Raw genomic sequence first — 57,671 nt, forward strand, 5'->3', positions numbered from 1 at the left:
GATACCATAGCCCGTTGTCCTCATCCTGCAAATAGTTGATATGCCAGAAATACTGATGAAGTGCATCATCAATCAATTGCTTCTGCTTCAGCTTGACCCCAACACGAAGCATAAAATAGGCGGCCATAAATAACGTATCTGCCCAGCATTGCTCTGGAAAATCATTTTTTGAAGACACGGTATGCTGAAGTACACGATCTCCAAAACGCAGTGCTTTGTTCTCCAAATAATCCACCTTGCTGAGAATAAGATCGAGGTATTTCTGGTCATTTGTTTGCTCATATAAAGTAACCAGCATATGCCCCATGGCACAAGTGTTCACTGTCCATCGCGGAAGACCGGCTTCCAAATATTCATCAACCCAATCCGCCATCCGTTCCAAATAGCCCTGCTCACCTGTCACTTCAAATGCCCGGCTTACGCCGTAGAAGGCAACCCCGCCTGGCCAGTCCCAAGTTAAATCCATACCAAATGTGTAATCCACCACACGATCAGTAATATGCCTTAAATCCGCAGCAGAGTTAGAAATATTTAATTTCATAAATCCTCCATTTCCGGAAACTCAACATACAGTAGAGGTCCCTATATGATTACAATTTTACGATAGTACGAATATATTGCGGCTTTACACTCACCCGTGTATTTCTTAATACATTCAACAAACACTTTAGCTCAAAGCTCTTCACCTCAAATCTCAAGGGATTATTCCTGCAAGAACTCTCAGCATTTCAGAAAGAATGAAGCGCTTCCACAATTAAATCAATGCAGCTGTTTGGTTCCTCTCAATGATTATAATTGTACACTAATTATAGGCAAAACTAATGTAAAAAATCTACAATTAATTGTCCGATTATGTTGGGAATAAACATAAACACAGATAAACGAAGTAAGTCTATTTATAATCCAAATTAAACCGATTCCATCTCTGCTGCCAAGGGATATCGGCCCAGAACGGATGATGCGGTGCGCAGTTGGAGCATAGTGTCATCCCCCAGAAGCCAAGCGCCATTCCTTTGCGGATTGCATATTCGGCGATATACTTTCCGCCCGGTCCTTCTTCAAAGCTTGCATTTAGCGGTGTATAACCGACATAACCTTCTCCGATGACAACCGGAATACCGTTATGCCGTACCCAGTCATGTAAATATATTAGCTTCATCCCGACCGGATTGCCTTCCATCCGCCATTCTTGTCCTTTCGGCAGAGTCCAATCCTCGAATGGTGGCGCATCGTCTCTAAGCAATGATTGTACAAAAGGATTCGGGAACAGCTTATCATCGTTCAGACCAGCCAAATCCATTAGCTCGTTCAGCACGCCTTTTATGTATAAATGAAAATGAGCGACCTGAAGGTTGCGAGCAACATAGCTTTTTGAATATGCTTCATTCAGGGTATAGCTAGCCGTTATCAATATATCAGGGTGGCGCTCGCGTAGATAGCCTACTGCCTCTTCAATATATGGCTGCATCACTTCAACAAGCTCTGGGGTGTTTGTCTCTGGAATTCCTTGGGGCTTTGCTGATACTCCCAGGAGGATAACATAATATAACAGTTATGAGCTTGCGCCTGCTTAAACAGTTCCAGCAGATGAGCATGTCCGTCCCCGGCAATTGTACCAGCGGGTGCGCTGGCCGACCTTTCCTAGATTACCGAATTTCAAGTGACCTGGACGTTTCCCTTCACTCGTGAATAGCATGAATGGCATGGCACATATGCGAATCGTATTGTATCCTCGCTCCACCGCTTCCGTTATCCAGCTTGGTCAACGGCTGTATGGTAGCAGTTACAATCCCAATATCATGTATGATCATATGAAATGAGAGAACCGCCCCCATCCCGCTTCTCATCGTAAGAGTTCCTTGTCGAGGGAAAGCAGCAATGCCTCTGCCTGTGTCAAGCTCAATACGTACCTCGGTATGGTCCATCGTCTCCGCATGATCCTGAAAGTTATTCAAAAATAGAAAGCCGCTGCCATTCCCTTGACGTACACACCAGCGAATTGTTCTGTGTCCTCCGGCAGGATTTCGGATTAACCCGGCGGCAGCTCAGTTCCAAGCGGGGCGATACCCGCTCCAAAGGCTTCCAGCTTTCACCCTTTGGGTTGGTTCCCTTGCAATCCCCCAGCTTGCCCGAATGAATCGTCTTCACATCAGACTTAAGCTTCAATGTAAGCAGTTTCATATTTTCTCCTCCCAGTGGATCAATGCGCCTTGATGGTCTTGATCCAGATCCATCACCCTATTGGAAATCATCGGCAGCTTCTGGTAACCTCCCTCAATCCTAGCTACTCCAAAGCTTATTCCTGAATTTTCTTCGGATTTTAATCTGGTCGATGACTGAATGCGGATATACGAAGCATTCATGCCATAGCTCAAGATTACAAGATTCAGAGTAGGCGAACAATTGACAATTCTCTGTACTTAATGGACTATATTCTGATTTGACTATTCATAGCAAACTACGATTCTATTAACCAATGAGCAGGAAATTTTAAATAATGAGGTAATATAGTGTGTTGATTACCTATAGCCGAATTGACTTGTGCTTGAGTAAGGAAAATACATCCCGTAAGATTCGCACCTGATAAGTCAGCGTCCCTTAAGTCTGCGCCAATAAAATCTGCTTTTCTTAAATCAGCGTTCCTCAAATTAGATGCTATCAATAATGCTCCTCTCAGATTTGCACCTCTTAAGTCAACACCTTTCAAATTTGCACCCAAATAATCCAGACCCGTCCGCACTTTACGTTTTTTATTACGATGAATGAAATCTTTACGAGTTAATTCACTTGTTATCAATAGTAAATCATTCACATTTTTTCTATGTAAAGGTATATCTAATTTCAAAATTTCCTCTGGATTAAGATAGGTTAGAGCTAAAATTTGATCAAAAACAATTTGCAATTCATGATGTATGGTTTGAGCGTCTTCCAGATCTATAGCTTGATTTAGGTAATAAAGCATTTCATGTAGTTGTTGAACTATAGGAAACACGTCAAACATTGGCTTGGATAACTCTGTATTCGCTCTCCAATCATTGCCTTTAAAAATTTCCTGTGAAACATGTTGTCCTGCTCCAAAGCATTCATAGGAAACACACCCTTTAAACCCCTTTTCTCTTAGATGCTCATGTATGCTGCAGCGATGATCTGAATACAAGTTACGACAGGGGACTCCCCCTTCTTTATCAAAAGAAAAATCGGCTGATTGTGCATACGGTAAAGCCACGCAACATATCCCAAAACAGTTTTCACAATCTGATTGTAGTCTGCTATTCAAATTAAACACTTCCCATTAATTATTAGTACTCCCCAATTGAATATCTACAAACGGCTGATATTTGTTTGGTTCAACTTCTTTATATACGCGTACATAATTTACATCAAAGGTTGGATAAGGAGCTAAGTCATTAATTGCTAACCGCTTCATCTCTTGAATCTCCGTCTGGTTCATACCCCAATAGGTTTGTCCTAAGGTCAAATGGGGATGATATTTATCCATTTCAAAATAACGATCTATAAGTTCTTGTGATGGAGAAGCCGCTTTTACCAATCTTCTATGTAATTCGGTTACATCACTCGTATCAACACTAAGAAATGTAACATAACTTCCAAACGATCCTGGATCTGATAATGATAGTTGAAAACTTTGCATTAAAGAACATGTTTGTCTTACTCTTTCTAACCAATGTAGATCTGCTGTAAGGCCACCTTGCGCTTTTACAGTGATGTGAGGCTCCACTACATCGTTAAGACGATTACTGGACCAACGATCACGAAATGTCATTATTTTTTCTTTATAATCATCTGGAGGGGTAATTCCAATAAAATATCTCATTGTAGAGACACATCCTTTAGAAAAATATATGAATCATAGCCCACTTGCTCTTATCTTTATATTTCTTCGATTATATGCCCGCTAGCTTAATGAGTAAGGCAGTATAATGTTATTAAAAAATGCTTCCTTACCTTAGCCTCCTTAAATCAATGACATCGAAATCTGAGGTAGTATTTATTGATAAAAAATCCGTTCTCCTTGCAAAAAAGGTTGGCAGCGTTCCGCACACAATATCGGCATTCGCTCACGCATCCAATCATGCATCTTCACGTTCCCGTACTGAAAAACATAGAAACCGATGATCGCTGCGAGCATAAAACCTTCCAACTGCAACAACTCATTTTCTGAGCAGCGTCCACCATAATATGCTTCAAGGAAAGCATCCCGTCGTTTTGCAGGCAACATCATCGCATTCATAGCCGTGTCTATTTGTGCGTAACCCTTCCCATAGAAGCCAAAGTCGATAAAACGTACATCACCGTTCACCGTTAAGATCACATTGCCCAAGCATATATCGCCGTGAATAAGGTCTGGTCCGTCATTCCCACCTTCATCCGATAAACGAGAGTTTACCAATCGCAACGTGTCCTCAATGATTGCCGCATCGGCAGGCTTAAACAGACCTTGAGATATGCCTGAATATATCACCTGCGCCATTCGTTCGTTATAAACTTTCCCCTGGCTTGGACGTGATTCCATGCCGGATGGATTGTACTTCCTAAAAAAGGAATGGAGTTCCGACAAGTGCGTGCCCAATTTCTTAGCAACTTCTGCATCTTGGGTATCTTCCTTGCTCAGATCACGTCCTTCCATCCAAGTAAGGAGCGATGCATTCTGTCTGTGTCCATCTATTTCAAGAGTCGTGACAAGTTGACCGCTCTTGTTCCGTACTGGCATCTGCACTTCATCCTGGCTCCAGTGCCCCCATTGCTCCAACATATCCAGTTCTGCCAAAATACCTGCTTCAGTATGCTGTAATCCCTTCATCTCCTGCACAAAAGGTTCATGGATACGAAGTAGATACCGGTTGCCGTCGCTATCCTGCACCCGGTAAGTCCTATTCTCGTTATGCCGCAAAAAGGTCGGCTCCGGCCGATCCATCTCGTATGCATTTAGCAGATGCTTTATTTGCTCATTGGTCATCTCCATAAAGCTCCTTTTGTGTTCCTATCATGATGCACTTCCGTTACCTAAAACGTCCGATATTACATTCCTTATTTTAGCATAGATGGAAGTGAAGAGAAGCGAAAAAGGGCCGCTCTATAGAGCAACCCAGTCTGTTAAATGAAATATAGATAATCATCCAGTTTAAGAATTAAATAATCGAATATTTTTTTCTCCTTTTCAGACATAGAAGCTTCTAATACTGAACTAACTTGAAGGCAAATAAAATAATGTACGAAAAGCTCCCATAAATTTCACTTTGGTGTTTAGCAGGACAGCAAGCATATAGCCCACCACGAGTCCCAAAGGCACTCCAACAAAAGTGTAATAGAACGAATTCCAGAGAGATTTCCAAAAGATAAAATCCTGAGTTAACAAACGATAATTCTCCATTCCGATCCAGTCAGAGCCTCCAAATAGCTTCCAATCTGTGAAAGACATGTACAAGGAGTAAATCATCGGTCCGGCGGTAAAAGCCAAGAATCCAAACAACCACGGTGAAATGAAGAGGTAGAAGTGTTTGGTCCTATCAGTCGTATTACTTCTCATGTTCTTATCCACTCCTCGTCAAGATATTAAAATAGAACGCTTTCATATGCGAAGTGAAGCGGCTATAATCTAATAAGTCCATAGTTGCTGGCTCCTTCCTGTATATGAGATATGGACAATATATTTAGATTTATTATATAGCTATCGAATAAGTATATGGATAACCAACAAGGACTTCCAAGGCATTATTAATGAACAAACTGGGACATGAATTTTCGGCCTTATTAATGCAGAGTATTACGTTTGGGAGGAATGAATATGGAGAAAACGAAACCTCATCATCTCATATTTGAAGATAGACGCATGGAAATCTACTTACATGGCGCACATATGTCAGGATTTAATAATGCAAGAACGATATGTCAAAAACATTTGCATCATATGATGTTTGAGCTAAACATGGTGCTTGTGGGTTCACAGGTTGTGATGTTTAACGACTTCTCCTATGAACAACATGCCGGAGAACTGGTATTAATTCCACCAATGACAGTCCATCAGTGCAAAGCAGAGAAAGCTCAATATGTAAAGTATTTTGTTTCTCACATTAAAATAATTGATGCAGATTTCTTGCAGAAAATAGCTAACATTGCTCCCTTGTTTATTCATCAGAGAAATATGGAATTAACTGTTCAATTGAAGCCTCTGATTTATGATTTAATGAGCAAACTTGAGAATAACGCTTCTTATGTATCCATCTTCCAAACTATCCTGAATATCTCAGTTCATATTGAAAGATTCTGCGATGAGAAGGCTTCTGCACTGTTGTTGGGTACTGAATTGTCTTATAAGATCGCCAGAAAGATTGATGAATTGTTGGTAGATGCTATCAACACAGAGGCCGATCTGAACACCAATTGGTTTGAGGATATTTCCTTCAAGCTAGGACATAGCAGAAGGCACTGCAGCCGAGTGTTCAAAGAAGCCTTTGCCATGTCTCCTAGGGAGTATCTTTCTATTTTGAGACAGCAAGAGGCCATGCAATTACTTATGAGCAGTGAAGAAACGATTGAACAAATTGCATATCGTATCGGATTCGGCAACGTTCAAAGCTTTATTAGGCAATTCTCCAAATGGACCGGTCAGACTCCCGGAGCATTCAGGCGACAGGAAAGCAATAATCATATGTACTTGACTCCGCTTGAATTACAATACTAATAATAAGATAAGGCAGGCCATTAATGTAACGGGCTGCCTTGTTTTGTACTAATCTTATTGTACAACTAAGCTATTGAGATGGATTACAACTTGCTGATCTTGGGTTCTGTGGTCCGCTCTACCAATTCCAATAAATATGGGTACAATACGGGAGCAAGCTCTTCGCTCTGCAGCCCTATCTCTAATATGGCTTGCAAGTAACCAAACTTGTCTCCAATATCATATCTGCTGCCTGTCAATTCTAATGCGAGCAGGCCTTCTGCTCTGCTTACTTGATGTAGTGCGTCCGTTAATTGATATTCCCCTCCTGCTCCTTTCTGCAGCTTTTCTATAATTGGGAATATAGTCGGTTTTAATACATATCTCCCCATGATAGCGATATTGGATGGAGCTTCTTCAATAGATGGCTTCTCCACGAGTCCGTTAACTTCATGAATACTTCCTTTTTTACTGGTTGTCTGTACAATACCATATTTATTTACATGATTTTTCGAGACGGGTTTGACTCCAATTACCTGCTTGTCATACTCCTCATATGTCTGTATCAACTGTTCCATCGCAGGTGGGTCTGAAACGAAGATGTCGTCACCAAGAAGTACAGCGAACGGATCATCTCCTATGAATTGCTTGGCACATAAGATCGCATGTCCCAGACCAAGTGGCTCTTTTTGCCGAATATAATGAATAGAAGCCAAATTATTAATGGAGCGGACCTTCTCCAGAAGTTCCGTTTTATTTGTTATAGACAGCATTTGCTCCAGCTCAATTGAACGGTCAAAGTGATCTTCGATCGATTTTTTATTTCTCCCCGTTACAATGATAATGCTCTCAATGCCAGACTGCACCGCCTCTTCAACGATATATTGAATAGCAGGTTTATCAACAATCGGCAGCATTTCTTTCGGCTGTGCTTTTGTTGCTGGCAGAAACCGGGTACCTAATCCTGCTGCTGGTATTATTGCTTTTTTAACTTTCATGGGATTTACCTCCTTTAGCTTGGGAAACACGGAATACCCAATACCTGCTCCCTAAATAATTGATCAGGATACCAGCTGTGGTTGCAATCACTTTAGAAATGGTCAAGGATTGATTCCCAAGAGACTGCAGTTCAAGAAGTAATAAAGATACTACACCAAGTGTCAGTATATTGACGCCTATAAATTTCAGCAGCTCCTGCATGCTCTGCTTTTCAGTGCGCTGAAACGTCCATTTTCGATTTATTAAATAGCTGTTCACTAAGCCGCAACTATAAGATAAGCACTGTGCCAGTACAATCGGGAGACCTGCGATCGAGAGCACGAAAAAAATCGCAAGATCGATACTCGTATTTAATACACCTACCATCAAGAATTTCAGGGCTTGCATCGTAGTCTTATTCATATACTGACGAAGGATGGTTAGCGGGCTTTTCGTTGTTCTGCCCCGAATAAAATTCTCGTACGATGTATAAAGGTCTCCCTTTGGTTTCATCGTAAATTCGCCCCACATATTCTCCAACTATGCCAAGCATAAGCAGTATAAAGCCATTAAAGATCAGTGTAATGCTAATCATGGATGGCCAGCCTTGCATCGTTGCGTCGGTAAATAAAGCAAGGTAAATGACGTATAGTAAGTACAGGAAGCCTGTTCCGGACAAGGTTAATCCGGAATAGATGGCCAGCTTCAAAGGCTTATACGAGAAAGATAGAATTCCGTCCAAAGAGAGCTTGATCATGCGCTTGAGTGGATACTTCGTTTCTCCTGCCGTCCTTTCATCCCGTACATATTCCACAGCCGTTTGCCGGAATCCCACCCAGCTTACTAAGCCTCTAACAAAACGGTTATTCTCAGGAATCCTTTTCATTTCCAAGCACACTTTCCGATCCATTAAACGAAAATCTCCCGTATCTAATGGTATATTGATATCTGCGGATGCCCGCAGTACTCGATAAAACAGGCTTGCCGAAATCTTTTTGAACCATGTTTCCCCTATACGTTTCACTCTTTTTGCATAAACTACCTCGTAGCCTTCATTCCACTTTCCTATCATTTCAAGAATTAATTCAGGCGGGTCCTGTAAATCCGCGTCAATGATAATCACCGCATCTCCTACCGCGTAATCCATTCCTGCTGTAATAGCAATCTGATGACCAAAATTCCGGGAAAAGTCAATAAGCTTCACTGTTTTATCCCATTTGGCAATGTCTCTTATAATATCTAAACATTTGTCCTGACTTCCATCATTGATAAACAGTAACTCATAGGTATCATTGACTTCCTTCATGACCTTCTTCAGTCTCCGGTAAGTTTCTTCAATAACAGCTTCCTCGTTATACATGGGAACTACGATTGAATAGCGGACATTGTTCGTCATTTACCTTCCTCCTTATCACAGGGTCACTTTATATAAAGTATTTGATCGTCCGAAACCACCCATATTAAACGTTTGTTCGTCAGTATTCTGCATCGTCTGCCATTCTTCTGAAGGTATTTCCTCTCCGTTTTCCTGAATCCATTGTGTCAGTTCGGAACTTCCACCTCTCATGCCGTCTCCTGAAATAAGGAAGTATTTAACTTTCCCAGTTGAAATCAAATTTTCTAATTCGTCAATCGTGTACACGGGATCAGAACCGGAGAATCCCCCCATGATGATCACCGATTCTTTTTCATCTATCATATAAGGAGCGGCGGTTTGATAGCTTGTTGTGGCAAACAAATATGGCTCACCTGTATTGTTTTCGTTCAGATATGCCAGCGTTTTACTATCAAGACTCGCTTCATTACCCATTCCTCCTTGCATATTTCTCGGCATTACAATCGTTCGACCCTCAGCTGAGGGAACATCCGGGTTATCATCAGGTGGAGACATTGCAAAATTAGTCATATTTCCGCTACCTCCCGGACCTGCCTGCGGCAGCATACTGTTTCCACCGTACGTAATGGGTGTGAAAGCCCAATACAGCGGTCCAATCAAAAGTACAAATAATCCTAAAATGCTTGCGATATGATTGAATTCTACTCTGCGTAACTTATAAATGATGAGAGCAGCAGTGAAAATGACTCCTGATAAAACAATCCCTATAGACCATGCAGGCCCAATTACATCATTGTAGGGATGGATGATATACCATTGAAAACCGGCAGTTAATATTACAGCAATCGGTAATAACCACCCTTTCCAACCTGCATGATTTCTGTAGTCTTTGAAGAGCTGTATCCATCCAGCGCCAAACAGAGCTGCAATTGGTGGAGCAAGCATAATGAGATAGTAATGATGGAAGAATCCTGCAATACTGAAGAAAACCATTGCCGGGATTAACCACGCAAGCCAAAATATTGTTTCTTTATGCTTCATTGTGATACGGTTTCTCCGTAAACCGACGAGTAAGCATACGACAGCGAATCCTACAAATGGGAGCAGCCAGCTGGCCTGTCCAGATAAGCCTGATTGAAATAAACGGAGGGGACCTTGTTCACCCGTACCGAAACTTCCGCCAGCCATACCGCCCATACCTCTAATATCACCTGCTGGAAATCCTTCAGCTGAACTGCCAGGCTGCAATCCTTGATTAGTATCATTACGGTTTGGAGAAAGATTTTCGGTACCAGCGTCTCCATTGAATCCAGCCGAGGTGTTGAATTGAGGTGGTTGCTGCTGATCGTCTGGTCTATCCGATCCCGAAGGTCCTCCTTGGCCTCCTTGATTTCCGGTCAAACGTGACAGACCATTGTAACCAAATGCTAATTCCAGAACGGAGTTCGTTTCACTACTGCCAACATAAGGACGTTCGTCTGCGGGAGTTAAATCCACAATGACTGCCCAGGAGAGGGAGATGACGAGCATGCTCACTGTTGCTATGGAAAGATAATTCATTTTTTTCTTCCAATTTAAATTGCCGGCCAACCAATAGAATAGATAAAATGCAGGAAGCACCATATAAGCTTGCAGCATCTTCATATTGAAGGCCAAACCTATCAGCATGAAGGCTCCCAGGAGACTGCCTATGTTAGTACGTTGAACACTCTTAAACAACAACCAGGTAGCCAACAATAGTGTAAACACAAGCATACTATCAATATTATTTGTCCGGCTCACAGCAGCTGCTATAGGTGTGCATGCCAGAACTAATGCTCCAATCCTTGCTGCAGCTGTACCGAATGACGGTTTAATTAGAAAATAAATCAATAGCACCGACCCAACCCCAGCCAATGCCTGTGGAAGAATGACGCTCCAGCCGTGTAATCCAAATATCCAGGCACTTATAGTTTGAATCCAAAATGTGACAGGTGGTTTATCTACGGTTACAGAGCCTGCTGAATCGAGAGAGGCATAAAAGAAATTATGTAAATTTTCCAACATACTTGCTACTGCAGTGGTGTAATAAGTATTGGCGTATTGATCGTTCCAGATATTGAAGCAGTTTAATACGATAGCCAATATGGCGATTAATAGTAGAGGTATATCCAATCGGGTCCTGAATCGTGAAATCATAGAATACAACTCCTTAATTTTATATGTGGTTTTTATTTGACAAGTCGTATTATGAATCTTCTAACTGAAGCGGACTTGAAGGTAAGCTGAAAGTTTCCTGAATATGAAAGTATGAGTTGAAATTATTCAAGATCATCATTGATAATAGGAGCATGTACAACTCAGGGGGTATAAGAATTGAATTCTCTTAGAGGAATAAAAATATTGCTTGTAGATGACGAACCACATATATTACAATTTTTGGAACTCGGATTAACAAGCGAGGGCTATGAGGTTAGAACAGCTGCAGATGGAATAAACGCCATCAACCAAGTCGAAGAATTTGAACCCCATGTTGCTATCATTGATGTCATGATGCCTGGTATCGACGGGTTTGAAGTATGCCGTATGATCAAAAAGAATAGAACTAACATTTCTGTCATCATGCTCACGGCAAAGGATGAAGTAGATGACCGGGTCAAAGGGCTTACATTAGGTGCAGATGACTATGTAATAAAACCTTTCAGTTTCGAGGAACTGCTGGCTCGTATCCACGCCCGTCTACGTAATCAATTTCCAAGTTTATTAGGAGAAGTTGTGTACGGTCCTTTTAAGATTGATGAACGGAGAAGAGAGATCGTTTATAACAACAACGTATTAGAGCTCTCCCCCACAGAATACGAGGTTCTTATATTCATAGTCATTAATAACGGCATCGTAATGAGCAAAGGAAGGATACTAGAGAAGGTATGGGGCTACGATTTTCAAGGAGAACAGAACATTGTCGAAGTTTACATCCGTTCTATTCGAGATAAATTGAAAGACAAGGAGCATCGACTCATTCGTACGATTAGGGGAGCGGGTTATCGCGTGGATCTTCCATGATGAAGACGATTACTTCCTTTATACAAAGAGTGTTTTCTCCCCAATCCTTACGTAATCAACTCCTCATTCGAACATTATTTATTCTATCGTTTATTCTTGTCATCATCGGTTTACTGCAATATTGGGTAATGAAAGACTTTTTATATAACAATGAAGCCGAGTCTTTACGAACAAAAATGATGTCCTTGCCTCACGAGCTGTGGTCAGAATCAGAATTGTTGATGATCGTTCCTCCATTTCGAGGATTAGAGGAAGAGGTTCCTGCACCTGTTCGTTCCAGATTTTTGTTCTTACAAGATATTTCGGTCGCCGTTATCGGACAGAATGGCGCCTTTGAAGATCTTACTGGCAATACCGGTTTATCCTCCCCCCAATTGTCACTTGAAGAGTATACAAGCACTATGTCAGATTTAATGAATCCACAACAAATGGATTATAGAATCGCACATGATAAAAACGGAGAAGAGCAATTATTAGTATTCAGACCCATTGGCGGAATACCTAGTAGTACAATTGACCGTCCTTTATATTTTCTTCAAGTAGGAACCGAAACTGGCACTTTACGTGATGTTCTGTTTCAGCAGCTGCTCACCTTCATCAGCCTTTCCGTCTTTGCATTGTTTGCTGGTCTGGCGCTTTATTTAACAGTTCTAAGAAAAACGCTTGTACCTCTTTCTAACATTGTGGACGCTGTTGAAAATACAAACGCAGGAAATTTACAACAGCATTTACCTACACGTCAAGGTCAAGAGGAAATCGATCGCTTGTCGAATACCTTTAATGAGATGCTGAAGAGATTGGAAACCTCCTTTGAACATGAAAAGAAAACGAAAGAGCAAATGGGGAGATTTATCGCAGACGCTTCTCATGAATTGCGAACCCCACTGACGTCGATTCATGGTTTTCTGGAAGTGTTGCTGCGTGGTGCGGCTGAACGCCCTGAGCAGCTCTATAATGCATTAAATAGTATGCATGGCGAATCCAAGCGAATTATCAAGCTGGTAGAAGATCTCTTATTCCTGGCTAAGATAGACCGTGAGCCCGGGCTCCATTTATCAAAAACCAATATCACCAATCTTGTTCGGGAAATGAAATCACAACTTCGCGTTCTAGGAGGAGAACGGGAGATCATTTATGACCTCACAGAAGGCATAGAGGGTGAATATGATGCTGATAAAATAAAACAAGTGATCTTAAATTTGTTTCAAAATGCAATTCAGCATACAGATCCGGTAAAAGGAAAAATAACAATTGCTTTGATGGTCACTGACAAGCAATTTGTGTTGTCGATTCAGGATAACGGTCCAGGAATAGGAGCCGAGAGCCTTCCATATGTATTTGATCGCTTTTATCGAGTTGACAATTCTCGAACAAGACAGCATGGTGGAGCCGGTCTAGGTCTTTCTATTACTCAAACCATCGTTCATGCTCATGGTGGGACAGTGGAAGTGAATAGTCACTTAGGGGAAGGTGCCACATTTAGTGTCTACATCCCAATGAATTAGTCGATCTCTTTATTACGGTTTTAGTAACATATCGCTTCAATAGAAGAGTTCTAAAAATCAGCGAATAACACCACTCAAATTCCAGTTTCACATTCTCTGTCGCTTGTGTTTTGATTTAGTCTTACAACTGGTGTTGGTTCCCTATTCCATCAGAAAAATCAACATATGTTTCTGGTGTACCATTCGTTCGCATCAAAACGGCGTGTCCCCTTCTACGGGAACACGCCGTCTATACGTTTTAGGCGCAAGGTTTGTTTATTGCATACCTTGCATGATGGCATTAATGATGCCTTGTTGGGTAACTGTGTTGTTCGAACGGTTAAACAAAGCGAAACCATGCTGACCGTTATGACCATTGTCCCAATAAACCGGAACTGATTTGTATTTCTTGGCGGTTGCTGTTACAGCTTTGGCAAAAGCTTGGCGATATACATTATTACTTGAATCATACGCTGTTTTATCGATTGAGCCGAATTCACCAATGACCACCGGATAACCTTGGGTTACAAACTTATCGTGCATGGATTTGATTTGCGATTCCAGATAGTCTTCTTGTCCCCAAGTAGACTTCTTGGAAGGATTGGTTGCCGTTGCTCCCCACTGTGTAATGGTACCCGATTCCTCACCTGCAAAATCCCATGGTGAGTAATAGTGTGCCGAGATCATGATTCTCTTCTCCGAGCTAGGAATAGCTGAGGATCTGAAGTTATCCGTTGGAAGAACGAAGCCGTAATTACCTACCGTGTAATCAATATTGGTATTCCAGCCTGGAATAAGCAGCCATCTGGCATTGTTATTGCCTCCGGTCTTACGGACCGTATCCACGAAGATTTGATTGTAGGCATTCAGATTAGCGTAATATGCCGAATTCGGATTGCCGTAGGTTCCATCAAACACTTCGTTCATCGATTCGAAAATTAGACGTTCATTATAGTTGCTGAACTTGGTAGCAATCTGCTGCCACACCTTCTGGTATTTTTCCTTAATGGCATTTTGATTGCTTCCATTCACCAGTAACCATCCACCGGGCACGGAATTGTATCCATCACCGTGAATATTAATAATGACATAAAGCCCTTCATTGTAAGCATAGTCAACCACTGTTTGAATTCGATTCAGCCATGCAGCATCAATAGTATAGTTGGGAGCGCTTCCAATATGATTCAAATAGGATACGGGAATTCGAATTGTTTTGAAGCCGGCAGCCTTTACCTTTTGAATCAGCTGCGGGGTAATGACTGGATTGCCCCAGGCCGTCTCATTCGGTGTACCATTCACCGATGCTTCCAGCTGATTACCCAAATTCCATCCTGCACCCATCTCCGGCACTATTTGAGAAGCCGACAATGATCTGAAATTAGCTGCTGATACGCGGGTGTTCCACCCTGTAAGGACAACAGTCGCCAGCAATACTAGAGCTAAGCTGAGAACGCCAAATTTCTTCATTTGTGTGAGCATAACCAAACCTCCGCTTATCTTATTTTTGTCTTAATCAGCAGTACAGCTACTCTCGCTATATAGATTGATTGATTCGAGAATCCGCCCCTCCTTTCCTTTCTCTATCGATCAAACACAATACTGGTCTAACACCAACAGAATAACATATTTATGGAAAATATAGGTATTTAATTTTTAGTATTTTGATAGTTTGTTACTTAATATTTTCGTATATTTAACCTCTCAACCCGCCGACGGAGCCAAGTCTGTGTTGATGATTGTCGAACATAATGTCTGGATACCACAAACTGTGCGGCAGAGATATAAGATACTCCGAGGAGCACCTTCCGACAGCACGATAACAATAGAACTCCTGCACGATGAAATAAAAAAGCCGCTAAATTAGCGACTTTCAATGGGAATATATGCTTGTGCAACTGTAGAGCAATCTACTATTGAATAATCAATGCTTCTTTCTGGGCTAGGTTTACGCTATTCCAATGAAGGTCCGACCGTAATCTGTTGATCAGTGAAATTATCAATATGGGCGCTTTTCTCATAGAAATGAATGGCATTCTGTTTAACGCCTGCTTGTGTATAGAATGGATCCCCAGCAGCCAGCGGAAGACTGACACTCTCTCCGGTGCTGGCTGCTTTATAGATGGCCATTATCATTTCCAAAGTGGCACGTCCGCTAACTCCATCAATCAATGGAGGCTCGCCCGACTCAATGGCATACAGGACATTGTCGATTTGAGCAATATGTCCCTCATACCGCAGATTTGGCAGGCTGTCATACGCTTGCTGTAGCTGTTCTTCCAGTACAACATTCTTTTCAGGAAAACCGTTCGTTTTCGACGACGAAGCGGATATTTTCCAAGGAGCCGAAATTCGGGCATGCCGTCCCTGGAAAATAAACTGTTGATCTTCACCATGATGCACAACCGAACTTGTGATCTGCCCCAGTGTACCATTCGGAAAACGAAGCATCGCAATGGATAAATCTTCAACCTCGGCATTGTCATGTGCAACATTGCTCATGAACGCTTGAACCTGGCTCGGTCGACCCATCATCCAAACCAATGCGTCGATGTGATGAACCGCATGGTTCATCGTGCAGCCGCCCCCTTCCTTCTCCCAGGTACCACGCCACCAGAGATCATAGTAGCAATGGCCGCGCCACCAGAAGGAATCTACCTGGGCATGCAAGATCGGTCCCGCAAGTCCGGTGTCCAGCATCTTTTTTAGCTTCATAATCGGATTTGTGAATCGGTTCTGAGCCACAACCGACAGTACTTTGCCGCTGCTCTGAGCTGCTTCTATCATGAGGTCGCATTCCTCCAACGATGATGCCATGGGCTTTTCTACCAATACATGACATCCCGCGTTCAGAAAATCTATCGCTATCGGTGCATGCTCATATGGAGGTAAACAGATGGAGACGAGATCGATTCCCTCATAAAGCAGCTCTTTGTAATCGCTAACAATTTTAGCATCAAGTCCATATTCGTTTTTCTTTGCTTCAGCCTTGTCGGGATACATATCACATAGGGCTACAATCTGACAGCGATCCTTGAACTGTAAAAAACCATGAATATGAGCTCTGGATATTGCTCCAGCACCTATGATCGCAACCTTTTGCACAATAACTCCTCCCCTTACCTAAAGATGTTCTCAACATGATAGTACCTCAATAAGACTTTCCAATGTGATGCTGTAGTGTGGATTAAATAACGCTGGATTGCGGTTTTATAACAGGTCCGGTATATTGGTAACGTTGGATACAAACATGCCGGGAGGGTGAAGTACTATGCGATATGATCTTTATAATTTTAATGAACAAACCCTTCATTTCGCGTATAAACGCAAAAGTGTTAACAATGAACATATCGAAACATTTCACTCCCATCTAGGCATCGAATTGCTCTTAATCCACAAAGGGTGCGGAACAATGATCGTAAATAACCGGAGCTATGAGATTAAACCAGGCATGCTCTGTATTTTTCAGCCTTATCAACTTCATCATCTAAAATTGGATTATTCCAATGATCAATGTTTCGAAAGATCTTTGGCTATTTTTGAACCAACGCTGTTCGAATCCTATTTCGAAAAATGGCCTAAGCTTCATACCTTTTTTAAACATATCTGTCTGGGGAAGCTGCTCTTCCCATGCCTGTATAACGTTGACGAGCAGCATGCCCTGGTTCATCAATTTAAAACCTTTCAAGCGCGTATGCCTTATTTAGATGAATCAAATCGCACGGAGGAAATTTCACTGTTTCTCGTCAATATTTTTCATTTTCTTCATCCCCTATGGGTTGAACGGGAAGGAAATTCGGGGGTTCTTCCGGTCAAGCGCAGAAATCACCAGGTGGAAAAAATATTAAGCTGGATCGAAAAGAACTATCATGTTCCTTATCGTTTGGACGACTTAGCCTATTCCTTGCACCTATCCTCCTACCACCTTTCTCATGTATTTAAAGAAGCAACCGGGGTCAGTATTTCTCAATATATCGCAGCTCGCAGAATACATCAGTCTGTTCACTTGTTAACGACGACGAACAAACCGATTATGGTAATTGCAGAGGAGATCGGCTTGACGAATGTGTCGTATTTTTGCAAATTGTTTAAAGAACACATGGGTGTCACGCCCCTTCAATACCGCAAACGGTGGGTCGATCATTCGTTCAATTTACAGTAAACGAGTAAAGGTTTGTGAAATTTAGATTAAGACAGCGCTGTATTGATTTGGTCCGCGGTGATAGTCAGTAGAATAATTACAATAGGGAGCAGTTGCAAACGAAAAACGGCCATTCCCTTCCTATGCCGCGGGAATAGCCGTTTAGATGGTACCAGAACGTTTCGCTGTCAGCTCGCCTTCGCGAGTTTCGTGCTGCGAACCGATGCTATAGCGTATACGACGAGGGCTGTCCAGATGAGCGCGAAACCAACGAGCAGAACCGGCGAGACCGATTCCTTGAACACGAACACACTTAGAAACAGCATAATCGTCGGTCCGATGTATTGTACAAAACCTAACGTAGACAACGCCATCCGGGCAGCTGCCCGGGCAAAAAAGAGCAGCGGCAGCGCCGTTACTACTCCGGATAGCAGCAGTTCAACGAACGTAGGGGCAGGCAGTGTCCATGCCGTTGTCTTTCCTACAGCGGCCAAATAGACCCAGTAGCCAAGCGCGACGGGCAGGACTACAGCCGTCTCTGACAGCAGACCTACAGAAGCGTCTTGTACGATTTTCTTCTTCGCGAGGCCGTACAACCCAAACGACACAGCCAGTGAGATCGCGACCCACGGGAACCGTCCGTAGTCGATGGCGATGATGAGCACAGCAGCGCCAGCGATGGCAATGGCAAGCCATTGGCCTCGGTTTGGCTTCTCACGAAGGAAGACAACCGCTAGCAGCACGTTCAGTAACGGATTCAAATAATAACCAAGGCTTGTCTCAACGACATGCCCATTGTTAACCGCCCAGATAAAGATGAGCCAGTTAACAGCAATCAGTAGCCCGCTTGCGCCGAGCGACAGTAAGAGTGAGCGGCTAGCCGCAATTCTCTTCATGTCAGCCCAGCGGCGCTGGACGGTAACAAGAATACCCATGAAGACGAACGACCAGACAACCCGATGCGACAGAATTTCGCCTGCCGGTACATCTTCAAACAACTTCCAATAAAGCGGGAGAACTCCCCACATGATATACGCAATAATAGCGTTAACCAACCCATTGTTCATATTTAATTTCCTTTCTTCTCGCTACGATGTCTGAACGAATTATACGCCTCAATCCTCGCTCAAGTAAAGGAAATAATTGGTCCTCTTGCAAGACACTCACTTGGATTTTACCCTTTTCCCAAATTGATATCTTGCACTTTTGCCATGTCTCTGACTTTTATTTCCCGTATTATTCTGTACTTTGGTTATTAGACTCCTGATAGATATCAGCATATGTTTTTGAACCTTTGATGAGGTCGTCACAGAAAGCTGCTACGTCACTGCCCGTTACTTCGAGCACACCTTTGCCCGAGGCCGCACCTTCTTCAAAAAGATCGACAATCCCCGAGAGTAAATCCGTTCCTTCAGTTAGCTCGACAGGACCAACCTTAAAGAGATATTTTTGAATTTCTTTATAGACCATCTGATAATCTTGCGGGAGCGCTTTGACACGTGCAACGTGCGCTCGCCACTCCTTTTTGCCTTCGATGATATCTTGTATTCTCATTTTACCCTCCTATTTACCTAATTTTTTAGCAATATTATTGTTGAGTTGCTCGCGCCACTTGTCGCGAAAAGATTTTGCCCCTTCTTCGCCGGTCAGTGCTGAACAGAAACCTTTTATATCGCCACCCAAAACCTCTTGAACACTCTGACCGTCCGCCGCTGTTTCTTCGAACAGACCAAGTACACCGTCAAGGATTGGCATGAGGTTACGACCCGTGAAATCGGAGTGCGGCCAGAGATGGGCATTAATGTGATCCCATGCTGCTTGATAATCAGCCGGCAGCTTTTTGGCGCGCGAGTCAAAAGCTTTCATTTCTTTAGTCATGTCGCTGCCAGTGATTTTCTCCCAAAAGTTCATTATTAATTCTCCTTTAACTCATTGATTTTTGAAGATACGAACTCCCATTTTTCCCAGAACTTTTGCAATTCCTCACGCCCCGCGTCATTGATCAAGTAAAATTTTCGTGGTGGTCCCATGTCGGACGGCTTCTTAGTAATCTCCACCAATTTGTTCTTTTCAAGTCGGATCAGGATGGTATACACCGTTCCGACCACAACATCGGTGAAGCCGAGGGCGTTCAATCGCCGAGTAATTTCGTAGCCGTAGGTTTCTTCGCGACTTATTATTTCAAGAACGCAGCCCTCAAGCACGCCTTTGAGCATTTCTGTTAGGTTATCCAAGACAGTCTCTCCTTGTTATTCATTGCGACCGGTATAATGTAATACTTACTACCGCTATAAGGTAACACTTAGTAGCGTGTTTGTCAATATCGTTTGCTCTTACATTGAATTTATCTTTTCAACTATGCACTTCGATATACTTCATACATTGCAGTTCATGGATTTAATTGTCTAATCGAAAAGGACCGAGCTTCAAGAAGCTCGGCCTTAAAACAGTATCATTATTGAGAAGGTAGAATTGGTTTTATTTCTTGGGGATTCTATATCGTTAATGCTAAACATCAGATGCTATTAAGTTTATAGCAAACCTAAATACTGTATGCTTCCTGCTCCTCACGATGATCCAGCTCATCCAATACTAAGGTGCGCAGCTCGGTAAAGGCACGGCTGGTCCGTTTCCGTGGATAAGGCAGATCAATGGGCACGATAGCCTTGATTCGGCCTGGACGGCGGTCCATAACGACTACGCGGGTGGACAAGAACACAGCTTCATCAATATCATGGGTGACAAGCACCATCGCGGTCTGGTTGGTCTGCCATATATCGAGCAGCGCCTCCTGCATATGCCCTCTCGTAAAAGCATCCAAAGCACCGAACGGCTCGTCGAGCAGCATTACCTCCGGCTGTCTGAGCAGTGCACGTGCAATCGCAACCCGCTGTGACATCCCACCCGACAGCTCTCTTGGAAATGCCTTTTCGAATCCTCCCAATTTAACCAGTTCAATCAGCTCGTCGACTCGGCTTCGAATCTCCGGATCTTTTAGTGATAGATCAGCAGCGATGTTCTGCTCCACACTAAGCCAAGGAAACAGCCTGTGCTCCTGAAAGATAAAGCCTTTTTCCTGAGACGGACGATCTACCCGCTTCCCCTTGAGGAGTACATCTCCCTCATAATGGGTATCCAGTCCTGCAACAATTTTGAGCAGCGTACTCTTTCCGCAGCCGCTCGGTCCGATAATGGTCGTGAAGTCTCCATCCTTGACCGTAAGATTTATTTCATCTAGAACGTGGTTAGTGCCCTGCTCTCCCCTAAAGGTTTTATTCACTGCGTTCACTTCGAGAATCGATGTACGTGCTTCGGACATGATGGTTCCCCCATTCTTATTGAAAAATAAAAAGAGACTCGGCTGACCTTTGAAAAAAGGTGCTTAGCCGAATCTCCGGTGGTACCAGTCGATTCATAATGATCCAAGTTATTATTCGTTATTGTGGCTCATCTTAGCAGAGCTGGTAGGAAATTGTCAATACCCGATGAAACTAGTAGAATTACATGAATAACAAAATTACTAACGATAGGATAATTACCATCTATATAACGAATGCCATGGATTTGTTTCACAAAAAATACTTAGGAGTGAAAACTGCATAATGAATCGAATCGCAATCATCTTAGAAAAAAATCTCGAGATCGGCGCTGCTTCTAATGTTTCTGCTATCCTGATGGGACAAGCATCACGAATTGACTCTGATATCTATTCTGACAATCCTGTGCTTGACAAAGGAAATATTCGGCATGCGGGGATTAAATTCAGCACTGTTATTTTGAAAGCTGGAGAAGGTCAAATTTTAAATTTAGTACAATCTCTTAACTCCGACGAGTCTAAAATTAAAAGTGTTGTTTTTTCAAAGACGGGGCAATCGTTAAATAACGCGTTTGAACAGTATGCTCTGGAAATCTCATCACTAACTACGGAAGAATCAAGAATTTTAGGGGTCATTGTTTGGGGGGAAGACGAATTAGTCCGCAGCGCTACGAAAAAATATAGTGTATTCAAATAATATTTAGAGTTATGGACATAGTTTTCGTATCTTTTCCAGTTAGATATGGTCGAAAAAGACAGAGGTACCGCTTTTGCAGCCCCCTCTTTAGTAATACAAGTTCTGAAATGTCATTTAAGTAATCATTGTTTGATAATGTGGAATGCCACTCACCAAATTAATCCGTTATTCTCCCTTTAATTCATATTCGTTCGGAATTAATTCATACAAGGCACCAACATCACAACCGATGGAATCGGCAATTGATATGGCAATTTTGAGTGGCATCACTCTTTTGTTTTCAATAAAGTCATAGATTCGTTCCGGTTTGATAAGCAAATCCTTTGCCAGCCATTCCGCCGACTTCCCGGATTCCATCAATCGTTCATTGAGCAAGCAACGTCCCAGTTCATATTTCAAGAAGCGCTGACCTCCCGCGTAAGATAATATTTAATCTTAAGGGTTGTCGATTTCCAGTATGATTATACTGTATAAAGGGCTATTTCGATGAAGCTCAGCTCATTTATAAAATTTATTCACTGTTATTGTTTGAATATAATGATTGTTCGGCAACCTGAGCTAACTCTTCTGCTTTGACACTGATCTCTTGAATGGTAGCCGTAAATTCTTGAATTGTACCTAATTGCGTATCAGCTAATGTGTGAATATCTGAAAAAGCTTGATTTAAACGCAACAGAAGTTCCTGGATATTTTGAGTAATTCCATTAATTTGATCTACGTTGCTCTTGGAGCTCGTAGCTAGCTTTCTGATCTCTCCGGCAACAACTGAGAAGCCTCTTCCTACTTCACCAGCTCGAGCAGCTTCAATGGCAGCATTGAGACCGAGCAGGTTACTTTGATCCGAAATCTCATTTACTACCGTTGATATCTTGCCGATCTGCTGAGCACTTGAGCTAATGTCTTTCATTTGTGTAGTGATGTCTGTTACACGATCATTAAGGTGAGTCACAGCACGACTAATATCCTCAATAGAGGCCGTGGACTCCTCGACAATTGCAGAAAAGCTCTCTGCCATCTCAAACAGCCTGCTCGCTTTCTCAAGACTTGTCCCCATACCAATTCCACCAATTACTCTGCCCTCTTCGTCATGCAGCGGAATCGCTCTAGCCGCTAGCGGAAATCCAAACAGCTCTTTTGGCACAATCGCGGATAAAGATGTATTATTTCGAATTGCGTTTGTTACAATATCCCCTTCCAGCAAAGGGTCTCCCGGGTTTACATTAAGCGAAAATGTCTTTCCTGGAATATTTATGATCAGCTTCTCCGTATCATAGATCCCTATGGTAATGTCATCGTTTGAGAGACTGTTCAAGAACGGAGCCACCTTTATAAATGATTGGATAAGGTCATGCTGTGTATCAATTTCCATTGGTGTATTCATATCTTCACTCCTAGCCCTTCATATTAATAAATATAATATCGTCAAAAGACTCAAGTTAAATAAGATCTTTTAACACTAAACTGAGCAAAAACTTTGATAATTATTGATTTTGATATGTAAGACAATCCGCGAGGAAACAAGCCACTATTTGCCAAACTGCTTTAAATGGTGATCTAAGTGCTTGTATAGTCCCATACTCCATTCCTCAGACCCAAAAAAGGGATGCGGATTCGTAATTTCCAACCTCTCACTATGAACGGCTACCCACCAATATTCCAATCCAGCTTCGCCGAGGACGGGAGCTTCCTGTTGCAACGTCTTGGAATGAAGAGCAGTGAGCTAACATTTGAGCAGCGTTCATTTTACCCCAGAGTGGTTTTGAATCCGATTTAAGTTTGTCGATACGAGCTAATATTTCTTCTACATACGCTTCATTATAGATGCTTCCCATAATCACAAGTCCACCTTATTCTTTTATGAATAATTAACTATACTGCAGTCACAATTATTGGCTTATTCTTAGTAACTATAATAGTATGTTCATGTTGTGCTACAAAGCTATTGTCGGATACACCTAAGGTCCAGCCATCCGGCTGCTCAACAGCATATCCTGCTCCTGTAGATAAAAAGGGCTCGATTGTAATGACCATACCATCCTTCAATACCCGTTTATCATGTTTGTTGTAGAAGGGTAAAATCTCTGTCGGGGACTCATGCAGAGATCTTCCGATACCATGACTGCACAGATTTTTGATTATGTTGTAACCGCCTTTTTTAGCCTCGATTTCAATAATTCTTCCGATTTCATTCAATTTTACTCCATGCTTAAGTGAAGAGATTACTTTCATCATTGTCTGGTGTGTGTATTCACACAGACGCATTATAGATGTCTCATATGGAGGGATCTGAAAAGAATGTCCCGCATCGGCATAATATCCCCCCACTTCTGCAGAAACATCGATATTGATTAAATCGCCCGGTTGAATGATTCGATTGCCTGGAATGCCGTGAGCAATTTCGTGGTTGATACTAATACAGGTAATTCCAGGGAAATCGTAAGTTATCTTCGGTGCCGGCATTGCCCCATACCTGCTTAGAAACTGCCCACCCAGATCGTCCAGTTCCTTCGTCGTCATTCCTACACGTGCGTGACGTTTCATTTCTTTGATCGTCATGGCAACAATTCTGCCAATTTCCTTCAGACCATCAATGTCCTTTTGTGACCCTATTGTCATGTAAGCCCCTCCAAATTAACTGATGAATTTACTTTAACACATATATCGCTCAATTATATATTTAAGGATAACTATCGTAATGATATTTGATTATTTTTTTGCTTTTTATATGCTAACGGAGTCGTGTTCATCGTTTTCCTGAATTGATCAATAAAATAGCTGGTACTATTAAATCCGACCTGATAAGCAACATCAGTAACATTATATTCCGGCTCTTGCAGTAAGCTCAGGCTTTTTTGAATACGGTATTCCATCACATAACTTAAGGGTGTATCCTTTAGAAATCGTTTGAAATAACGGCAACACTCGGATCTGCTAAGCTGCCCCGCTCTGGCTATATCCTCCAAAGCAATCTTCTCAGCATAATGTTGATGTATCCAATTCAACATATTTTTCATTTTCTCGTTTTTTAACATCTCAGCTTCTTTGTATTCTAATTGAAAACGATTCACAATCAGGTTTCTCCATATCTGTGCCAGCTTGATAGAAATATCAATCTCATATATAGCTGGACTTTGCTGGATCAATCGGTCGATCTCCATGATGCCATCCAGAATGTTTGTCACCCACTGCTCTTTTGTGTCCAGGAGAATGTAGGATAAGTTTGTTGCTTTTATATAAGGGTATACATAAGTGCTAAATAACTCATGGGAAACCATAAATCTTGGAGAAACATTCAAACAAATATAGGCACATCCAGAAGCGTTAGTATCTTTGGCAAGGTGCAGGCAGCCACTATTAATAAATAAGCCTTCTCCCTCATCCAATAGCACTTTTTCTTCCTGGATCTGAAAGATGGCTTGTCCTTTAATAATAAGTACAAATTGAAGCTCTTCGTGCCAGTGCATAGGGATATATCCATTTATATTTTGCAGGATCGTTGTGTGATAACATGCTAGTGGTAATACAGTGGTTCGGTGCTCCGTAAGCTCTTTAAAATCCCGGTCAATTGTGAATTCTCTAAATTGCATTCATGAACCCCCGACCTCAATATATTTATATTTTTAAATCTGATAATTGTATATATTTATACACTTTTTATTTATTATGGTCAAAGTAGGATACAATTTTAATACTTTAATGGAGTGTTGAACATGAATAGAGGAAAAGGATTCATTTTCATTATTTTGGGAGCTATATTTTGGGGGATTGGCGGTACGGTTGCAAAGAAGCTGTTCCAATACGGCATCGATATGGGTTCGCTCGTTACAGTCCGTTTACTCATTGCAGGAATATTACTCCTTGCAGTTCAATGTTGTAAGAAGGGCAGCAGAAACATCTTTGAAATCTGGACAGATAAAAAGCTATCTCTCCAACTCATTCTGTTTGGACTCGTTGGTATGCTTGGAGTTCAATATACGTATATGGCTTCGATCGATCGGGGGAACGCTGCTGTAGCAACATTATTGCAGTATCTAGCACCTGTCATGATTATTGTGTTTCTGTTAATTCGGGGTAAATCAGCCCCAACGAAGAAGGATATATTTACAGCAGCGCTGTCTTTAATTGGATGTTTCTTCTTGCTGACAAATGGTTCATTGACCCAGCTCTCCGTACCATATGATGCGGTTGTTTGGGGAGTGTTATCCGGAGTTGCTCTTGCTTTCTATACCCTATATGCTGTCCGATTTCTCAAGAAATACGATTCATTAGTGATCGTCGGCTGGGCAATGATTATAGGAGGAGTAGCTATCAGCATTATCCATCCACCTTGGGATTTGATGATCACAAACTTGCCGATTGAAGCCTATTTATATTTAATATTTGTCATTATTTTTGGAACCATGTTGGCATTTTGGTTCTATATTGAAAGCTTAAACAGCTTGTCTCCAAAGGAGTCCAGTCTTATGGGCAGCCTTGAGCCCGTAGCCGCTGTATTAACGACTGTATTCTGGTTAAAGGATCCCTTTGGAGGGTTTCAATGGATTGGGACCAGCTGCATCATTATAATGATCATTTTCTTAGCTGTTCATAGAGATGCTTCATCAAATAATACGGACCTATAGACTCTGACGGATACTGATATTTCGTTCCAACCACTTGGTATCGAATTGTGGTTGGAATGGAATCGACGAATAGAGAACTCTATTTTCCGTTAACGGAAGTCTCACGTCGATCCACGATCTCTTCAGGAAGATGCTTGGACATACCTGGTACGTGCCGTGGCTGATACTCGATAAATTCCGAGGAATACACAGACACCGCAATTTGGCCGCCGCTGCTGTAAGCACGAATCAGGATCGGCTCATTATAAGCGTTCTGGAACGCGAAGTCCGGCCCTCCCCAGCTGACGGTTGCATCCCTTCCTGACAGAACATAAGGGACGTTCCGGCTATGAGAATACCGCTTCACGATTTGAAGTCCCGCTCTGTCAATTGCATTAAACAAGGTGGAGGATACTTGACATATGCCCCCGCCCACACCCTCGGACAGTTCGCCCCGAACAATGATGCCCGCTCGTTTGTAGCCCTTCTCTATAGTTCTCATGCCCACAACCTCATTGAAAGAAAACGTCTCTCCGGGAAAAACAACAGTACTGTCAATAGCCTTGGCCGCCAAGGCAATGTTATGCGAGCGATTTTTATTATTCGAATTAAAATAAGTTACATAATACCCGATCGGCTTCGTTCGGATGGAAGTCAGTATCTCGGCATCTACTTTGGGATGTAATATGTAGGTCGGCAGCTCGACCGTCGCCGGTCCCTTCCCATAGTAATAGTTGCAGAATAATATCAGCATTTTACGTCGATCCAAGCGATATCCGTTGTGCCCCTCTTCAATCTGGCCATCCGCCGCAATTCGTGCATTTTCTGGCTTCTTTATACTTATTTGATCTAATTGATCCACCCACTGGTTGTAGGTATCCATATTGATGAGCGGAAACACGCCAAGATTGTGCTCGCTCCGATCTATAGTACTCAGCGAGTTTCCATCTTGGGTTACAGTTAACAGATCCGCCGGGTTCGCCTGTGTCATGAGCAGTCCAAACAGGACCATAATGGATAACCATTTCAAATTGCTTCTACCTCCTACTCCAATCGATTCCATATAAGTCCTTCTGGTATTATGGTAAGCTTTTGAGAAAATCATGCATTAGCAGCAGAGAGGAAAAAGCTGCTGGAGATTGGCTGTGGAAACGGTCAATCCCTGCAATACCAGGGGGAACGCAAGAGGAATGCGGCATACCCGTGGATTATTTTGACTATGTATATTCGATATATCCATAGGCTGGACCACCGACCTTGAGGGTACTTTTAACCGGATCGCTTCTTATCTTAAAAAAGACGGTTTGTTCGTTTTAGCTGGTCTATGTGAATGCGCTCTCAAATGCAGGCTTTGTCATTGAGCAAATGATTGAGGAAACGGATGATGAACTGATGCAATCAGGGACGATAGCAGCGAGCTTGCACACAGAGCAAAGATGCTCCCTGTAACTTTTGTAGTCAAAGCAAGAAAGCTATAGTATCCAATTTCTTATTATGAATCCTCATCCATTGTACGGAGGAGGATTCATAATAAGATGATATGATCGAATCTCTACTTTTTTACAGCAATTCAATATGCCCTTCTGTACCATTCACACGAATTCGCTGCCCATCTTTTATCAATTTGACGGCATCATCCACACCGACCACAGCTGGCAAGCCGTATTCTCTTGCGATAACGGCTCCGTGAGTCATTAATCCTCCAACCTCGGTGACGAGACCTTTAACAGATACAAACAAGGGTGTCCAGCTTGGGTCAGTGAAGGAAGTGACTAATATATCACCATCCTCCAGATTTGCATCCTCTATATTCAGAATGACACGCGCACGCCCCTCTATAATTCCAGAAGAGACAGCCAAGCCCGCAATCGCTCCTGGAGGAAGATTATCACGGTGGTATCTGCCTGCAATCATTTCTCCATCAGATGTCATCACGCGTGGTGGTGTCAGCTTCTCATATCGCTGATACTCATCTTTCCGGTTCATAATAAGCTGTTGATCCAGTGTATGGCTACGCACAACCTCATGAAGTTCATCAAAAGTCAAATAATAAATATCTTCTTTATCCTGTATAACCCCTGCCTGTACAAGCTGTTCTGCTTCTCCCAACAGCGCCTGCTTATATATAAAGTAGCGATTAACCATGCCGTATTTCGGATACTCTCTAAATCCGCTAAAATCCCGGATGAGGTCAATCCGCTGCTTGGTTTCTTTCGCTTTTTGCTCACCATCCGGCAGCCGCTTTAGTTGATCCAACAGCTCCTGCTCTTTGCTGAGAGCCTCCTGCCGTCCTTGCTCAAATTTAACCTGGCTTGCGTTAGGCTCGAAGTTTCTAATGTTACCTAGAATTAATGGAACAAGTGTGATCGGCTTCTCACTCCAACGCGTTCGTGTCATATCAATTTCTCCAACACAGCGCATCCCGTATTTGTCCAGGTAAGCATAGATTGCATCTCGGGCCTTCTGTCCACCATCAAATTTAACGAGTTCATCCAAAAAGCGATTATCTTCAGCCTCTTGTAGAAAATGAATGATATCCGGATAAGGACGGATGACATCTGCAACATCGAGCAATGCAAGACCCATTTCCGAAGTAATATTGTGCGGTACCGATTGTGAGAGGGTATCCGCTGCATTTTTTTCTCCGAGCCATTCGTACATATGCTCATTGATCCAGGCTGAAGCATTCATCGTTTCCATAATTATTTTAGAACTTTGAGGATCGAACAAGATCTTCTTTAGCTGCTGAATATCCTCCAGAATAAAATCAAACAAAGCTGTGCCTGATTTCGCCTTTATCGTATGCTTCAGCTCGGCAATGGAATCCTGAGTTTTCTTAATCAACTCAGATACGATAGCCTTATCGTATTCTACCCATACCTCAGAAGCAGTTGTCGACTTGCCTTCCCTGTCCGCACTCCTGCTCTTCTCTGTATTCTCCGTATCTAATGTTGGAACAAAATCTCCGCGTTGAATAAGCGTCAATAGTGCGTCCTTAACGAGCAGATCGGAATGTCCCAGCGTGTTTATGATGTGCTCTCTCCCGGCATGTGTAGATAGCACCGGTGTAACATCGACGAACAATCTTCCCCCCGCTGGGCGCATGGGTGCAGGCGTCGTCAATAAGTAGAAGGACAGACCCAGCGGCTTGATGGGATCTGTCATCATTTGTTGATGGCCGACGGATACATACACGTGATTCTCTTGATCATTTGCGTAAGGAATCGGGTATAATGTCGTGATTGGTCTGCTCTGGACAATATAAAATTCATCATTAGCTAAACACCATTCAATATCTTGCGGATAGCTAAAATGAGCTTCAATTTGTCTCCCGATCCGAGCCAGCTCCATGATTTGCTTATCCGTCAGCGTCTGTGTTTTTTGCTGATCAGGATGAATGTCCCGAGTCACTGTACCGCCTTCAGGCCGTCCATACACCGCCAATTTCTTCGTTGCAATCTTCTTATCAACAATTTCTTCATCGCGCACTTTATAGCCATCTGCAGATACAATGCCAGAGACGAGCGCCTCCCCGAGTCCATAGCTGGCATCAATCGTGAGCAGCTTTCGGTTCGAAGTAACGGGATCCGCGGTGAATAAGATCCCCGAGGCTTCTGGAAACACCATCCTTTGGACGATGACGGATATTTTAACCTGGCTGTGATCAAATCCATTTTGCATACGATACATTACCGCACGATCCGTGTATAGAGAAGCCCAGCATTGTCTGATATGCTGCAAGATAGCTTCTGTACCAATTACATTTAAATAAGTGTCTTGCTGACCGGCAAAAGAAGCATGCGGCAAATCTTCTGCAGTTGAACTTGATCGCACGGCATAGGCATATTCTTCACCCAGCTTGGAGAGATATTGAGCTGTTGCTTCCTCAACATCGGAAGGAATTCCTGCAGCCATAATGGTGTTCCGGATCTCCTTACAGATTTCACCAATCTGATCCCGGTCTTCTACAGTTAGCATGGCAAGCTGATTCAGGAGAGCATGATAAACCTTATTCTGTGAGAGAGCTGTTTGATATCCTACGGTAGTAATACAAAATCCATCAGGTACTTTAACCCCTTGAACTTTGGTCAGTTCTCCTAGATTTAGTCCTTTTCCGCCAACAAGCCTTAACTGCTGTTCATCCATTTCCTGAAAACCGAGAACCAAAGGATCCATTTCATATCTCCCCTAACGATTAGATTGAGAAAAAAACATTTGACAGTCCGTATGCCGGCATGATAATATAAAATTATAAGATGTAATATTTATTCCTACATATTCGAACTGAAAATCTATATTATTATATCAGCGTATCTGTTTATATACAAGACGAAAGAACCCGGCAATTGCTGCCGAGGTTCTTTTTACATATTTGGTTATGCGCTTTTACAACGCTTTTTCTCCTGTTACATCAGAATTATCTACACTATTCATGCCACTATGCGTAATGAAAACATCGGATGTGCTGTATAATTTGATCCTGCAAATGCGTTGATACAGTGTTTGTAAAGCTCATGATTCTTATTAAGAACTGTCTCAAGGGAAATATAGATTACTTGTCTATCCTTTGTATTGCTCTCCTGCGGTGACAGCGGTCTAATGGAAGGTCCGACAAATGCATATCGCTCAGAAAAGGTATCCGCCATCGCAAACAATTTGAGAGGCATGACAACTAGGAATGATCATTGTCATTGCCAAAGAGCAATAAAAAAGCTTCTGATACCCATCTAGGTATCAGAAGCTTTTATTAGCTTATTCATTTGTTAGGCCGTTAAATTGCTCCATCTTTAATAAGATCGATTAAGTGTTCGAGCCAATCGGTGGTATGCTTCGCCCTGCTGGACGTATAGCTGGTCATGAAATCAACAAATTTTCTTCTTTGTTCATCCACTTCTATATACTTTTCAAATTGGGAAATATGCTCCCAACGATCTTGATATTTCTGCAATTTCTTCTCCAGAATAGTAACAACCTTGTCCCGATCCACGTGCTGCAAGCTTGCCATGCCAATCGTCATTCCACTGACATCAGCTGCATTTTCAAACAACTTATAGATTTTTTTGGGAAGCTCCTCTCGGCCTTTTGTTGTGATTGCAAATACTTGTTTATCCGGCCGGTGCTCTTCACGAACCACTTCTACGACTTCGATCAAGCCTTGCTTAGTCAACACTTCAAAATGATAATAAAGCTTGCTCTCGGTTAAGCCTGTAAACTCATCAAATGGAATCGGCTCCGACAAATGCTTCTTTAAGAGGTAAGGATAATTATTGCCTTCCATCAGCTTGCTCAGAATATAAATTTGGACTTCCATGCTTTAGCTCCTTCAGCATCATTCTCCTTATTGTAGCAGATCTTAAACCGTAATTTCAGCAGTTTTTTTAACATTTGGCTGTGTCGTGTCTTCGATCAGCGAATCTTGTATCGATTCTTCTGCTGCCTGAGGCTTGTGCAGGAATGCCACAATCAGCAAGTTGATGAGCAGAGCTCCTCCACCTACGGCCGCCATCATCCAGTGATGATATGCGGAGCTGTTATCCGTAAATAATAATTCAAAGTTTGCCTGTACGGCATAGTACATCGGTGAAATATAACTCATCCATTCATATGGCAAATACATCATATCTCGCGGGATGGTTGCTCCATTAGCTATCGTTTGAAGCAATAAGATCGGCATGTTCAGAATCATGCCCCCTTCACCTACCAGGAAGATCAAGATCGCAGTGAAGTTGAAGCAAACCATATAGTTCAGGATTTGATGACCCCACAAGGTGAAGAACATCTCTGATCCGTGATTGGTCACGGCATATGAAATACCAATTCCTGCGGCCGAGGATAGTGTCGCAATAAGTAAAGCAGTAATCTGAACATATAAGAACAATCGCCACTTGCTGGTTGTACCCCGATTAGCTTTATAGGAGCCGACCAGCTGCATAGCCCCAATCATTGCACCAACATAACCCGCCATAGTCAGGAACATCGGCAGCATATTGTTATGCATTCCTGCTGGGATTTCATTAATGGTTACGGAGTTGCCGACATAAGTCGTTTCGATCTTCTCGGCCATCTCAGCCGCTTGATCCTCCGGGACATTTAGTGTCATCAATATATTTTGTGCGGTTTGCGTCGAGAACTGAGTGCTTAATTGATTGTTGATTTCACTAACAATGGAGGACATGGACGAGGAGACGACCGTTGCTCCTGCACCATTCGTTGTAAAGTCAATGCTGGATGACACATCCCCGCTCTGCAAATCCTGCGAGAACGTCTCTGGAATATGAACCACCAACGCCAAATCATTATCTTCCAATTGAGCCAGCGCCTCTGAATTCGATAAATCCGTTGAAATCTCTTCAAATGGCAAATTCTCCTGTAACTGCTCGGCAATCGTTCCCCCATACTCTCCTTTATCTTCATTTACGATGGCAACGGGGAGTTTATCAATATTGTTCGGGATTGCGGTATATCCGGGGAGAAAAATCCCCAGCATCGCGACCGCGTAAAATATCCCCATAAAAATGGCGGCAATCGCTCCTCTTGTTTTTAAAAACGTTTTAAACTTCATTATTCATCTTCTTCCTTTCGAGCGAAATTTTACTTTTTTGAGAGTAGTTTTATAAAAGCACTTTAATCAAAGTATATTATATATTACTCTTACTTTTCAAGAAAATCAAATGACTCGGGGTTTATCGTATCGATGACTGGTGTAAAATATTTGAAAAATCAATATATCCGAAAGGAGCAAATCTATGTCAAGCCATCATAACCTAAAAGGTAAAATTGCTGTAATCACTGGAGCTGGCTCTGGTATTGGACGTGCCGCAGCGTTGCAATTCGCAAGAGAAGGCGTGAAGGTGTGCCTGTTAGATCTAGACCTTGAACATGTGAATAGGGTGAAGACGCAAATTGAGGAATCCGGTGGCGAGGTCATAGCCGAGAAGTGCGATATCAATTCATCTCAAGACGTCAAACAGGGAATCCGTACAGCAAGCGATCATTGGGGAGGTCTTGACATTGTATTTGCCAACGCAGGTATTGCCGGAGAAATGGCACCTATAGAAACGATGAAGGAAGACGATTGGGACCACACGATCCATACCAATTTAAGAGGTACGTTCTTGACCGTTAAACATGCCATCCCCTTCATGAAAGAGTATGGAGGCAGCATCATAATTACAAGCTCTGTTAGTGGAAACCGCATTTTCTCTCAAGCCGGATATACTGCTTACAGCGCCTCAAAAGCCGGACAAATTGCACTTATGAAAATGGCTGCTCTGGAACTCGCGCAGTACAAAATTCGCGTAAACGCGATATGTCCAGGTGCTGTTGAAACTCACATTGGACAATCCATTCACAACTCCTCTGATATTAAGGACATTGAGATCCCAGTCAAATTTCCTGAAGGTGATCAGCCTCTGGAACATGGACCGGGTCAACCTGAGCAGATCGCTGATTTAGTGACATTCCTCGCTTCCGACTTATCATCACATATCACCGGAACGGAAATATATATTGATGGTGCTGAGTCCCTTCTTAAATAAACACAGCGCAATAAATCTCGTGGACTATAATTTACATCCCCAAAATATATAAGCCGCCATATGGCGGCTGAACGTAAGGATACATAATGGTCGAAGTATTTATTCAACAAATGGATCTTACCAAAACCTATCTTGGTGTCCCATTAACAGCGAAATGCCTTCTGCAAAGTAATAATCCCCATAAATTAATGGGACATCAACATTGCTATTCCCAGGGTAATGACTCGTTCCATGTAAAATGAGACCTTCCTCTGTTTTCGATTCCCATGCTCCATAATTCGTATATAGGGAATAAAGGATTCGCTCTGCACATTTGCGGTATATATCCGCCTCCAGCCCGTTAACCTGATCTGCGATGAGCAGGAGTCCGCAAGCGGCACAAGCTCCGGCAGAGGAATCTCGAATCGAGGGAATTCCTTCCGGTGAACGGAAATCCCAATAAGGAACATGATCCTCCGGTAAATTAGCCATAAAGAAATGAGCCGTTTGCTTGGCGGCATCCAGATATTCCTGCTTACCTGTATAGTGATAGCTTAGACTCATTCCATAAATAGCCCACGCCGTTCCGCGAGACCATGCTGATTCTGGTGCGTACCCTTGTCCTCCCATCACCTCCAGCTTCTCTCCGGATTCCGGGTCAAATACAACGATGTGACTAACGGAACCGTCAGGCCGATAAAAATGCTTCAGCACCGTATCGGCGTGCTTAACGGCGATGTGCTTATACCTTGGATCTCCCGTCACACGAGAAGCCCAGTATAACAGGGGTAAATTCATTAAGCAGTCAATGATTGCCCAGCCTGCATTATTCTCTCCATTCCACGCTCGAATGTAACTGCCTTGAATGTTGAATCGCGCAGCCAGAAGATTAGCGGCTAGCACGGCTCTCCGTTTCGAGTCCTCTGCTCCTAGAAGCTTATATCTAGCCCCGCTTGTTAAGGTCCACATGAATCCGATATCGTGATCTACCAGATTCGCATCAGCAAGCAATGAATCGAGCTGACGTTCGCAGGATTCTGCTGTTTCCTTCAATGCATCGTCTTTGGTATCACGGTAAACAAGCCACAGTAAACCTGGCCAGAAGCCGGCGGTCCACCAAGAGGCTCGCTCCAGCTGATATTCACCATTCACACTTGCATGTGGAAAACGGTCTCCAATTCGATGATGAACCCGCTTCACTTTTGCTACCGTTTGATCCCAAGCTTCTTGTACCCAATCCGGTTGAATTGTCATATTAATGCTCCTCTCGAGAACGCTAATGGTTATCTCAAAATGGCTTTGTCCAAATGGACAGTCCCACCAGACCATGCCTTAAGTGCCGTCCACTCGGCCTGTCCTTGCCAAAATGCAGTGTCAGGCGACAGCCCTAATGGTAGAAATACCGTCGTACACAGATATAAGCTGCCTGTCGAAATGTAGGCTTCTCCGATATCAGGCTGACTTCCGGCAAATCCGATTCGCAGCCAGCCGGAATCATCAAAAGTACCCGGCATCTGGACCTGCCGCTTGATGACCGCCGTAAGCGCACAGCGAACTTGAGCCGGTTCCAACTCTTCCGGGAGCTCCTCCCTTAAGGCCATTAATGATAAATGCTGAAATGCGCCAAAGCGATAGGCCAAGGATCGTCCAATGGGCGGGAATGTGCCTTCTGGTGATATGAACCGTTCCAAAACAGCGGCATAGCGTTCAGCTCTCGTAAACACTTTGGCTCGAAGTTCTGCCCAATCTCCATACTGATCTCCAACAGCATCCAATATTTCCACCTGCATGGGCTGAATGACATAGCTGTTATAATAATCCCAATGAAATGCAGGCCCATCTCCATAAGCACCATCGCCCTTATACCACTGCTCATGCTGCCTTAGCGCATAATCCACTCGCATGCGATCCCAGTCTTCTACTCCCATTCGAAATAAAGCGGTTTCAATCATTGCGCTAAATAACAGCCAATTGCTGAATACAGGTCGTATAATACGGGTTGCCCGCAGAGCTGAGATCAAATTCCTTTTTACTTTCTCATCCAGCTGTGCATACAGCACACTCGGAGCGCGGAGCACCGCGTTCGCAAGAAAAGCCGCGTCGACTACAGGCTGTCCTCCAATCGTAAAATTCATATAGTCTGGAGAAGCCGGATCTGTAGCCATATCCATTGCCCGTCTTGCCAGCTCGGCCATCTGTGCCCGAATTTCTCCTTCTTCTCCTGTACGAGGACCGTGTTCAAGCCATGGTGCAATTCCAGCAAGCGTTCGCCCGAGCGCTTCTAGATAAGTGTAATCGGATCGATCCCCCACCCTTGCTTCAACAGGCATATCCATCTTAAGCCGACGTTCTGATAATGAATACAGTACAGGACGAACAATGCGAACCAGAGTATCCACCCAATACTTACGATCGACCGACATCGTTGCTGCCTCCTTTTTCATCTCCTTGCTTCCAAAAAAAGTATAGACGCTTGCCTCCGACCATTCAATAAACTTTTTTAATAGCAGAGCTGGTCAAAATCTTCATTTCGATGTCTACATTACCTATCTATCGTTAAAAGATCCGTAAGGAAATCAAAGAATCACACAGAAGGAATTCATTTGCCCACAAAGCAAGGATTGGATTTAGCTGTTTCTGCTAGAACAAAAGAAAATGACTCCGGATTTATTCCAGAGTCATTCTCTTTATATGAAACAACATCCAAAAATACTGAAATCTAAAATTCAATGACTTTTAATTTTTAATCAATCTCTACTTAATGAAAATAGAGGGATATTAATCTCTTTGACGGGAGCGCGCCTCTCCACCCTTGCGCCCTGCCTCTTCTCTGCTCATTTTACCATCATTATTGGAGTCATCACGAGCTTCTCCACCCTTACGGCCGATTTCTTGGTAAAATTCCTTGTCGTGGTTCCGGGAAGTCGCTTCTCCTCCCTTTTCACCAATTTCTTGATAAAATTCCTGATCATGATTCCGAGAAGTAGCATCTCCACCTTTTTTCCCAATCTCTTGGTAGAATTCTTTATCGTGATTGTTAGATGTTGCTTCTCCACCCATACGACCTGCTTCTTCACGACTCATTTTGTTGTCTCGATTGTTTGCCATTTGAATTCACTCCTTAGTAGATTAGTTTAGGAAGTCTTTCTTACTTCCGGTACGTTATTGAATTACCCGCCTCCAAAAATATTAAACTCCCTTTTAGTATAAAATCCATATTCATTCGAACAAATGGCTATACTTGCTCTACTTGGTGCTTCACCATCATTAACGCGGTGTCGTGTTGAATTATTAAGAAATAAAAATGGCTGCCGAGGTTTTCTCGACAGCCTGAGCATCCGCTCTTGAGCGGAATCTGTTGGCTATAAAGCAGCGCGGGAATGATATAAATCCGCTACTCGCTTCAATCTTTATTCAATAGTTATCATATCTAAACACATAAAATCTTCATCAAAATAACTTCCCGCATATTTTAAAGCTCTTTTTTCCTTGCCGAACACTCTAAAACCTAACTCTTCGTATAGCTTTTTCGCAGAATTATTATCTGACATCACAGTCAAATTAATTTGCTCCAATCCCTCTTGCTTCCCTGCTAATATGATCAGCTCTTCGAGTAACTTTTTACCAAGACCCATTCGGCGATGTTCGGATGCTACATACATTCCATAAATGTTCCCTTTGTGTGCGGTTTTCATGTTGATTTCGCGTAGGAAGGTCACAATAGCTATTAATTCATTTTCCATAAATGCACCAAGTGTAAACTTGTTACTCGTTGAAGTTATGCGCTGGGCAACCTGTTCTACTGAATAATTTAGTTCAAGCTCATAAGTTGATCCGAATGCTTCCGGGTTGGTTTGCAAGGCCTTAAGCCGGAGAGCCTGATAAGCCTCTGCGTCATTCTCAGTTAATACACGAATAATCAAAGAATAGGCCTCCTTTAAAACATCCCCATACATTTACATACTAAAATGTGAGATGTCATACTTTATGTTAGAGTACGACATCTAATGATGTAATGCAATTGTGCAAATTCTGCGGCACGCATCATTAAAGAAACATTTTAATTTTTTGGACTTGTTGATCGTAACATACGCTTATACCACGATCTATCCATTGTTATGTAAAATGAGGAGCTGGCTGTCAATTGACAGCTGCTCCATTTTTCGGGACATGAACAAGCTATCATTAAGGATTAATTCACTTGCAAACGTTTGCTCCAATGTACTATTTAACTATTAGATCGATGCAGCTCCAGCAGGTGCTCCTTTCTGAATATTCCCGTAGCTGCCGTAGGTCCAGGTTCCTGTATCAAAAAAGTAATTACTTTGATTGTTGCTGTCCCATGCTCCGTTCCCATCCGTGAAGCAAGCCTCTAATTGTGAAGCGCTTCCAATATTTATACTAAGCTTACTGTAGCCGGGCACCTCAGAAGCTTGCATTCTCACACCGGGAACAGATGTCCAGTTCCCTCCTACCGGCCGATAATGTATATAAGGAGTACTGAAGCCATGCTTGTAATAAATGGTCACAACATTATTAGAGCTTGGCGCGCCTTCTTCGACCCAGACGGATACAGATCTGTCAAGCACACTAAAGTTGCCGTACCCCTGAGCATTTATTGTGACTTTATTTGATATATTTCCAGTCATATCAGTCCAGGTCTCTCCAGCATTTTGTGTACCTACATACATGCTTTTACTTCCGCCAGAACCATCGGTTATAAGTGTTGCAAGGCCCGATCCGGCTTTCGTGTTCAGCCCTTCCCGCGTCCATCCGATTACATCCTGGTGATTAACGTAATCATGCTGAACACCATAGGCGTAATTCTTTCGCGCTTCTAGGAGTGGGTCTAGCACTTCTCGCATGGGCTGAATATTGTGGCTTGGAATTCCATAATAATCACCGTAGAATACAGATGGATATCCTTGTTCTCGAGTAAGAATATAAGCATATGCTTGAGGCTTGAACCATTCGTTAACCCAGGAAGCAAGTGATTGTCCAGGCTGGGTATCATGGTTATCGACGAATGTAACGGATTTTACCGGATCGCTTGCCACCAGCGTATTTTGTGCGATGGTTCGCATATCATATCCACCATTTCCGTTTGAAGCAGCTTGAAATCTATAATGCAGCGGGACATCAAATAGCGACACGGTGCGCTCTACTTTATTCAAGTAATTCTGAAGCTTCGCCACATCTCCGCTCCAATACTCACCGACACTAAACAATTCCTTCCCTGTGTCTGCCCGAACGCTCTGTACAAAATCCTTCATGAAGCTGAATTTGATATGCTTTACCGCATCAAGGCGAAGCCCGTCCAGATTCAAAGTATTTACATACCACTCGCCCCAATTCTTCGTTTCGTTCACGACATCCGGATGGTCAAAATCCACATCTTCTCCCATCAGATAATCATAGTTGCCATTCTCTGTATCCACTTCCCAGTCCCAATTCTTACCTGAGAATTTATAAATAGATTCCTTCTGGTTACTTTCATTCCAGCTTGTTCCATTAAAATGCTCCCAGCGCCACTTAAACGAAGAGTATGCATTGTTACGTGCCGGAAAGTCATATTTCGTCCACGCCTGTATGTTATATGCACCTGACGTCTCCTGGTTACGGTTCGTTCGCGAGACTTCAACGGCATTACCGAATTCAGTACCCTCTGCACCCATCTTGTGATTAATGACCACATCGCCGTAAACCTGAATGTTATTTTGATGAAGCTCATTAATTGCACTTACAAGTTGATTTTTGGTCCCGTATTTTGTTCGAGTCGATCCTTTTTGATTAAATTCACCCAAATCATAAAGATCATAGACACCATAGCCGACATCATTGTTTCCAGCCTGGCCCTTATATGCTGGAGGAAGCCAAACAGCTGTTATACCTAGATTGCTAAGATACTGTGCATCCGATCTCAAGTTGTTCCAATGTTCGCCCGTATTAGGCAAATACCACTCAAAATACTGCATCATTGTTCCATTTACTGGAGAGCTTGCAAGTGTCTGTTGTTCACTAGCCTGAACCGTGTCCAGGTTCGATTGTGTAATACTTATTGAAGATAGCAAAACTAAACAGACAAGGAATGAAATTAAGGTTTTGATGCTCTTGAACAAAATCATCTCTCCTCTACGACTATTTTGCCTTCATTTTGAAATTGAAATGAGCGCAAACGTTTGCGCAAATGGCCATAAAAATTCAAATTCAACACAATCTTTGAACTAAGAAAGCAGTCTTTGTATTTTCCCTCCTCTCCACGTGGCCCTTCGACTTTGCATGTATTAACTTTTATATCCTTTAATGTATATACACTCCAGCCGATGAGTGGATTCTACCATATTCCAATTGAAATTAACAAGATGTTTTTGGAAGCGCTTTATACATTGATTGCTGCGCAAATATTATCATCCATACAGAACCTTTGATACATGTAAATGTTTATTTATGCTTGGAGCCAAGATACAAATTGTTCAGATAGATCCTCCGATCGGACAATGAGTTGTTTAACAACTGAATTATATAAGCATCATTCGATATAAAAAAAAGCCGCATTTATTCATGCGGCAGCACATACAGAACCTAAAATTGTACCCAGGTGAGTCTTGCTACATCGAGTTAGTCATAGCTCGATCCCTTTATTTATTTCTCAATATCACATTTTCAGTCATATTCCAAAATAAATGATCGAATTGTATTGAAGTAAAGTTCCAGCATTTATAAGATTATTTGAAGAAGTTAATCCAATGGTACATAAGTCTCATCAATGATCAGGATCGGTTTAATGACCTGTCCAGAAAGTGACTCCTCTGCTGCTAAGTTAATATCCTCGAATTTATATAATTTTGCTAGCTTGTCAAAAGCAAAATTACCTGCTTTGTAGAATTCCACCATTTGACGAATGGAGAGCTGAGGAACTGCCTTGCCCATTCGGGCACCAACCAAATTACGGTTTTGCATTGTAAAGTCATTGGTTGTGTTAATCTCCATATCTCGCCCAGCAGCAACCGGGGCTACAGATCCACCGACAGCCAGAACTTCAATGGAGCTGCGTACGACTGCATTGACACCGGTAGTGTCCACACTGTAGTTCACACCTTTTCCATTTGTCAGTTCGAGGATGGCTTCCTTCACATCCACATTTTTGCTGTTAATCGCATGTGTCGCGCCAAGCTCCTTAGCCCGCTCCAAGCGATGATCATGAATATCGACCGCAATGACTTTGGTGCAACCTGAAATTTTGGCTGCCATCATTGCAGCTAAGCCAACTGCACCCGTACCGAAGATAGCTATAGTTGTTCCAGGTTCAGGTTTCAATCCATTAAACACGGTTCCACTCCCTGTCAGGAACCCGCAGCCCAGCGGGCCAACTAAACGAAGATCAACCGATTTATCCACTTTAGTTAAGCTGGACGGACTCACGATAGTATGCGTTGAGAAAGACGATTGTCCAAAGAATCTGGTTACCGGTGTACCATCAGCTTTGATCAGATAAGGCGTGTTGTCATCCCGTTTACCATGGAAGTTAATGTGATTCCAGTCATCGCATGATGCCGGCAGACCCGTAAGACAGCTGTCACAATGTCCGCAATAACCAAACGATATAACGACCTGATCTCCTGGTTCATAGCCAACAACATTTTTGCCTACCTGCTCAACAACCCCAGACCCTTCATGACCAAGCACAATCGGCATCGGATATTCTGTATAGCCTTTGCGTACCACATCATCAGAGTGGCACATGCCCGATGCAACGATTCTCACGAGTACTTCGTCGTCACGAATTTCGCTTAACTCTAGCTCCTCTATTTCATAAGGCTGGTGAAGTCCATTCAATACCGCTGCTTTAATCTTCATACAATCTCCCCCGTAATGTCGTTTTTTGAACACTATTAATGATACCGTTTACTTTCTTTTAAAAACACTTATCTTTATGTACAACTTCTTGAAATGTAAAAGTATAGCTTTTGGGAAATTCACTATACTTTAGGATAGTCAGTTGGATATAATCTATTATTAGGAGGAGATTAAACAGATGAAAAGTTGGAAAGAGCAGCTAATATCTATCCCACAATCCTATTCAGTGAATGAACGTCTTTTTGAGATGATGAAAATATTCTATGAGCATTTCCCTTGCCGTATCATGCAGTTGTTTCAATATTCGAGCTTTAACGGCACGTTCAGCGGGATCCTAACTTATGAGAACTCGAATGTTCAATCGATTGCACACATACACCAAGTCATCACAATTAATTCTTATGTTCACGAAGGTATTCTAGAGAACAAAGTGTGCTTCTTCTCGGACAGTAAATTTCAGTTGTCCATTGGTAATCAGTTTGTGCTGTCCGAGCCTGTCCACGATATGTTGATGATCCCTTTTTCGGTAAATGGCATTGTCGTTGGATTTATGACTGGTGTGAATGTACAGTATGAAGTGACCAAGGAAATGTTAGAAGAAATCCGCAGCTTCAGTGAAAGTTGTGTACATATGCTTAACATCACAAAATACGGGAAGACAACTCATTTTACGGATAAAGAGCTTATCATTATGCAATACATTTCCAATGGTTATACGACAAAAGAAATCAGCAGCATCCTTCATATTGTGGAAGCCACGGTTAAATACTTTTTAAAGAACGTCATGCTCAAAACCAACAGTAAAAATCGAACGGAAGCCGTGGCAAAATTGTTTCGTATGAAGCTAATCCAATAAGTATGTTTTACGTTCCATATAAGGACTAAATTGTGTTTATTGTTAAAAAAGCAGTTGATCATTCAGATCACTGCTTTTTTAAACTATTTCGTTATTTTATTCTATAATTTAATTACATCCATTATTAAATCTATCTTTTTAGCTTCGAACTCTTCTGGAATAACATGAACTACGCTACATATCCTTTTGTACGGTCGATAGGGAAACAATAACGGGTCCTGCGAAATCGGAAGCCTCTTCTCCTTTCGGATTATGAAGGCGGAACTCAAAAGCATCCCCTTGTTCTGATGTCCACACCATATAATCGCTGATCCCATTCTCCCCGGAAGCTTGAAGGTAAAGCTTAGCTGAACGAAGAGGATGTTCGACCAACTCACCGCTATAATCAGATACTTCTCCTATTTGACTCAACTCTTCAATCGCTGCAGCTTCAAGCTGATCCAAATCATAATCGGCTGGTAACGGTTCAATTTCCACGCTGTAATCTGGATTGCTGCTTAAACTCAAGCGGCCGGTAGCTGCATCAAATGTAAACTTCTCAAACACATACACACTAAATCCTTCACCGTGATTCAAGCGCCCATCAAGTGACTGATTACCTTCGGCCGTCATCATCTCAAAGCTCTTGGTTTCTTCGCGATTCATCTCTACCTGAGACTCCTGCTCGGTTGAAGGAGACAAAGATGGTAGATCTTCAGAATCTTCTGTTACCGGTTTCGTCACTGGTCCTGCTTCCCCTGAACAAGCGGTAATGACAATCACCAAGACGAAGAGTGGAACAACTATCCAGAAGGGATGCTTCTTTTTCAACTTCATCTCTCCTTTCGATCTCGATCTTAATGGACCCACAGGAAAGAGCTATGGTGTCTGAAACCTAGCCTTAAGCACTTTTGTGATTCCATAATATGTATTACACCATACTAAGGTTCAATACTCGCTTTTCACTCATTCCTCATATAAAGATCACTGCAGTATTCTGAATATGGAGATACATATTCAAAATCACAAATTACATATATTAACAATTTTTGGCAGTTATGATATGTTTATTTTGAAAGCGCATCCATGACCGAGCAGAGAATCAATTCTTCATCATATTATATATGGAGGGAAGATGGTAATGGTACAATTGTTCAAAAAGTCAAGCGCAATACTGCGGGCATTTACTCTGTTCCTTGGGTTAATGGCAGTCCCTACTCAGGCAGATGCTCCGCTCTTCACAATCGAAAGCGAAAACGCTCAGCTTAGCTCCGATCTTCAAGTGGTCACGGAAATCTACGGCCAACCTAAGCCTGGATACACGGGTGATGGATTTGTCTGGATGCAGGGTTCCGGGACGATTACCTTCAATGTGACTGTTCCAGAGACAGGCATGTATGAAATCTCTTCACGGTATATGCAGGAGGTAAGTCCTGACGGCAGCAAACATCACTGGCGGTGAATGGTGTAACGAAAGCAACTTTTATGCTGCCCTACGCGACTACATGGTCCGATTACAATTTTGGATTTTTTAAACTAAACGAAGGAAGCAATACGATTCAATTGAAAGCAGGCTGGGGATTTGCATATTTCGACTCCTTCACTGTAGATCATGCTGATCTTGATCCCCTGGATGTACAGCCTGTCCTCACAGATTCTCAAGCCACACCTGAGACTCAGCTTCTTATGAATTACTTAACAGAAGTGTATGGTAACCATATTATCTCGGGTCAGCAGGAGATATATGGAGGTGGTAATGACGGCGATTATGAGCTGGAATTTGAATGGATCAATGATTTAACGGGCAAGTATCCAGCCATCCGCGGCTTTGACTTCATGAATTATAATCCGCTGTACGGCTGGGAGGATGGCACAACCGATCGGATGATTGATTGGGTAAACAGTCGAGGGGGGATCGCGACAGCCGCTTGGCATATCAATGTACCCAAGAATTTCACTACCTATCAGCTCGGACAGACTGTAGATTGGAAGGATGCCACCTATAAGCCAACTGAGACCAATTTTAATACAGCAAATGCCGTTGTTCCCGGTACGAAAGAGTACCAGTATGTGATGATGACTATTGAGGATCTCGCAGAACAACTACAAATTTTGCAAGATAACAATGTCCCTGTTATTTTCCGTCCTTATCATGAGGCGGAGGGCAACGGTGGACTAAATGGAGAAGGTGCATGGTTCTGGTGGGCTTCCGCAGGTGCAGAAGTGTACAAAGATCTGTGGGATCTGCTCTATACTGAGCTTACGGAAACATATGAGCTTCACAACTTGATCTGGACTTACAACAGCTACGTATACAGCACTTCTCCGGCATGGTACCCAGGTGATCATCAAGTTGATCTAGTCGGTTATGACAAATACAATACAATCTACAACCGTGATGATGGTTTGTCCGGCGTCCCGAATGAGGATGCCATCACCTCGATTTTCTATAAGCTGGTTGATCTGACGAACGGTACGAAGATGGTGGCCATGACCGAGAATGACACTGTTCCAAGCTTACAGAATCTAGTTGAAGAGAAGTCAGGATGGCTCTACTTCTGTCCATGGTATGGCGAGTATCTGATGAGTTCTGCTTTCAACTATCCTGCCACATTGACAACGCTATATCAAAGTGATTATGTCATCACATTAGATGAGCTTCCAAATTTACAATTCCAATAATCCATCACCAAGCGCCTCCCTCTCACCTGTAAATGTGTCATTTGATATATTCAGCAGAATATTACCCTCTCCCAATGGCAAGTCAAGTTACCGGGTTTGTAAATAATGAACAGGTTCCGGTTATTTGAGCAATGAGCATAGTTGGGGCTTTGAGCCGTAATTGTAAAGTAAGTAATAAGGGCAGGAACAGGTTAATACCTGCTTCCAGCCCTTGTTTTGTATTTACTCGAAGATGAAAACGATTCAGTCATTTGAGATTGCATTCATCTCTGAATATACTTCTTTATAGGTTGGTCATCCCACCTGCGATAATGAGGACAGGTATCACAGTTGTACGAAGTGTTGATCCCTGTTATGTCTGCTCCTTTCTCTTCGGGTCGAGCATATACTCCTCGAATCGATCGAGCCGATCCTCCCACAGACCACTGAACAGAATCAAACCATTCATCCAAATCCTGAAATCGCTGTGCTTTAAATTGGCTGCCAATTTGTTTTAACTCAAGAGCATCCCGTTATAGCTTCATTTTTTGAAGACGCAGGGAATTAAGCACGACCGAAACGGAACTGAACGCCATCGCTGCACCCGCCAGCCACGGAGCCAGCAAGCCAATAGCAGCGATGGGAATACCTACTACATTATAGGCAAGAGCCCAAAAGAGATTTTGCTTAATATTACGCATCGTTCTTTTGCTTAATTGAATAGCGTCAGCGACACTATTTAAATCTCCACGCATGAGTATAACATCTGCTGCCTCTGCAGCTACTTCTGTACCTGTGCCTACGGACATACCCACATCAGAAACGGCAAGTGCGGGAGCATCGTTGATTCCGTCTCCTACCATGGCTACCTTATGTCCCAATTGCTCCAGCCTCTTCACCTCTGCCGCCTTCTCTTCAGGAAGAACATTTGCAATGACTTTGGAGATTCCAACCTGACTAGCAACAGCCAGAGCAGTGCGCTCGTTGTCCCCCGTCATTAATACCACTTTAATCCCCATTGCTTGAAGTCGGCTAACGGCTTGTGCGGAAGTTTCTTTCACGGTATCTGCGACAGCGACCATTCCCGCCCATTTGTGATCTATTGCCACTAGAAGCACCGTTTTTCCTTGGCCTTCAAGCTCAGACATTTGAACCAATGCTTCGGAAGGAATCCGCACTTTAGCATCAGTAAGCAGTCGGCGTGTTCCAACGAGAATATTCTGGCTGTAACCCCGAGCGCGAACACCGTAACCTGGAATATTCTCGAATTGTTCCGGCTTGAGTAGGATTCTTATGCCTCTGTCCTCAACACCTTCCATTATGGCTTGAGCGATTGGATGCTCAGAGCTTAACTCCGCAATTCCCACTCGTTTCAACATTTCGTTCGAGGACCAATCAAGTGAAGTTATCACATCGGTTAGGATAGGTCTTCCATGAGTGAGAGTCCCTGTTTTATCTAGTATGACGGTCTGGATGTAACCTGCATTCTCAAGGTACTCCCCGCCTTTAAACAGAATACCGTATTCAGCAGCGCGACCCGAGCCAGCCATGATGGATGTTGGTGTAGCTAGGCCGAGAGCGCATGGACAGGCAATGACCAATACAGCAATTGCCTTTTCCAGAGCTAAGCTAAAATTGCCTGAGCTTTCGAAGAATAAGGAAAATATAAATGTGATCGCAGCCAGGCTAATTACAACAGGCACGAATATACCAGAAATGGCATCAGCAACACGCTGGATTGGAGCCTTAGAGCCCTGAGCTTGCTCCACGATATGGATAATCCGTGCCAATGCGCTCTCAGCACCTACTTGGGTCGCACGTATAATGAGACGGCCATTTATGTTTAGCGTTGCTCCAGCTACGGGATCACCCAACTTCTTGTCCACCGGAATGCTCTCGCCCGTTAGCATGGATTCGTCTACGGAGGAGGCTCCCTCCTCCACGATTCCATCCACTGGAATCTTCTCACCCGGCTTCACAAGAACAAGATCATTGGAGAGCACATATTCGGAAGGGATTTCAATGATCTCACCGTTTCGAACGACTCGTGCAGTTCGCGGAGTCATTTGCATCAATCTACGGATCGACTTTACAGCTCTGCCTTTGGCCAAAGCCTCCAGCCATTTGCCGAACAAAATTAGTGTGATCAATACGGCGCTCGTTTCGAAATAGAGATGGACTGGAGCAAGGCTTGTCGTATTTACTGCCTCGTGATTATGATTAAATATACCGCCGGAGTTGCTCACGGATATTAGATATACACTATACAAATAAGCCGAGCTTGTCCCAAGTGCGACAAGCACATCCATATTAGCGCTTCGGTTTTTCAACGCTTTATAGGCACTTTGATAGAATGTGGCGCCTAAATAGAACTGTACAGGCGTCGCCAATAGCCATTGAACTAAAGGATTCGTAAACACGTCAGGTACCCATATCCAGGAGGTAAACGAAAAATGGGAAGCCATTGACCACAATAGAGGGAAAGTAAGCAGCGCTGACAAGATCCACTTCCATTTTTTTCGCTGTAGATCCAATTCTCGCAGGGCAAGTGCTTCTTCCTCTGTTGCTTTGACATATGCCTCATAACCCAATTGCCTGATTAGATGGATAAGATCTGAACCTTTGAGTGTTCCTGATATGAACTCAACATGCCCTGACTCTAATGCCAGGTTCACATTTGCACGCATCACTCCCGGAAGCTTACTGAGTCCTTTTTCGATTCGGGCTGAGCATGCGGCGCATGTCATGCCTGCAATCTCTAAGTCAATGGCTGTCGTCGCCGTACCGTAGCCCAGATTCTCAATCTTGCTCCGAAGAGTCTCCACATTAACCTCTCCTGGATTGTACTCAACCTTAGCCTCTTCCGTGGCAAGATTGACATGAGCTTGATGGACCCCATTTAATCGGGATAACGCTTTTTCAATACGCGCAGAGCATGCGGCACATGTCATTCCCGTTATTTTGAGATTCGTTCGCTGATAGTTGTCTGTTTGTCTAGGGTTCATAGAATGGCGTTTATTCGAAAGTTGGTCCATATGATATTGAGCTCTCCTTCACTAATCGTAATCATCTAAATATCATACGTTGTACTCTCGATCTTGATGATGGCTCGAAAGGGCTATGTGTGTTTATTCTTCCTTATATGTATGTATATTCGATCAATTAAAGAGCATTCGTTGCCTTCATAGGGAAAAAGAATAATGATATCAACCACAGTATCCCACATAGTGAAATCGATGGAATAACCTATCATAAAGATAAAAGGATTTAAATAAATGGATCCACCAAATATCGTTGATGCAATAATGACAGAACCGATGATTTGCCAACCACAGACCTTCTTGTGGTTGAATTGCAAATGAACATGAGGATCGTATCCAAGTTTTTGTAACCTATCCTGCCATGAAGAAAGGAATTTAATAGGCTTCTTAAACTTTTGTCCTGCCCCTATATCCGCCGGTTAGACACCAAAAAAACCTTACATTTGCAAGGGATGCAAATGCAAGGTTTTTTGTTAGTCAATGTTACTTTTTACTCAAATTATAGTTTGTTCTGTGGATTCAGATCATGATGGATGGCTTCTGGCGGAACAGCAGGTTTATATACTTGGCCTTTAGCGACCGGTTCTGCTACATAGACAAAATTACCCGTTCCGTCAGGAGCGCTTCCCGTAGCCCACAGTCCTTCGGAAGATTCATTGCCTTCAGACAGATTCCAGAATTCATAAGCCTCGGGCTGTGACTCTAACTCTGCCTCCGGAGGGAAGGTTGCTGGAACGACAACTCCATTTTTCTCCTCCAGCTCTTGGATAGCTGCCATCCATTGGTACTGATGGTAGCGGTCACGTGCAAGCATCTTACGGAATGTTGCACGAACACCTTCATCCGTTGTCATGTGGTATAGTCTCGCCACTTGAAGTCTGCCTTGGCTTTCGGCATGAAGGTTAGAACGCATATCTGCGAGCAAATTGCCGCTGGCTACAATGTAAGAACCGTTCCATGGTACACCATTTGAATTACTTGGTAGTCCACCAAGACCACTCACTAGCAAATGCTGTGGATTAACCCCACCCATAATTGCTGCGGTCACTGGATCTTTTGCTGCTTCATCCTGAGCCTCTGGGGATGCACCGTCAAGCAACTGACTGATTAATGCACAGAGCATTTCAACATGTCCAATTTCTTCGGTACCGATGTCCATCAGCATATCCTTGTACTTCTCTTCACCTCGGCAATTAAAGCCTTGGAACAAATACTGCATCATGACGGTCATTTCTCCGAACTGGCCTCCAAGTACTTCTTGTACCTGACGTGCCAGCATCGGATCTGGACGATCAACCTTTACTTCAAACTGCAATTCTTTCTGATGACGGAACATCCTATCACTCCTAATCTAAAGGTTTTTTACAATTTTCTAATTTGTAATTAAACCAATAGATCAAAATTAAACAAAATTCTAAAAATGCTAGAAAAATAGAACCTTGACGGCTTGTACTCCAAAATGAATTCCAAAGCCTATTAAAAACAGCCCAGATATGATGGATATTCCTCTCAGCAGCGTATTACTTAGAAATTTACGAAAAAAACTTGATGTCGCAGCTACCGTAAAATCCCATACAAGGACACCGATGATAATAGCCAGGCTGAGCAGTACGATCTGCGATGCACTTTTGGCGGCTGCTTCCTGTGCAAGAACGGAACCAAATATGCCGAGCCAGAACAGAATCGACATGGGATTAAACAAGGACATCCAAAATCCTGAACGAAACGATCTGCCAAGAGGCTCCCTTTCTGAAGTAACTGACTCCTTAATTTGAACGTTGCTCAGCAGACTTTCCACACCGGTATAGACCAATACAAAGAAGCCGAATAACCATAGAAACGTCTGAACAAACGGAGTATCCAGAAAATGAACCACACCTAAATACACAAGCAGCATGTAAGCTATGTCTGCAAGTACAGCCCCAAGACCAAATACCCAAGAATGAAAGAAACCACGCTTAATCCCAATATTTAATTGAGCTGCATTCAAAGGGCCAATGGGAGCGGCGAGCGACAAACCAAGCAGCATATAGGCAATATAAGCACTAGTTAACATATGCCTCCTCCTTAGATAGCAACATTACATCGTTATATACTATTCGTAGGAGGAAGCTTGTAAGACTATTTATTTGAAAGTATATATCGCAGCGACATTAAATTGACGAGCTTAATTAGAAGGTAATTCTCCCTTTTTTTCCTCCCATAGCTTAATTCGTTCTTCATGGCTAACCTGTTTATATACTTGATGCAGCATCCATACATAACCGAACGGATCTGTAAATATCGCATTAGATACGCCGTAGTCAGCCATCACTGTTACCGGCTGTATTTCTGTACAGCCTAATTCCATCGCCTTGGTGTAGGTCTCTTCAATATTGAGAACGGTGACATTTACCCAGCTCGTTTTAGGATGCTCAGGAGTTGGTGCAATCAAATGAAATTTCGGGTTCTCATCCAATAGATGAAAGCGGACGCCATATAGAGTAAAAACCACCTCATTTTCACCTCGAGGAAGCTTTGAAGCTTCCACAAGCTCGATATCGAATATACTCCCGTACAATTCCAGTGCTTTTAAGCTGTCTGTTACGACCATATCCAGTTCTACTCCAACCATCTTCTACACGCTCCTAATCTAAATTTTTTCATCTTATTATTTTCCCTAATCCTAATTTGAAGTATACTAAGCTCGCTAATTCACATTGGGACCCGGGTATACAAACCTCATTCCACGCGGGAAATACTTGTTAAAATATTGGTGACTGTGGACACCTCCTGGGTCGGTCACCAGGACAATTGCAGATTATCCCGTCCTACACCCTCCGTCTCGCCGACATACATGTATAATCGCACATCTTAAGAGTATAAAGGTACTACTCTCCACAAACACAACGAATTTATTATACCATAGAGATGCTGAACATCATGATGAATCGTCCAAAGTGGTCTGGCTCTTGAAAAGCAGCATACAGCGATATAATTCCAAGTATGTTTCCCCTTCTCCTCCGAAGACTTCAAGTTCTGCCTCCCATGGGGTATATTCGCAATCGCGCCTGTTCGGTTCGATCCCAATAAATAGTACCTCTTGTGTTGTACCACTAGCAAAATCCACCTCTAATTCTTCCATCGAGCCTGTAAACAAATAGTCGCCATCCTGTACAATTACCGCAGGAAACGCAACTGAATTATCCTTATGATATGTAGGCGGTGTATAGATATGGATGCTCCTGTTCTCAAGCTTGTCGGTTGATAGATTCCCCCGCCGTATTCTCATCTCCATGTACACTTTTTGCTCTGTTTAGTATATCAAACGGCCAGATTTAGCACGAGAGCAATTGTGTTCCTATTATCCTGATTATGGTAAAATATCTACTAACGATTAGGGGAGGAGCTAATTTATGAAAAAACATCGTTACATAATGCTTACTGTGCTATTTACACTGCTATTTGTAATCTCCGCATGCACTAATTCGAATGTATCGAACGCATTTGAAGTCGCAGAGAAATATAAACTTGCTGAGTTAGAAAGTCCTCAGATCAGTGAGGTTACAGATCAATTAATAACTGAAAAATATGAAGTAATGGAGCCTTTAACAACGGAAACCTTCCATGACAGATCGACTAAGACCCGATTATTTATCACAGGATCTCAATTAGCACAAAAGAAAGATAGTGAGGTTCATCTGACTAATCTTGAATTTACTGAGAGAAACGTAGCAGAGACCCAAATTGAACTTGATTATACGGGTACACTTTCAATGGCTGAAGATACCCTGGATCTGGAAGGAACAATTTATCTGTTAAAGGAAGCAAATGAATGGAGAGTTAATAACGATGTTTATAATATAGAGGATATTCTGAATATTTTAATGGAGCGATGAAAAGAGACCATGGTCCATGATCTCTCTTCGTTATAATCTTATTCCTCTTCAATCTGTGGCAGCTTCCATAACAACAGAATAATAAGTATAAATGCAGTGAATGCCAAGACCGGAATGGTAATAAAACCGAACCATACAAAATAATTACTCGCACAAGGCGTTGGGCCGCAGGCTACGATAGAATTATCCTCAAAGAAAGTATGGAAACGTTGGTACAGGATATGAAATAGAGATATGCATCCTCCTATCCATGACAGCGGGAGGACATAACGTGTAATGGAACGGTCCTTATTGTAACAGGCGATCGCGAGTATGATAGTCAATGGATACATAAAAATACGCTGATACCAGCATAAATCACATGGAGTATATCCTTTGATTTCACTGAAATACAAGCTTCCAAACGTCGCTGCCATAGATACGATCCAGGCACCATACAAGCGATGCTCACTCTTTATCGGTATTTTCAAGTATTATTCTTCCTCCCGTATTTGAGGGCAAATCCATCATATTGATTGAATTAGATATAGAATATAAATCAGGTGTTCTTAAAGTTAGAATATATCCATTTATAATATCTGTAAGCAGGAGAATTTCTGCTGGACTGTAAGTCTTCAGCTCTAATGTTGAAATAACCACATCCTTCTCAAAGATATGTGATAACCTTGTAATTAATTGATTCTGATCATCTTCACTCAAATGATGGAATTGGTGTACCAAATTCTCGATATCATCTTCGCTATCATTCGACTGGACATAGTGAGATTGGATGGACAACTGAGCGGGAGCCACAAACTTAACTGCAAACACATCAATAATATCACTAATCTTGTATTGCAGACTTCCGCCCTCTTCCGATTCTATGATCAAGGTGCTATTCTGCATACTTTTAGAAACGCCACGAATAAATTCATCCTGATCTTTAATCCTGAGAATGACAGACCGTTCCTCTCTCACAGTCATCTCAATAAACTGTCTTTTGTTCATTCTGGTAGTGATGATGGTACCTACCTTTCGCCAATAAATGTAAAATAATATATTTCTATGTTGTCATTGAACAATCCTGCATAGCGAATAAGGCTGCTGAATCATCAGCAGCCTTATTCGCTTATTAAGAAGATTATGCCCAGAATGTAAACTTGTCAGAGCCTAATCGAACGGATTCATAGCCCTCCTCCTTGGCCTTTCCAATGGATATCATCATGACCGGAATATAGCGTTCCTCATCTAGATCAAAAGCCCTTGCTAACTGATCTGCTTCAAAGCCTGCCATTGGATTCGTATCGTATCCATGTGCGCGAGCGACTAGCATAAGCTGCATGGCAAAAAGGCTACTGTCAATTTTCGCTATCTCCACCTTCATTTCTTTTGTAAGCGTAGGAAAAATGGACAATATGGTTTCAAGCTGACGATCTCGCACGTCAGGTGGCATTTTCCCTTGTTCTACCGCTGTGTTATATATTTCTTCGGCATACAAATAGCTTTGGGTATCCCCAAAAATCAATAGCATTGCAGAGGAACTATTATTTTGCAGTGTATTGAATTGTACTAATGGTGTAAGCTTATCTTTTCCTTCGGATGTGTCCACGATCACTATACGCCAAGGCTGCATATTCGCAGAGGAAGGAGCAAGACTAGCTTCGGATATCATTTCCTTAATTTCTTCTCTTGAAATTTTATAACTCTCATCATAGTTGCGAACAGAACGGCGTCCCTTCACGATATCCGTGAAATCATTATTTTGAACATGGTTGAACATATGACTCTCTCCTTTTAGATAACGTTAGATTTTTTTGACAATTTACATGTCGTTCGTTATCATGATCACATTATGAGCTATGAACCTAGGTTCATAGCAAGAAGTAAATGAGGGAGCATGATGCGAATAAATGATGTTTCAAAATTAACGGGTCTGCCGATATCAACCTTACGATTCTATGAACGTAAAGACCTGATCCCCGACAGATATATGTATAGGGATATGAATAATTATCGTGTATATTCTGAGGATGTTGTCGCGTATCTGAACGATGTGAAGGCACTATTAGCTGCGGATTTTTCAATAGAAGAGCTCAGTCTGCTAGTTAATGAGGAGATTAACTTATCATATGAGGACAAGCTTAAGCTCGTTAAGCAAAAAGTCAAAAAAATAGATGATCTCAAGAATCAATTAAACAGGTCTGAGCAGTATTTGAATACGATCCTGGAAGGTACCGCCAAGTTTCATAAAGAGTGCTGAAATGCCGAAAAAGCGCAAGGAGCATCCCCGCGCTTCTTTGGGTTATACATTACTCATAACATCATCCTTCATAGGATTTGTCTTTAAACGAAGTGTAAAAATGACACAAGATAAGGTGATGGCGGCTGCCAGGAAGTAGGTACCCATAAGATCCAACTGATTCACAATAAATCCTGAGGATGCACTTCCGAGCAGCATGCCGCCCATTAGGAGCGGAATCATAATTCCATTTTTTCTTCCAATATACTCCTCCTTGATCTCTTGGATCATCATCGCACTGAAGCAATGAGCTTCAAATTTGTATTACTCATTACATATGCAAACCCTTCTCTGATGCCACGTAAAGGCGATGTTCTATCCACACGCTCTACACGATGAGATGAAGGCAGGAATAGCTGAATAAAGGCCGCCAGCGTAAAGACAATAATCAATGCGGTGATCGAAGATGTGATTCCCAGTTTATCGCGGACCAAAATAAGAGGATCACGGGGCATGTGTATGAGGACGAACTGCTCAATTATGTTACAGAAAAGGATCATAATAACTTTATTATCCGAATTTCTGTCGGTATTTCTTAATTTAATGAAGTCGAGACAGATACACCTAAAAAATATGAACAGGTGAACCAGAATGGATTCTGTTTCACCTGTTCATCCTGATGATTATTTTGCAGATTCCGTGATTTGTTCTTTTTGTACTTTCACGGCTCTCAGAGCAGTAGCAAGGATGACTAACATACTTACAATTCCAATCCACACAAGGGCCGAGAGATCAGCGTTCCAGCTGAGACCTTCACCAAAGAACAACAATGGTCGAAGTCCTTCTACCATAAAGCGCATCGGCAGCCAGGAGTAAATGTAATCATGATAGAACGGAGACATCATTTCAGGAGCAAGTGATAATAAAGGTGCCCCGAAGAAAAGTAATAAGGCAAATATGGCAATTCCCTTAAAGCCAACTACAGAAATGACAGCCAATATCATTAACAAGAAACTAAAGGCCGTGATGGATAAGAATAGAGCGGTATCTGAGAAGTCCGGAATATTCAATCCAACCATACCATCGACAATCCAAGTTAGACCGAAGCCAATCACCAGCGCTGCAGCAGCTCCAATTAAGATCTGTCCGATTTTTAGCATGAGACTTTCTTTCTTGGTACGGAACAGCATTTGGCTAGAGGCCATGAAAATAATTGCAGCCGTTGCCAAGCTTCCGATCCATACGGGCTGAAACAGAGATACCGGAGCATTACCGTTAGCGCTGTTTTCACCAACTTCATTGACATTAATCACATTTTTGACAATTGGCACTGCTAATAGTCCGGCCTGTTCTGTTGTCAATGTCAGACCTTGTGCTTCAAAGCCTTCAAGTAGTTGATTGCGAATATTCACGTTCATGTTGTCAATGATTCCACTCAATATTTGACTCGCTGCAGAGGATGCTGCCATATGCATTCCTTGGTTGATATAGATTTGTAACTCAGGAGATGAAGGATCTGGTGACTGCAAAGATGCTTGTTTAGCACTAAAATCCCGAGGAATAACTAAGGCTGCATAATATTCTTGCTCATCTAATCCCTGCTGAACAGCTTCTTCATCGGTTACTTCAATCCATTCAACTGGTGAATCCTCTTCTGTACTTATCGAATTCTGAACATTGTCAACAATAGTTTGACCCATATTCATTTGAGGTTGACCTGGAACTTCCACCCCTTCGTCCTCATTAACAATCGCAATAGGTAAATGGGTAGCTTGTGGCTGTACAGTTGGAAATAACGTTAATGAAAAAATAAACACAACAACCAAAGCAATGACGGGTGCCATTATAAAAAGTTTGTTTTTAAACATAGGATTGAAATCCTCTCACTTTCCGAATAATATAATAAACAACGTGTTGTTTATCTGAACCTTATTATAGTTGGAGATGGATTCTAATCCAATAATCAGAATTAGCAGAAGCGTCGGTTAAAGTACACGAAATAAAAATGTGTCGGTTAGGAGGAAGGAACTTGAGTGATCAGAACATGGATCTTCGTGTTATTCGTACTAAAGAATCCATTCGAGAGGCGTTAGTTGAGTTAATGGAGGATAAAGGCTTTGAAGCCGTTACTGTTAAAGATATAACAACCAAGGCAAGAATCAATCGTGGGACCTTCTACGCTCATTATCAGGATAAGTTTGACTTAATGAGAAAATGTCAGGAAGAGATTATGCATGAACTGGCACAACTGGCAGAAGAGAAATTCCCGGATATCGTCACTGAAATTTCTAAGCCAACCACTCCTCAATTGCCGCTTACAATCGCTGTTTCCATTTTTGAATGTTTGCATAGAAACAAGCGGTTTATGAAAGCTGTTTTAAGTCCAAAAGGAGATCTAACTTTCCAAACCACACTGAAGGAATTTATGTGGAATAAAATATTTGGAAACCCTTCAAATCCACTGATCAAAAAGGAGAATTTACTTGTCCCAGCTCCCTATTTAGCTTCATATATAGCCTCTGCTCACATCGGAGTAATCCAGCAATGGCTAAATAGTGAAGGAGAAGAATCGCCTGACCAAATGGCTCGAATCTTATCCACAATCACCATCAATGGGCCATTTTATGCAGCGGGGTTAAAAAAGTAAAGCTGTCGTTTTCAACATCAATGTTTGGATAGGTCTGCAGACGAGTCTTCGAATAAAAAAAGGAAGGTACGCTATGAATATAGGTACTTTCCTCATTGAAATATATGATACTGAAATATAACTTATTCACTCTCTACATCACACCAATAGCAACAAGAATCCAGGCGATGATAAAGGAGATCCCGCCGAGCGGTGTAATCGGACCGAGAAATCGGATCTTTTTCAGACTCAGTATGTATAAGCTTCCGGAGAACAATATAATTCCCACTGCCATGAACCACCCTGCAGTCACTAGCAGCCCTGCTTCCGGATATTGACCCGCGAGAATACCTGCAACGATGATCGCTAACGCATGAATCAGATGATATTGGACAGCGGTTTCATATACCTTCTGTTTGCCCTCTTCGAATTTGCTCTTCAGTGCATGCGCACCAAATGCTCCCATGGCCACGGCGATGACCATTAGTATACTTCCAAGTACAATCAACATTTGCACTTTGATTCATCTCCCCCATTGATTTCAACGACAATGACCTGATTGTATCATATCCGGATAAGGAGTATGAAGTCTAACGCAGAATTAAGGAAGGATGTCTTAGCTATTTTTCAACCTGATGACCTTCTCATCGTACAGCTGCAGCTTTTCCTCAAAATGATTCCTGTTCTGTTCAAAATCCGTCGTCCATTGATACATCTTTCTTAACATGGACAAATCGGGGTTATAGTGACAGCTTTCCAATCCA

The 57,671-nt window shown here is 42.5% G+C and carries 57 protein-coding genes and 5 pseudogenes (2 of these 62 only partly in view); 13 read left to right on the forward strand and 49 right to left on the reverse strand.

Translation table 11 applies throughout. The annotated features are described in order from the left end of the window. The 8 genes and pseudogenes from BM415_RS08255 to BM415_RS08290 form a co-directional block, all read right to left on the reverse strand. A protein-coding gene (locus BM415_RS08255) for a glycoside hydrolase family 88/105 protein (RefSeq protein ID WP_091156706.1) crosses the window boundary here: on the reverse strand, window positions 1-541 show its start. Its footprint begins 572 nt before the window's first position; only the first 541 of its 1,113 coding nucleotides appear in the window; its start codon is at window positions 539-541; its stop codon lies off the left edge, out of view. 351 nt (window positions 542-892) lie between these two features. Further along, window positions 893-1,747 (reverse strand): annotated as a pseudogene (locus tag BM415_RS08260) (cellulase-like family protein); the annotation flags it as partial. Then, window positions 1,680-1,955, reverse strand: a complete 276-nt coding sequence (locus BM415_RS24705) for a hypothetical protein (protein WP_139236969.1) — start codon at window positions 1,953-1,955, stop codon at window positions 1,680-1,682. The gene BM415_RS24705 and the pseudogene BM415_RS08260, both read right to left, overlap by 68 nt. Beyond that, window positions 1,948-2,181: a hypothetical protein gene (locus tag BM415_RS08265; RefSeq protein WP_091156709.1), complete on the reverse strand. Its 234-nt coding sequence runs from the start codon at window positions 2,179-2,181 to the stop codon at window positions 1,948-1,950. Before BM415_RS08265 ends, BM415_RS24705 begins: the two co-directional genes overlap by 8 nt. A 277-nt stretch (window positions 2,182-2,458) precedes the next feature. Then, window positions 2,459-3,277, reverse strand: a complete 819-nt coding sequence (locus BM415_RS08275; protein WP_091156715.1) for a pentapeptide repeat-containing protein — start codon at window positions 3,275-3,277, stop codon at window positions 2,459-2,461. 15 nt (window positions 3,278-3,292) lie between these two features. Next, window positions 3,293-3,835: a 2'-5' RNA ligase family protein gene (locus BM415_RS08280; RefSeq protein ID WP_091156718.1), complete on the reverse strand. Its 543-nt coding sequence runs from the start codon at window positions 3,833-3,835 to the stop codon at window positions 3,293-3,295. Window positions 3,836-4,009: 174 nt separating this feature from the next. Continuing rightward, entirely contained in the window at window positions 4,010-4,978 is a 969-nt protein-coding gene (locus tag BM415_RS08285; protein WP_091156720.1) for a phosphotransferase enzyme family protein, read from the reverse strand. 228 nt (window positions 4,979-5,206) lie between these two features. Then, complete coding sequence (locus BM415_RS08290; protein WP_211753654.1) at window positions 5,207-5,548, reverse strand: carbohydrate ABC transporter permease; 342 nt, start codon at window positions 5,546-5,548, stop codon at window positions 5,207-5,209. 258 nt (window positions 5,549-5,806) lie between these two features. Between BM415_RS08290 and BM415_RS08295 the strand changes: the two genes are divergently transcribed. Continuing rightward, the gene (locus BM415_RS08295) at window positions 5,807-6,703 is read left to right on the forward strand and encodes a helix-turn-helix domain-containing protein (RefSeq protein WP_170862405.1); all 897 of its coding nucleotides are present in this window, start codon (window positions 5,807-5,809) and stop codon (window positions 6,701-6,703) included. Window positions 6,704-6,786: 83 nt separating this feature from the next. On the opposite strand, the gene galU is transcribed toward BM415_RS08295, so the two are convergent. The 4 genes from galU to BM415_RS08315 are packed head-to-tail and all read right to left on the reverse strand — an operon-like array spanning window position 6,787 to window position 11,174. Next, a complete protein-coding gene (gene galU, locus BM415_RS08300) occupies window positions 6,787-7,680 on the reverse strand; it encodes a UTP--glucose-1-phosphate uridylyltransferase GalU (RefSeq protein WP_091156724.1) in 894 nt (297 codons plus the stop codon). Continuing rightward, the gene (locus BM415_RS08305) at window positions 7,670-8,068 is read right to left on the reverse strand and encodes a GtrA family protein (RefSeq protein WP_244533187.1); all 399 of its coding nucleotides are present in this window, start codon (window positions 8,066-8,068) and stop codon (window positions 7,670-7,672) included. The genes galU and BM415_RS08305 overlap by 11 nt, the downstream gene beginning before the upstream one ends. Window positions 8,069-8,075: 7 nt before the next feature. Then, complete coding sequence (locus BM415_RS08310) at window positions 8,076-9,056, reverse strand: glycosyltransferase family 2 protein (protein WP_091156728.1); 981 nt, start codon at window positions 9,054-9,056, stop codon at window positions 8,076-8,078. A gap of 15 nt (window positions 9,057-9,071) precedes the next feature. After that, complete coding sequence (locus tag BM415_RS08315) at window positions 9,072-11,174, reverse strand: glycosyltransferase family 39 protein (RefSeq protein WP_091156730.1); 2,103 nt, start codon at window positions 11,172-11,174, stop codon at window positions 9,072-9,074. A 177-nt stretch (window positions 11,175-11,351) separates the two neighbouring features. Here BM415_RS08315 and BM415_RS08320 point away from each other — a divergent pair, with 177 nt between their 5' ends. After that, window positions 11,352-12,038, forward strand: a complete 687-nt coding sequence (locus tag BM415_RS08320; protein ID WP_091156732.1) for a response regulator transcription factor — start codon at window positions 11,352-11,354, stop codon at window positions 12,036-12,038. Continuing rightward, a complete protein-coding gene (locus tag BM415_RS08325; RefSeq protein ID WP_091156735.1) occupies window positions 12,035-13,543 on the forward strand; it encodes a sensor histidine kinase in 1,509 nt (502 codons plus the stop codon). Before BM415_RS08320 ends, BM415_RS08325 begins: the two co-directional genes overlap by 4 nt. 255 nt (window positions 13,544-13,798) lie before the next feature. Here the strand turns inward: BM415_RS08325 and BM415_RS08330 are convergent, their stop codons facing one another. Continuing rightward, the gene (locus tag BM415_RS08330) at window positions 13,799-15,001 is read right to left on the reverse strand and encodes a glycoside hydrolase family 5 protein (RefSeq protein ID WP_091156738.1); all 1,203 of its coding nucleotides are present in this window, start codon (window positions 14,999-15,001) and stop codon (window positions 13,799-13,801) included. Between the two features lie 471 nt (window positions 15,002-15,472). Then, window positions 15,473-16,624, reverse strand: a complete 1,152-nt coding sequence (locus BM415_RS08335; protein WP_091156740.1) for a Gfo/Idh/MocA family protein — start codon at window positions 16,622-16,624, stop codon at window positions 15,473-15,475. Between the two features lie 166 nt (window positions 16,625-16,790). On the opposite strand from BM415_RS08335, the gene BM415_RS08340 reads away from it, so the two are divergent. Continuing rightward, the gene (locus tag BM415_RS08340; protein WP_091156742.1) at window positions 16,791-17,681 is read left to right on the forward strand and encodes an AraC family transcriptional regulator; all 891 of its coding nucleotides are present in this window, start codon (window positions 16,791-16,793) and stop codon (window positions 17,679-17,681) included. A 167-nt stretch (window positions 17,682-17,848) separates the two neighbouring features. Here the strand turns inward: BM415_RS08340 and rarD are convergent, their stop codons facing one another. The 5 genes from rarD to BM415_RS08365 form a co-directional block, all read right to left on the reverse strand. Beyond that, window positions 17,849-18,727 carry an EamA family transporter RarD gene (gene rarD, locus BM415_RS08345; RefSeq protein ID WP_091156745.1) on the reverse strand — a complete coding sequence of 293 codons (879 nt, stop codon included), beginning with the start codon at window positions 18,725-18,727 and terminating at the stop codon, window positions 17,849-17,851. 169 nt (window positions 18,728-18,896) lie between these two features. Continuing rightward, window positions 18,897-19,214 carry a DUF1048 domain-containing protein gene (locus BM415_RS08350; protein WP_091156747.1) on the reverse strand — a complete coding sequence of 106 codons (318 nt, stop codon included), beginning with the start codon at window positions 19,212-19,214 and terminating at the stop codon, window positions 18,897-18,899. Window positions 19,215-19,223: 9 nt separating this feature from the next. After that, on the reverse strand, window positions 19,224-19,571 hold the full coding sequence (locus tag BM415_RS08355) for a DUF1048 domain-containing protein (protein ID WP_091156749.1): 348 nt from the start codon (window positions 19,569-19,571) through the stop codon (window positions 19,224-19,226). 2 nt (window positions 19,572-19,573) lie between these two features. Continuing rightward, the gene (locus BM415_RS08360; protein WP_091159134.1) at window positions 19,574-19,876 is read right to left on the reverse strand and encodes a PadR family transcriptional regulator; all 303 of its coding nucleotides are present in this window, start codon (window positions 19,874-19,876) and stop codon (window positions 19,574-19,576) included. A gap of 326 nt (window positions 19,877-20,202) precedes the next feature. Further along, window positions 20,203-20,979, reverse strand: a complete 777-nt coding sequence (locus BM415_RS08365; RefSeq protein WP_091156751.1) for an ABC transporter ATP-binding protein — start codon at window positions 20,977-20,979, stop codon at window positions 20,203-20,205. Window positions 20,980-21,262: 283 nt separating this feature from the next. Here BM415_RS08365 and BM415_RS08370 point away from each other — a divergent pair, with 283 nt between their 5' ends. Then, a complete protein-coding gene (locus tag BM415_RS08370; protein WP_091156754.1) occupies window positions 21,263-21,673 on the forward strand; it encodes a DUF2000 family protein in 411 nt (136 codons plus the stop codon). A 165-nt stretch (window positions 21,674-21,838) separates the two neighbouring features. On the opposite strand, the gene BM415_RS08375 is transcribed toward BM415_RS08370, so the two are convergent. The 5 genes and pseudogenes from BM415_RS08375 to BM415_RS08395 all read right to left on the reverse strand — a co-directional run bounded on the left by BM415_RS08375 (window position 21,839) and on the right by BM415_RS08395 (window position 25,260). Next, complete coding sequence (locus BM415_RS08375; RefSeq protein WP_091156756.1) at window positions 21,839-22,072, reverse strand: transcriptional regulator; 234 nt, start codon at window positions 22,070-22,072, stop codon at window positions 21,839-21,841. A 112-nt stretch (window positions 22,073-22,184) separates the two neighbouring features. Then, the gene (locus tag BM415_RS25775; RefSeq protein WP_091159136.1) at window positions 22,185-23,042 is read right to left on the reverse strand and encodes a methyl-accepting chemotaxis protein; all 858 of its coding nucleotides are present in this window, start codon (window positions 23,040-23,042) and stop codon (window positions 22,185-22,187) included. Between the two features lie 156 nt (window positions 23,043-23,198). Continuing rightward, a pseudogene (locus tag BM415_RS08385) lies at window positions 23,199-23,505 on the reverse strand (hypothetical protein). 37 nt (window positions 23,506-23,542) lie between these two features. Beyond that, window positions 23,543-24,289, reverse strand: coding sequence for a type I methionyl aminopeptidase (gene map, locus BM415_RS08390; protein WP_091156759.1), 747 nt, complete (start codon window positions 24,287-24,289; stop codon window positions 23,543-23,545). A 71-nt stretch (window positions 24,290-24,360) separates the two neighbouring features. Further along, window positions 24,361-25,260 carry a helix-turn-helix domain-containing protein gene (locus BM415_RS08395; protein ID WP_091156760.1) on the reverse strand — a complete coding sequence of 300 codons (900 nt, stop codon included), beginning with the start codon at window positions 25,258-25,260 and terminating at the stop codon, window positions 24,361-24,363. A gap of 123 nt (window positions 25,261-25,383) precedes the next feature. Between BM415_RS08395 and BM415_RS08400 the strand changes: the two genes are divergently transcribed. After that, on the forward strand, window positions 25,384-26,295 hold the full coding sequence (locus BM415_RS08400) for a DMT family transporter (protein ID WP_091156763.1): 912 nt from the start codon (window positions 25,384-25,386) through the stop codon (window positions 26,293-26,295). 79 nt (window positions 26,296-26,374) lie between these two features. Here the strand turns inward: BM415_RS08400 and BM415_RS08405 are convergent, their stop codons facing one another. Then, window positions 26,375-27,304 carry a VanW family protein gene (locus BM415_RS08405; protein WP_091159137.1) on the reverse strand — a complete coding sequence of 310 codons (930 nt, stop codon included), beginning with the start codon at window positions 27,302-27,304 and terminating at the stop codon, window positions 26,375-26,377. A 93-nt stretch (window positions 27,305-27,397) separates the two neighbouring features. Between BM415_RS08405 and BM415_RS25485 the strand changes: the two are divergent. Beyond that, window positions 27,398-27,752: pseudogene (locus BM415_RS25485) on the forward strand (class I SAM-dependent methyltransferase); the annotation flags it as partial. A gap of 82 nt (window positions 27,753-27,834) precedes the next feature. Here the strand turns inward: BM415_RS25485 and ppsA are convergent. The 3 genes from ppsA to BM415_RS08425 all read right to left on the reverse strand — a co-directional run bounded on the left by ppsA (window position 27,835) and on the right by BM415_RS08425 (window position 32,836). Beyond that, the gene (ppsA, locus tag BM415_RS08415) at window positions 27,835-30,450 is read right to left on the reverse strand and encodes a phosphoenolpyruvate synthase (RefSeq protein ID WP_091156765.1); all 2,616 of its coding nucleotides are present in this window, start codon (window positions 30,448-30,450) and stop codon (window positions 27,835-27,837) included. Between the two features lie 595 nt (window positions 30,451-31,045). Beyond that, on the reverse strand, window positions 31,046-31,585 hold the full coding sequence (locus BM415_RS08420; RefSeq protein ID WP_091156768.1) for a PadR family transcriptional regulator: 540 nt from the start codon (window positions 31,583-31,585) through the stop codon (window positions 31,046-31,048). A gap of 42 nt (window positions 31,586-31,627) precedes the next feature. Next, complete coding sequence (locus BM415_RS08425) at window positions 31,628-32,836, reverse strand: YhgE/Pip domain-containing protein (RefSeq protein ID WP_091156769.1); 1,209 nt, start codon at window positions 32,834-32,836, stop codon at window positions 31,628-31,630. Between the two features lie 184 nt (window positions 32,837-33,020). On the opposite strand from BM415_RS08425, the gene BM415_RS08430 reads away from it, so the two are divergent. Then, window positions 33,021-33,812 carry an SDR family oxidoreductase gene (locus tag BM415_RS08430; RefSeq protein WP_091156772.1) on the forward strand — a complete coding sequence of 264 codons (792 nt, stop codon included), beginning with the start codon at window positions 33,021-33,023 and terminating at the stop codon, window positions 33,810-33,812. 117 nt (window positions 33,813-33,929) lie between these two features. On the opposite strand, the gene BM415_RS08435 is transcribed toward BM415_RS08430, so the two are convergent. The 7 genes and pseudogenes from BM415_RS08435 to BM415_RS08460 all read right to left on the reverse strand — a co-directional run bounded on the left by BM415_RS08435 (window position 33,930) and on the right by BM415_RS08460 (window position 41,648). Then, a complete protein-coding gene (locus tag BM415_RS08435) occupies window positions 33,930-35,045 on the reverse strand; it encodes a glycoside hydrolase family 88 protein (protein WP_170862406.1) in 1,116 nt (371 codons plus the stop codon). A gap of 29 nt (window positions 35,046-35,074) precedes the next feature. Further along, on the reverse strand, window positions 35,075-36,214 hold the full coding sequence (locus BM415_RS08440) for a DUF2264 domain-containing protein (RefSeq protein WP_091156775.1): 1,140 nt from the start codon (window positions 36,212-36,214) through the stop codon (window positions 35,075-35,077). 355 nt (window positions 36,215-36,569) lie between these two features. Continuing rightward, window positions 36,570-36,899: a KGG domain-containing protein gene (locus BM415_RS08445; protein WP_091156777.1), complete on the reverse strand. Its 330-nt coding sequence runs from the start codon at window positions 36,897-36,899 to the stop codon at window positions 36,570-36,572. A 302-nt stretch (window positions 36,900-37,201) separates the two neighbouring features. Further along, window positions 37,202-37,714: a GNAT family N-acetyltransferase gene (locus BM415_RS08450; protein ID WP_091156779.1), complete on the reverse strand. Its 513-nt coding sequence runs from the start codon at window positions 37,712-37,714 to the stop codon at window positions 37,202-37,204. Between the two features lie 312 nt (window positions 37,715-38,026). Further along, window positions 38,027-38,320: a carbohydrate binding domain-containing protein gene (locus tag BM415_RS25490; protein WP_244533272.1), complete on the reverse strand. Its 294-nt coding sequence runs from the start codon at window positions 38,318-38,320 to the stop codon at window positions 38,027-38,029. A 24-nt stretch (window positions 38,321-38,344) separates the two neighbouring features. Further along, window positions 38,345-39,916 (reverse strand): annotated as a pseudogene (amyS, locus tag BM415_RS08455) (alpha-amylase); the annotation flags it as partial. Between the two features lie 613 nt (window positions 39,917-40,529). Continuing rightward, window positions 40,530-41,648: an NAD(P)-dependent alcohol dehydrogenase gene (locus BM415_RS08460; protein WP_091156783.1), complete on the reverse strand. Its 1,119-nt coding sequence runs from the start codon at window positions 41,646-41,648 to the stop codon at window positions 40,530-40,532. A 178-nt stretch (window positions 41,649-41,826) separates the two neighbouring features. Here BM415_RS08460 and BM415_RS08465 point away from each other — a divergent pair, with 178 nt between their 5' ends. Further along, a complete protein-coding gene (locus tag BM415_RS08465) occupies window positions 41,827-42,504 on the forward strand; it encodes a helix-turn-helix domain-containing protein (protein ID WP_091156786.1) in 678 nt (225 codons plus the stop codon). Window positions 42,505-42,678: 174 nt separating this feature from the next. Here the strand turns inward: BM415_RS08465 and BM415_RS08470 are convergent, their stop codons facing one another. After that, window positions 42,679-43,314: a hypothetical protein gene (locus BM415_RS08470; protein ID WP_244533188.1), complete on the reverse strand. Its 636-nt coding sequence runs from the start codon at window positions 43,312-43,314 to the stop codon at window positions 42,679-42,681. Window positions 43,315-43,624: 310 nt separating this feature from the next. On the opposite strand from BM415_RS08470, the pseudogene BM415_RS08475 reads away from it, so the two are divergent. Beyond that, a pseudogene (locus BM415_RS08475) lies at window positions 43,625-45,250 on the forward strand (glycosyl hydrolase); the annotation flags it as partial. 267 nt (window positions 45,251-45,517) lie between these two features. On the opposite strand, the gene BM415_RS25780 reads toward BM415_RS08475, so the two are convergent. The 6 genes from BM415_RS25780 to BM415_RS08500 form a co-directional block, all read right to left on the reverse strand. Beyond that, on the reverse strand, window positions 45,518-45,652 hold the full coding sequence (locus BM415_RS25780; RefSeq protein ID WP_280142850.1) for a hypothetical protein: 135 nt from the start codon (window positions 45,650-45,652) through the stop codon (window positions 45,518-45,520). Window positions 45,653-45,677: 25 nt separating this feature from the next. Then, window positions 45,678-48,149, reverse strand: a complete 2,472-nt coding sequence (locus BM415_RS08480) for a heavy metal translocating P-type ATPase (RefSeq protein WP_091159140.1) — start codon at window positions 48,147-48,149, stop codon at window positions 45,678-45,680. A 535-nt stretch (window positions 48,150-48,684) separates the two neighbouring features. Next, window positions 48,685-49,521 (reverse strand): manganese catalase, encoded by an 837-nt coding sequence (locus BM415_RS08485; protein ID WP_091156791.1) that lies wholly within the window; start codon window positions 49,519-49,521, stop codon window positions 48,685-48,687. A gap of 87 nt (window positions 49,522-49,608) precedes the next feature. Then, window positions 49,609-50,241 (reverse strand): LysE family translocator, encoded by a 633-nt coding sequence (locus BM415_RS08490; protein ID WP_091156794.1) that lies wholly within the window; start codon window positions 50,239-50,241, stop codon window positions 49,609-49,611. 111 nt (window positions 50,242-50,352) lie between these two features. Next, window positions 50,353-50,799, reverse strand: a complete 447-nt coding sequence (locus tag BM415_RS08495; protein WP_091156795.1) for a VOC family protein — start codon at window positions 50,797-50,799, stop codon at window positions 50,353-50,355. A gap of 306 nt (window positions 50,800-51,105) precedes the next feature. Beyond that, window positions 51,106-51,462: an alpha/beta hydrolase gene (locus tag BM415_RS08500; protein WP_091156798.1), complete on the reverse strand. Its 357-nt coding sequence runs from the start codon at window positions 51,460-51,462 to the stop codon at window positions 51,106-51,108. 118 nt (window positions 51,463-51,580) lie between these two features. On the opposite strand from BM415_RS08500, the gene BM415_RS08505 reads away from it, so the two are divergent. After that, window positions 51,581-52,063, forward strand: a complete 483-nt coding sequence (locus BM415_RS08505) for a hypothetical protein (RefSeq protein ID WP_091156800.1) — start codon at window positions 51,581-51,583, stop codon at window positions 52,061-52,063. A gap of 38 nt (window positions 52,064-52,101) precedes the next feature. On the opposite strand, the gene BM415_RS08510 is transcribed toward BM415_RS08505, so the two are convergent. The 3 genes from BM415_RS08510 to BM415_RS08520 all read right to left on the reverse strand — a co-directional run bounded on the left by BM415_RS08510 (window position 52,102) and on the right by BM415_RS08520 (window position 53,822). Beyond that, window positions 52,102-52,533 carry a disulfide oxidoreductase gene (locus BM415_RS08510; protein WP_091156802.1) on the reverse strand — a complete coding sequence of 144 codons (432 nt, stop codon included), beginning with the start codon at window positions 52,531-52,533 and terminating at the stop codon, window positions 52,102-52,104. Further along, complete coding sequence (locus BM415_RS08515) at window positions 52,511-53,050, reverse strand: hypothetical protein (protein ID WP_091156804.1); 540 nt, start codon at window positions 53,048-53,050, stop codon at window positions 52,511-52,513. Before BM415_RS08515 ends, BM415_RS08510 begins: the two co-directional genes overlap by 23 nt. Window positions 53,051-53,183: 133 nt before the next feature. Continuing rightward, window positions 53,184-53,822 (reverse strand): nitroreductase family protein, encoded by a 639-nt coding sequence (locus BM415_RS08520; RefSeq protein ID WP_091156806.1) that lies wholly within the window; start codon window positions 53,820-53,822, stop codon window positions 53,184-53,186. A 117-nt stretch (window positions 53,823-53,939) separates the two neighbouring features. On the opposite strand from BM415_RS08520, the gene BM415_RS08525 reads away from it, so the two are divergent. Beyond that, on the forward strand, window positions 53,940-54,302 hold the full coding sequence (locus tag BM415_RS08525) for a MerR family transcriptional regulator (RefSeq protein WP_244533189.1): 363 nt from the start codon (window positions 53,940-53,942) through the stop codon (window positions 54,300-54,302). A gap of 42 nt (window positions 54,303-54,344) precedes the next feature. On the opposite strand, the gene BM415_RS08530 is transcribed toward BM415_RS08525, so the two are convergent. Next, the gene (locus tag BM415_RS08530) at window positions 54,345-54,524 is read right to left on the reverse strand and encodes a hypothetical protein (protein WP_139236970.1); all 180 of its coding nucleotides are present in this window, start codon (window positions 54,522-54,524) and stop codon (window positions 54,345-54,347) included. Window positions 54,525-54,964: 440 nt separating this feature from the next. Continuing rightward, window positions 54,965-56,149, reverse strand: coding sequence for a YhgE/Pip domain-containing protein (locus BM415_RS08540; protein WP_091156815.1), 1,185 nt, complete (start codon window positions 56,147-56,149; stop codon window positions 54,965-54,967). Between the two features lie 161 nt (window positions 56,150-56,310). Between BM415_RS08540 and BM415_RS08545 the strand changes: the two genes are divergently transcribed. Next, complete coding sequence (locus BM415_RS08545) at window positions 56,311-56,928, forward strand: TetR/AcrR family transcriptional regulator (RefSeq protein ID WP_139236971.1); 618 nt, start codon at window positions 56,311-56,313, stop codon at window positions 56,926-56,928. Window positions 56,929-57,061: 133 nt separating this feature from the next. Here the strand turns inward: BM415_RS08545 and BM415_RS08550 are convergent, their stop codons facing one another. After that, window positions 57,062-57,418 (reverse strand): DUF423 domain-containing protein, encoded by a 357-nt coding sequence (locus BM415_RS08550; RefSeq protein WP_348272323.1) that lies wholly within the window; start codon window positions 57,416-57,418, stop codon window positions 57,062-57,064. 105 nt (window positions 57,419-57,523) lie between these two features. Then, window positions 57,524-57,671: the end of a P-loop NTPase family protein gene (locus BM415_RS08555; RefSeq protein WP_091156821.1), read on the reverse strand. It continues 365 nt past the right edge of the window; 148 of the gene's 513 nt are visible here — the last part of the coding sequence; its start codon lies beyond the right edge, outside the window; it ends in the stop codon at window positions 57,524-57,526.

The organism is Paenibacillus sp. 453mf, from assembly GCF_900116105.1.
Lineage (GTDB): Bacteria > Bacillota > Bacilli > Paenibacillales > Paenibacillaceae > Paenibacillus > Paenibacillus provencensis.

What these genes read in the sequence shown, in the direction of transcription:
- BM415_RS08265 (WP_091156709.1), bottom strand. Translation starts at nt 2,181, where the DNA reads ATGAAACTGCTTACATTGAAGCTTAAGTCTGATGTGAAGACGATTCAT.
- BM415_RS08280 (WP_091156718.1), bottom strand. Translation starts at nt 3,835, where the DNA reads ATGAGATATTTTATTGGAATTACCCCTCCAGATGATTATAAAGAAAAA.
- BM415_RS08285 (WP_091156720.1), bottom strand. Translation starts at nt 4,978, where the DNA reads ATGACCAATGAGCAAATAAAGCATCTGCTAAATGCATACGAGATGGAT.
- BM415_RS08290 (WP_211753654.1), bottom strand. Translation starts at nt 5,548, where the DNA reads ATGAGAAGTAATACGACTGATAGGACCAAACACTTCTACCTCTTCATT.
- BM415_RS08295 (WP_170862405.1), top strand. Translation starts at nt 5,807, where the DNA reads ATGGAGAAAACGAAACCTCATCATCTCATATTTGAAGATAGACGCATG.
- galU (WP_091156724.1), bottom strand. Translation starts at nt 7,680, where the DNA reads ATGAAAGTTAAAAAAGCAATAATACCAGCAGCAGGATTAGGTACCCGG.
- BM415_RS08305 (WP_244533187.1), bottom strand. Translation starts at nt 8,068, where the DNA reads ATGCAAGCCCTGAAATTCTTGATGGTAGGTGTATTAAATACGAGTATC.
- BM415_RS08310 (WP_091156728.1), bottom strand. Translation starts at nt 9,056, where the DNA reads ATGACGAACAATGTCCGCTATTCAATCGTAGTTCCCATGTATAACGAG.
- BM415_RS08315 (WP_091156730.1), bottom strand. Translation starts at nt 11,174, where the DNA reads ATGATTTCACGATTCAGGACCCGATTGGATATACCTCTACTATTAATC.
- BM415_RS08325 (WP_091156735.1), top strand. Translation starts at nt 12,035, where the DNA reads ATGATGAAGACGATTACTTCCTTTATACAAAGAGTGTTTTCTCCCCAA.
- BM415_RS08330 (WP_091156738.1), bottom strand. Translation starts at nt 15,001, where the DNA reads ATGCTCACACAAATGAAGAAATTTGGCGTTCTCAGCTTAGCTCTAGTA.
- BM415_RS08340 (WP_091156742.1), top strand. Translation starts at nt 16,791, where the DNA reads ATGCGATATGATCTTTATAATTTTAATGAACAAACCCTTCATTTCGCG.
- rarD (WP_091156745.1), bottom strand. Translation starts at nt 18,727, where the DNA reads ATGAACAATGGGTTGGTTAACGCTATTATTGCGTATATCATGTGGGGA.
- BM415_RS08350 (WP_091156747.1), bottom strand. Translation starts at nt 19,214, where the DNA reads ATGAGAATACAAGATATCATCGAAGGCAAAAAGGAGTGGCGAGCGCAC.
- BM415_RS08355 (WP_091156749.1), bottom strand. Translation starts at nt 19,571, where the DNA reads ATGAACTTTTGGGAGAAAATCACTGGCAGCGACATGACTAAAGAAATG.
- BM415_RS08360 (WP_091159134.1), bottom strand. Translation starts at nt 19,876, where the DNA reads ATGCTCAAAGGCGTGCTTGAGGGCTGCGTTCTTGAAATAATAAGTCGC.
- BM415_RS08365 (WP_091156751.1), bottom strand. Translation starts at nt 20,979, where the DNA reads ATGTCCGAAGCACGTACATCGATTCTCGAAGTGAACGCAGTGAATAAA.
- BM415_RS08370 (WP_091156754.1), top strand. Translation starts at nt 21,263, where the DNA reads ATGAATCGAATCGCAATCATCTTAGAAAAAAATCTCGAGATCGGCGCT.
- BM415_RS25775 (WP_091159136.1), bottom strand. Translation starts at nt 23,042, where the DNA reads ATGGAAATTGATACACAGCATGACCTTATCCAATCATTTATAAAGGTG.
- map (WP_091156759.1), bottom strand. Translation starts at nt 24,289, where the DNA reads ATGACAATAGGGTCACAAAAGGACATTGATGGTCTGAAGGAAATTGGC.
- BM415_RS08395 (WP_091156760.1), bottom strand. Translation starts at nt 25,260, where the DNA reads ATGCAATTTAGAGAATTCACAATTGACCGGGATTTTAAAGAGCTTACG.
- BM415_RS08400 (WP_091156763.1), top strand. Translation starts at nt 25,384, where the DNA reads ATGAATAGAGGAAAAGGATTCATTTTCATTATTTTGGGAGCTATATTT.
- ppsA (WP_091156765.1), bottom strand. Translation starts at nt 30,450, where the DNA reads ATGGATCCTTTGGTTCTCGGTTTTCAGGAAATGGATGAACAGCAGTTA.
- BM415_RS08420 (WP_091156768.1), bottom strand. Translation starts at nt 31,585, where the DNA reads ATGGAAGTCCAAATTTATATTCTGAGCAAGCTGATGGAAGGCAATAAT.
- BM415_RS08425 (WP_091156769.1), bottom strand. Translation starts at nt 32,836, where the DNA reads ATGAAGTTTAAAACGTTTTTAAAAACAAGAGGAGCGATTGCCGCCATT.
- BM415_RS08430 (WP_091156772.1), top strand. Translation starts at nt 33,021, where the DNA reads ATGTCAAGCCATCATAACCTAAAAGGTAAAATTGCTGTAATCACTGGA.
- BM415_RS08435 (WP_170862406.1), bottom strand. Translation starts at nt 35,045, where the DNA reads ATGACAATTCAACCGGATTGGGTACAAGAAGCTTGGGATCAAACGGTA.
- BM415_RS08440 (WP_091156775.1), bottom strand. Translation starts at nt 36,214, where the DNA reads ATGTCGGTCGATCGTAAGTATTGGGTGGATACTCTGGTTCGCATTGTT.
- BM415_RS08445 (WP_091156777.1), bottom strand. Translation starts at nt 36,899, where the DNA reads ATGGCAAACAATCGAGACAACAAAATGAGTCGTGAAGAAGCAGGTCGT.
- BM415_RS08460 (WP_091156783.1), bottom strand. Translation starts at nt 41,648, where the DNA reads ATGAAGATTAAAGCAGCGGTATTGAATGGACTTCACCAGCCTTATGAA.
- BM415_RS08465 (WP_091156786.1), top strand. Translation starts at nt 41,827, where the DNA reads ATGAAAAGTTGGAAAGAGCAGCTAATATCTATCCCACAATCCTATTCA.
- BM415_RS08480 (WP_091159140.1), bottom strand. Translation starts at nt 48,149, where the DNA reads ATGAACCCTAGACAAACAGACAACTATCAGCGAACGAATCTCAAAATA.
- BM415_RS08485 (WP_091156791.1), bottom strand. Translation starts at nt 49,521, where the DNA reads ATGTTCCGTCATCAGAAAGAATTGCAGTTTGAAGTAAAGGTTGATCGT.
- BM415_RS08490 (WP_091156794.1), bottom strand. Translation starts at nt 50,241, where the DNA reads ATGTTAACTAGTGCTTATATTGCCTATATGCTGCTTGGTTTGTCGCTC.
- BM415_RS08495 (WP_091156795.1), bottom strand. Translation starts at nt 50,799, where the DNA reads ATGGTTGGAGTAGAACTGGATATGGTCGTAACAGACAGCTTAAAAGCA.
- BM415_RS08500 (WP_091156798.1), bottom strand. Translation starts at nt 51,462, where the DNA reads ATGGAGATGAGAATACGGCGGGGGAATCTATCAACCGACAAGCTTGAG.
- BM415_RS08505 (WP_091156800.1), top strand. Translation starts at nt 51,581, where the DNA reads ATGAAAAAACATCGTTACATAATGCTTACTGTGCTATTTACACTGCTA.
- BM415_RS08515 (WP_091156804.1), bottom strand. Translation starts at nt 53,050, where the DNA reads ATGAACAAAAGACAGTTTATTGAGATGACTGTGAGAGAGGAACGGTCT.
- BM415_RS08520 (WP_091156806.1), bottom strand. Translation starts at nt 53,822, where the DNA reads ATGTTCAACCATGTTCAAAATAATGATTTCACGGATATCGTGAAGGGA.
- BM415_RS08525 (WP_244533189.1), top strand. Translation starts at nt 53,940, where the DNA reads ATGATGCGAATAAATGATGTTTCAAAATTAACGGGTCTGCCGATATCA.
- BM415_RS08530 (WP_139236970.1), bottom strand. Translation starts at nt 54,524, where the DNA reads ATGATTCCGCTCCTAATGGGCGGCATGCTGCTCGGAAGTGCATCCTCA.
- BM415_RS08540 (WP_091156815.1), bottom strand. Translation starts at nt 56,149, where the DNA reads ATGTTTAAAAACAAACTTTTTATAATGGCACCCGTCATTGCTTTGGTT.
- BM415_RS08550 (WP_348272323.1), bottom strand. Translation starts at nt 57,418, where the DNA reads ATGTTGATTGTACTTGGAAGTATACTAATGGTCATCGCCGTGGCCATG.